The sequence below is a fragment of the Streptomyces sp. LaBMicrA B280 genome (assembly GCF_049222185.1).
Taxonomy (GTDB): domain Bacteria; phylum Actinomycetota; class Actinomycetes; order Streptomycetales; family Streptomycetaceae; genus Streptomyces; species Streptomyces murinus.
Window position 1 is genome coordinate 1 of record NZ_JBMJCT010000030.1, and the last position, 54062, is coordinate 54062.

Consider the following 54062-nt stretch of genomic DNA (forward strand, 5'->3'; position numbering starts at 1 on the left):
TGCCACGCCTTGCAGTCGTTGCGGTTGCCGGGCAACGGCCGGCCGACCGCGACGACCAGCCGAGTATCGGCGTCGATGACGACCTGGTGGTTGGTCGAGTAACCGTCCACGATCAGCACGGTGTCCTTGCGGAACCGCTTGCGTTGCTGGAGCGCGAGCGCGGGTCCGAGGTGGTCGATGATGCGGTCGGCTGCGGACTTGGACACCCCGAACAGCAGCGCCAGTTGGCGGAGGGTGAGGTTCGTTCGCCAGTACGCGGCGACCAGCAGCACGCGGTCCTCCACCGGCAGGCTCCACGGCCTGCCCTTGCGTACCGGATCTGCACCCTCGCGCCGGATGCGCGGTGATCAGCTTGCCGAACTGCCGCGGGCTGAGCCCGCTGAACGGGGCTGTCCAGGAAGGCTCCGATACTGTGATCACACCAGCCACAACAAGATCATCCCACTGTGGCCGGCCTGCTCAAGCACCTCGCAGTCTTCACTCGCTGATACATCTCGCGATCAAGCCCTACCATCGCCGCCATGACATTCGATGTCCTCGCCGAGGACCTCCAGCCCGGTGACCTCTTGGAGCTCTCGACAGAGTCGGGCACCGTGGTCCTCCGGCTGACCCACGTGGAGCGGCGTACCCGAGGCATCAAGTTCATGGGTCGCAATCAGCAGGGGTCCCTGTACTCCAGCGGCATGAAGTACGGCGAGTTGGCACGGTGCGTCAGGCCATAGACCGCTGCACGGACTGCCGGTGGCAGCTACGAGACAGCCCTTAGGCCGTTTTCTGCGGATCATCTGATCGTTGGTTGATGTGTGTCGTTGAGCGATGCACAGTGGGCGTGGACAGAGCCATTGTTGCCGGACCGGGCGCCGAGGAGGGGTGGGCGATGGCGTGATCACCGGCAGGTGATCGATGCGATCGGATGGAAGTACCGGACCGGGGCGCCGCAGATGGCGCTGCCCCCGGAATTCGGTTCGTGGAAGGGGGTCCACAACCGGCTTTGGGGCTGGGCCGCGGACGGTACCTGGGAGCGGGTGTTCACCGCGCTCCTCGCGCAGGAGGACGCCAAGGGCGACCTGGACTGGGGCGTCACGGTCGACTCGACGATCGTGCGCGCCCATCAGCACGCGGCCGGGGCCCGTCGAAAGGGTCCCCGGCCGGCGAGCCGCACGACCATGCCCTCGGACGCTCCCGCGGCGGGCTGACCACGAAGATTCACCTGGCGATCGACGGTCGCTGTCGCCCGCCGACATTCGTCCTCACACCTGGACAGGCTGGCGACGCCCCTGCGTTCGAGCGCGTCATGGCAGCCATTCGCATTCCGAGGCCGATCGGTCGTCCGCGCAGCCTTCCCGAGGCGGTGCCGGCGGCCAAGGCATACTCCTCGAGAGCCTCTGAGATGCCCTACCACCTGTCCAGTGCCTCCACCTTCGTCATGGTGCCTTTACTTCTCTTCGCCGCGGTCGGCGCAGGCGCGCGTTGGCCGCTACTTTCAGGCCTATGAGCAAGCATCTCTCCCTGCGCGAGGCCGTGTTGTCGTGGCTCGAGTACGCGGGCGGCCTGTCCCCAACACCCCAGTCCATCGTGGTACTGATGCTCCAGCCCCACTGGGAGGACGTGGTGAGAGAGGTAGCCGCCGCAGCGCCTAGGGAAGAACACCCCGACCTCTACGTTAAGACCGACGGAGACTGGATCCCGAACTCCCGAACGTTGTTGGAGGCGTCGGGACTGGGCACGGCGGCACGTCTCATTGCCCGGGGCGTGCCGGTTCCCGTCTTCGAGGTCGCGGACAGCTTCGTCACCTTCTGTGCTGGCCCGGCACCGGTCCCCGAGCGATGGCTGCTCCTCAACGGCACCTTCCCTCAGGGAACTCGGATTCCGCTGGGGCGGTACACCCTGCAGACCTTCACTGCGGACGAACTCAATCAGACGATCCCGATGCCTGCGCTGAACGTCCTGCAGCGCCGGAGCCATGATCTCGACCTGATCACCGGCGCACCGTTTCTCCATGTTCCTGATCCCGGCCGTCCGGTCACGCGTCGTCCGACCTGGTTCGACGTCACCGGCCCGCGTGCGGAAGCCCAGCACTGGCAAGCTCTCCTTCCTTTGATGTTGTGGGACAGCGAACTTCTCCGGGTGGACTCGGTCTTCACCGTTGCGCGCGGACGCCTCTTCGATCTGAACCCCAGAGACGTGCCGACGACCATCCAGGTCTATGAAGGCCAGTACGGGAAAGAGGAGGTTGAGGTCCGCGACACCGGAGCCTTCCATGTCCCGGCCGAATATCTTCCGGCCCTGGCTGACTTCTGCACCGCGATCTCGGCGAAGATCGACGCGGTCATGGCAGGCGCGACCCACGAGCGACGCATCCTCAACCGGCGCGCCCGGCGACTCGAGCGCGCAGCCCGGCACCTCCTGGCCGCTTATCAGCGCACCTACAACGACGACGGCGTCTGGGAGGTGGAGACAGACGAACTGCGCCTTGACTACGTCATCGCCCTGGAAGCCCTGCTGATCAGCCCCAACGACACAGGCGGGCGCATCACCGCCAACATCCTCTCCCGCGCGGCTGCACTCTTTCTTACCCGTGACCACCAAGAAGAGGCCAAGGGCATCGTCCGACGTGCTTACAAGGCCCGATCCATTTACGTCCACGGCGACGTGATCAAAAACCAGACAGAAGAGGAGAAACTGCAAGAGCTGCGAAATCTCCGGCTCCTCACACTGCAGGTCATCCTGCGCTGGCTCGTCCTGACCCCTTCCGACACCGAGGACCTCGCGCTCCTGCTCGATGCCGCCGTCCGAAGCCCAGGCCGCCCAAACCGCATCGACCAGCCCCTGCGCGCCTTCTTCACCACTACCCCGCCACACCACCGGCCTGCCGACATCACCGCCCCTTGACCGCTGAGGGAAGCAGCCCGCCGTAAGGGAAGAAGGCCCCGGCGGCCGCTGACGCAGAGCGGGCCTCCGAGGGCTTCATGCGGGTCGCCCGGAGTCGACGGGGGAGGCGGCCCCGGGCGACGATCTGGGGGAGACCACGGCAGTCGTCTCCGCCGCGGGTGCTGGACACTTTCGCGAGAGTCACCAACCACCTGGCGTGACGTTCGTGGATCAGACACACGGCACACCCATCCCGGCCTGCGTCGACGCCACGTCTCTCGCGCCGCAACTCATCCTCACCGGACACGCCCCCGCAGACATCGATCACCTGCTCCGCGAGCAACCCAATGCCGCCAGGAACCTGGACACCACTGCGGCGGCTCATTTCGTCGTTCAGCCTGGCTCTCGCTTGGACGTCAGATGTCCCGCTGTCTAACTCGTTGACGCGCCGCGCCAATCGGGGGCGGCATCTACTGAGAATCCCCAGCGCGTCGACGTAAAACATCGCACCTACGTGCCAACTGACCCCAGAAACTCACCCGCCACCCACGCGGCCTCTCCACGAACCACCGCCGCTCCCCTGAAAACTGGCCGCTACGCCCATCGGGCCAAGACCAGTCCGGTCCGGACGACCTCTTCGAAGCCGCCTTCCGGATTTCACTCCAGGAGCGCCGCGCGTAGCTCGCGCTCGAACTTCGGCTGGGCGTCGCCGAGCTGAGCAGGACTGCTGTAGCTGAAAGAGTGCTGGCGCCGCACGAGTTGGTCGAGTGTGCTGGTCACTCTCCGGTCCCACCGGAAAGTCTGCACGCTGGTGAACGGTGACCGCTTCAAGACCTCCTGGTGGCTCTCCTTGGGATGGCTGTAGGTGCTGGAGCCGCCGCGCCGTTCGGGGCCGAGGTACTTGGTGCGCACGGCGGTGATGACATCGCTCCACCGGGGCAGCTCCACAGAACCGGGGGCTCCACCGCTGGCGAGTGCTGCCGCGCCCTCCGGCACAACCAGCTGGTCGAGGTCTCGCAGAACCTGGTCACGGTCGGCCCAATGGAAGGCGGCACCCATGACCACGAGCGTGCCCCCCGATTTCCAGCCCCGTCAGCTGCGCGGAATCGCCTGGCACCCACTGGACGTTGGCCACGCCCTGCTCGGCGCCGGCCTTGCGCACCTCATCGAGCATGCCGGGCTCCGGATCCACCGCCACGACTTCCCGCACCGTCCGGGACAATGGGAGCGCCAGAACACCGGGCCCCGTCCCAAGATCCAGTGCACGCTGTGTGCCGTCCAGGCTGGAGAGATCACGGAGCCGCTCGAAGAGCTCCGGCGTGTACCCGGGCGGTGCCGGTAGTAGGGGTGGTCGAAGTGAACAACTCGCCCGGGACGTACGACATGAGCGGACCTCTCGATGCTGCATGGAAGAACGACGGAGTGCCGCGGGCGCGGTGCGCCACTCAACGGTCCACTCGGGAACGGGAGACTGGAGTCATGGCCGCCACGAAGACGGGTGATGTCTACGCAGCCAGTGCTGTCGAGTGCGGCACGGTTGGCGCTACGACACCTTGACAGGCCACATAACGATGACCTGGTCCATGGTGCGGGTCAGGGTGTGGTCCCAGCGGGCGGTGTCGATCTGGGAAAACGGGGAGCGGGCGAGGACGGCCTGGTTGGCGTTCCTCGGGGTGAGAGTAGGCGTCGGAGCCGGCGCGGCGCTCGGGGCCGAGGCAGCGGGTGCGGACCTCGTCGACGAGGTGGCGCCAGAGGGCGGGCTCGAGCTCGCCGGGGGCGCCGCCGGAGGCGAGGACGATCGTTCCGCCCGGTTCGGTGATCCGATCGAGGTCTCGGACGACCTGGTCGCGGTTCATCCAGTGGTAGGCCGCGTCCATGACGGTCAGCGGGGCGGGTCCGATTTCCATTGCCATAAGAACCCCTAACGAAATGCTCTCCGAGGACTTGAGAGCTAACTCAGGGGTTCGTGAACGAACGCGGTTGCTACTGTCCGGACGTGGCTCTGACTGACCTCAAGAACGGCTTTCGTGACGATGAGCAGCGGCGGCGCGTCCAGAGGATCATTCATGATCGCCTCGCAGACGACCGTGACCCGCAGGAATGCCGCTTTCTCATGCGGTTCTGGTGGCAGCTGGTCATGTCGTACCAAGAGGTGTCGGTGGACGAGCTCAGCCTGAAGGTCGGCGAGCCGAAGCTGGACGTAATCGAGGCGCTGATCAGCGCCATCAGGTCGTCCCATGCGGACATCGACGCCTGGGTCACCACCACACAGCAAGTCTTCCCGGTGGTCCAAGATCGCGGCTTCAGGGCCGCCCAGGACGACGAACGTTAGCGCGGCCGAAGCTTCTTCAGCCGTCGCCAGCAGATGATGCCGCAAGCGAGGCTGAGGAGGCCGGGGGCGGGGCTGTCGACAAGAGCAGGCCATCCTCCACCCGGCAGGTGACAGCCAACTCCTGAGCGCCGTCTGGGACGCCACCCGGCAAAGCCCATTGCGCTCCGGTACGCCCGGCATCCAGGAGCAGGTCCTGCCAGCCTTCGTCGACGTCCTCGAAGGCCACCTCGGCCGCCTGCGACGGCTGGACGACAGCGGCGGAGTCCTGTCCCAGCGGTACGTGCGCATCGAACTCGCCGGCCTCCTCGACCTGGTCCGCAGCAGCGGCTATACCAGCGAAGTCGCCCACCAGCCTGTTGGCCACCGCGAGCGGCATGGCCCAGCTCAGCGGGTGGGTGGCCTTCGACGCCGACCTCCACGCGGCCGCCCAGCGTTACCAGCTCCTCGCGATCCGCCTCGCCTGTGCCGCCGACGACACCACCACGGTCGTCAACGTCCGTGGCGTGCTGGCCTACCAGCGCGCGCGACCGGCAAGCCCGCCGCCACCCTGCGCTACGCAGAAGCCGCCGTCGACCACACCGGCCGCAGCAGCCCCGTCGTCCGCGCCCGCGCCTGGGGCCGCATGGCTATCGCACACGCCGCGAGCGCCGACATCAGTGGCTTCAGGGGATCCACCGACTGCTGCCGGATCCTCCTGGAACATCGCCGCGACGACGACCCTCCCTCCCTGTACTGCTCCACCTCCGAGCAAGTCTCCGCCGAGGCAGGCCATGCCTTCGTTGAACCCGCCGCCATCAACCCCGCCCACACCGGGCGCCTGCTCGCCGAGGCGACCACGCTCCTGCCCCCTCACCGACCACGGCCCCACCAGCGGGTCCCCCCCCGCTCCGCCCTCCTGCACGGCGTCCACCTCGCGCACTCCCACCTCCTCGCCCACGACCCCGGGGCCACCGCAGCCACCCTCCTGCAACTCGCCGACCGCGTACCCGAGGTGCAGTGCGTCCGCTGCCGCAACCTCCTGCGCAGGATCCGCCGCTCCGCCGGCACCCGCATGCGCGCATCGGACGGTGCCCGTGCGCTCACCGCCGTCGACAGGGCACTGTGGGCTCCATGACCTCCGTGACCGCCGCGCCCTACGACCACCCTGACGCCCGCCGCCTCACCCGGGCCCTCCGCGCCGAACAACTCGGCCTGTACGGCTTCGCCGATGACCCGGACACCACCCCTGAGGCGGACTTCGCCCCGCCCACCGGCCTGTTCCTCATCTTTTACGTCGGCCAAGAGGCGGCCGGGTGCGGAGGAGTACGCCTCCTCGACGAGCACACCGCGGAGATCAAACGCATGTACGTCTCCAGTGACGCCCGCGGCCATGGAATTGGCCGGTACCTCCTCGAACACCTCGAACGGCACGCCGCCGGCCGCGGCGTCACGCGGTTCATGCTGGAGACCGGACGGCGCAACACCGCCGCCCTGGCCCTCTACGACCGCACCGGCTACCTGCCCTGCCCCTCCTACGTCGCCGGACGCGACCCACGAGTCAACCGGGCCATGACCAAGTCCCTCGGCAGCAGCTCACCGCGATAGCCGGAGGACCGCCCCGCCCGACACCGGCCTCCGGCCAAGGAGGGTGAAGTACTCCGTCGCGATGATCGACTCCCGCTCCGCTGCGGGAAGCCGGGAGAGGATTCCGGGCAGGGGCCGCTCCCGCGCTGCTTCACTGCGGTGTGCCAAGATCGCCGCCAACTTCCGGTCCGTGCAGTCGCTCACATCGACCGTCTCGGTGACGTGCTCGTCCGGCACGCTGAGCACCTTCTTGCCGACCCGCGTCAACAGCGCACCCAGTTCCCCCACTCCCGAATCCGGATGCGTTGCGGCGTACAACGCATCGGGCTGCCACGGAGCCCCGGCCTGCGGGTAAAGGTGCTCCAGGCCCGCGGCGTGGAACGCCAGCAGGGTCGCCTGGTGGGTGCGGAGGTGATCCGGGTGGCCGGTCAGCTGGCCGTAGGCGTCGTGGGTGACGACGACCTGTGGCCGTACGGCGCGGATGTGTTCGACGATCAGCCCCGCCACCTCCTCTAGCGGGGCGTCACAGAGCCGGGGCCGGCCGGGCGCGGATTCGGGGATGCGGGCATCGGCGAATCCCAGCATCCGCGGCCTGCCCGCTCCCAGGATGTCCAGGGCGTCGGCGAGTTCACCGGCCCGGTGGCTGTCCGGTGCCCAGGTGGCGGTGATCACGGCGGTCGCGGCGCCTGCGGCGGCGTGCTGCGCGAGGACGCCTCCGGCCAGGAGGGACTCGTCGTCCGGATGGCCGAAGACGCCCAGCAGGGACGGCCGGGGCGCGGAAGAGGACGGAGGCACGGGTAAGGCCCTTTCTGTCGAACGTGGTAGCGGGAGGGGACGGCGTCGGGCTAGCGACCGGGGGAGGCGTACGGCTGGAAGTGGGCGGGTGGGTGATCGAGCGGGAGAGCGGGGTTCCAGGCGGTCAGGCACTGGGCGCTGGGCACGAACAGCGGCTGGGGCAAGGCGTCGAGGGGCCAGAATCGCCAGGATCCGATGGCCTCCTCTCGTTGCTGAGGGATGCCGGACCAGCGGGTGATCAGGGCGGGCACCGTCAGCCGGACGATGTCGCCCACCCGGTCCAGGAGCGTGCCCAGCACCTCCACGTCATCGGGCTCAGCCACGAGGCCGGCCTCCTCGAAGAGCTCGCGCACGGCGGCCTCGGCGAAGGTCTCGCCCGGCTCGACGGTCCCGCCGGCGAGCTCCCAGGTACGGCGCCGGTGTCGGCCGAGCAGCACGCCGTCCGGGCCGTGCACGATCACCCCGACTCCCAGGGCGGTGTTCGGCGGCGGAGGTGCGCTGGTACGGGGACGGCTGGGCACGCGGTTCGAACGGCGGACCGTGTACAGCCGGTAGGAGAGGGCGTTGTCGGCCGCCGGGGCGTCGATCGCCGTGACCGATTCCAGGGTGAGGCCGTGCTGGACCAGGAGGTCTTCCCACAGCTGCGCCCTGAGGACCCACATGTTCACGGGATGGTCCTGGGTGGATCCGGGCAGTCGCAGGATTTCGGGCCGCGCGCTCACTTCGTTCGAGGGCCCGACGCCGTCCGAGTTGGTGTGCAGCGCGGAGAAGACCAGGCGCCCGCCCGGTCTGAGGCCGTCGGCCAGGGCGGGCATCAGCCGGTTGGGATCCAGGTACGGCAGGGAGCCGACGGAGTAGATCAGGTCGTACGGGTCGGCGTCGCGCAGGTGGGCCACCGCGTCGGCGCAGACCAGGTGCAGGCCGGGGTGGTCCCGGTAGCGGGCGAGGGCGCGCTGGTGCTGGGCGGGGGAGGCGTCGACGGCGGTGACCTCGGCGCCCAGGGCGGCCAGGTGTGCGGCCTGTCGGCCGAGGCCGCTGCCGAGGTCGAGGACACGCAGTCCCGCCACCTCGCCGAGGGCGTTGATGCCGGGGCCGGTCTCCGGGATGCCCCAGTCCCATCGGTCCAGTTCGGGCAGCTGAAGTCCTCGGGTGATCTGGTGGGTGCCGTAGGTGTTCCAGATGTCGACGGTGTCCTTCTCGGCGGTCACCGAGTCCTCCATCGGAAAGGGGGGTGAGTGGGGGTCAGTGGCGCAGGGCGTAGCAGCGGAGCACGTCGAGGTCGGCGGTCTGGACAGCGGACCAGCCGAAGGTGAGGATCTCGGTCTCGGCGGGGCTGACCGGGCGGCGGCAGGTGATGACCGCGTACGGGGGCTCCGGCAGGCCTGTGAGGTCGCTGGTGGTGATGTCGGCGCACTGCCACGCCGGACCGGGAGCGGGGCCTTCGTCGTCCGCGGCGGGTGCGACGGCGCTGGGGGAGATGTCGATGCCGGTGGTGCGGTATCCGAGCTCGTGGTGAAGGTGGCGGGCCAGGGCGCCATCGCCGCAGCCGAGGTCGAGGGCCGGGCGTCCGCGGCTGGGGCCGAGGTATTCATCCATCAGCCGCTGCTCGGGGCCGTCGAACTGCCGGTAGCGGCGGCCGCCCGCCCAGTGCAGGTCCCAGTACGCGGTGGTCGAGGTCGTCGTCATGGGGCTCCTTTACGGGCGGGTGGCACGGCGGTGCGCGCGGGCGGGACGGGCATGTCCCGCAGGGCGCGGACAGGGGAGACGAGCAGAAGGATCACGGGGACGATCTGGAGGACCGCTCCGACGGCGAAGGTGCCGCGGACGCCGAGGAAGAGGACCAGTGCGCCGGCGGCCGCGGTGGCCAGGGGCCGGGCTCCGGCGGTCACCGTGGCGCTCGCGGCCTGCATGCGGCCTTGGAAGCGGGGCTCGCACAGGATCTGCCTGAGGGACCTCTGGCTCGTCCCGGAGACTGTGGCCCAGAACAGCTGAACGGCCAGCGTCCCGGCGAGCGCGATCTGCCACTGCGATCCGGAGCCGGCGAGCAGGAGGGGGATCTGAGCGAGCGGGCTGACCGCGAATCCGATGATGATCGTCGGCCCGATCCCGATCCGGGAGGCGATGCGCGGGGCGAGGAGCGCCCCGGCCAGGCTGCCCGCGCCGCCGACGCCCATGATCACGCCGAACGCTGTCGGGGATACGTGCAGGTCGGCGAGGAGGTAGTACGCCCAGTACGTGTTCATGACCGCCAGGCCGAAGCTGAGCGTGGACAGGGCCGCGATCACCGTGCGGATCGTGGGCTGCCCGACCACGTAGCGCAGGCCCTCACCGATGTCCCGCGCAAGGCTGCGGCGGCCCTCGGATGGCGCGGCGACCGGCTCGGGGGTGCGGATGCGCCACACGAGCAGGGCGGAGACGAGGTAGGACAGCACGTCGGCGAGGACGGAGCGGGCCGCGCCGACGGCACCGACCAGCGCCGCGCCCGCGTTGCTGCCCGCGCTGTCGGCCACCGACGAGGCCGCGCCGAGCCTCGAGTTCGCGTGCTGCAGCAGGTGAGGTTCGACGAGGACGGGCAGGTAGCTGATGGCGGCCGCGTCGTGCACGATCTTGATGATTCCCAACACGACGGCGACCGCGTACATCTGGCCGATGCCGAGCACCCCGGCGAAGTCGGCGGCCGGGATGGTCGCCAGGCCCGCCGCGGCGGTAAGGTCCGCGGCGATCATCTGGGGGCGCTTGGCGTACCGGTCCGAGAGCGCGCCGGCCGGAAGCGCCACGACGGCGTTCGGCAGTTGGCCGAGGAAGGCGAGCGCGGCGATCTGAGTGGTGGAGGCGTGGAGTTCCAGTACGGCCAGGGCGGGGAGGGCGACGGTGCTGACCGCGGATCCCGACAGGCTCGCGCACTCGCTGGCGACCAGGCGGCGCAGATCCGGGGAGGTGGCCTTCACGGCCTTCGCCGTCCGGGTCGAGGTCGTCACCCGGCCTCACCGCCCGGCAGGTCCGGGGAGATCACCCTGGCGTAGAGCGGGCCGGTACCGAAGTGACTGAGGATCGCGTGGGTGACGGGGTGGCAGCCCATGCTCACCTCGGTGGCACGGGCGAGCACCGGCCGCGGCCGCCCGGTCAGCCAGGTCACCGTGACTCCCAGCAAGGCGCGCGGACCTGCGGCCCGGCGATGACGGTCAGCTGCGAGGCCGCCTCTCGCAGCCGGTCGGTGATGTCGGCGGAGGCGACCAGCGCGGTGAGGATGCCGGTGACGGCGAACAGGCCCAGTGCGGCCGGCACACCAGTGCCGATCCGGCACGCGAGCAGTCCGGCCGTAGCGCCCCGGTCCACCTGCCACGCCATCCTCGTCGTCGTCATCTGCGCGCCGCCGTCCTGGAGCCGGGACTCGTCCCGGTACTGGAACTCCTCCTCCTGCGCCGTCCCGCCGCTGTCGAGTTAAGTTCCCTGCGCTTCGTCCCTGCTCGGCTGCGCTGCCGGAGGTCAAGTCGATCCCCCTGTCGGTCGGTCACGGCTGGTCCGCGAGGCTAAACGACGCAACCCCCGATATCGAACGCACGTTTTTGGTCGGTCCTGAAGTCCCGGGACAGAGCGTTCGAGGAACCGTGGAAACGGCACGGACCCAGCTCCTGCAACGGCACTGTCTCCAGGGGGGGGTGGCCGAATCGCCGAGGTTCCAAGCGCCGTACACCAGAGGGCGCGTTGGTGGGTGCGAGGGCGACGCCGCCCTCGCCCCGCACATCCATGCCGCGGTCGGACGCAAGGACCAAGCCGCCGTGGGAGGCGTGGCTTGTCTGCTGCGGGCGGAGGTGCAGTTCCGTGGCCGCCCGCGTCTCGAACTCCCCGAGCCTGGGTATGCGCCGGTACGCATGGATCAGGTGCTCGAAGCGGTCCCGTGAGGCGCCCCATCGATGTGCCGACGGCTGCCCACCGTGCACCCGTCAGGCCGTCTTCGGCGGTTATGTTTTCAGTCAAGTCGCAGTGGGCCGCGCCGAGGCCGCAAGGGTGCCGACTGACAACCTTCCGTCAACGCGGTGATCTGATTCCGCCTCCCTCGTTCGGGTTGTCGCAGTACCCGAGCCCCGACCCGGCACCGCCACCGGCTGCCGGCGGGGGACCGGCCGACCAAACCGACATCGCGGCCCCATGCCGCATGAATCGGCTGACAGAGGCGAGGAACGCGGCGTCCAACACTGGCTCTTCGGGGCGAGGGCGACCAGTTCGGCATCGCACAGGCGGGGTGTAGCGCCGACCGACGGGCGCCGCGGCACCGCGTAGGGATGCTCGTCGCATAAAGTGCGCGCGCATGGGTGGCCACGGCGTTCGCCCAATGACGATCTTGGACGCCTTCGTTCTCGTCTCAGGCACCCCTCGGGCCGCACCACCAGGAGGAATCAGTGTCATCCCAGCAAATGATCACCCCCGAGGAAAAGCTGGCCGAGGCGAAGAAGCAGCTGAGGTTTCCGCGAATTGTTGTGATTTGCGGCTCCACTCGTTTCATGGCCGAAATGGCTGAGGCCGATGTGCGGGAGACCGAGGCCGGGCGGATTGTCGTCAAGCCGGGTTGCGACCTGAAGTCGCCGCACGAACTCTGGTCCGATCCTGTCGAGGCCGATGCGCTGAAGGTTCGACTCGACGCATTGCACCGGTCGAAGATCTTGCTTGCTGATGAGGTGCTCGTTGTCGGCGACTACATCGGAGACAGCACCCGAGCCGAAATCGCCTACGCACGGTCGCTGGACAGGCCGGTGCGGTTCACGCACCCCGAAGTCGACCCCGACGCCTGAGTGCCCCCTCACTCTCCGCAGGTCCCCCTTGGATTGGATCATCTAGCGGCTGGCGTGGTGGTGAGAGCGTGCTCACCCGGATCCGGGTGAGACGCCCTGCGGTCATCTGCACACGGGTCCCGTCCGCACCGCATAACTCGCAGCAGGGAGAAGGGAAGACAGGGGTGATGCCGTGACGATCACCCCACTGTTCGCCGCTTCGATGGCGGATCTGACGATCGAGCGCATCCGGGCGCTGGCCGCGCGCTCGGATCAGGTTGAGAGCCAGACGCTGGAGTTCAAGCGCGAGTACTCCTCCAGCCTGTTGAAGTCGATCGCCGCCATGGCCAACACCTACGGCGGCTTGATCCTCGTCGGAGTCAACGACCGCGCCGCCGACGGCGAAGACCGGGTCGTAGGCGTCGACGCAGAGAGCGCGCTCGACCGGATCGTCAGTGGCTGCTACGAGAAGTTCGACCCGCCACGGGAGCCCAAGTTCATCGCGGTGTGTCCTGGCGTCCCAGCCCGACGCTGCGCGGCCTGCACCAGCTCCCCGTTACCTTCGGCTGGCGCGGATCGCGGATCGCGGATCGCGGTCCGGCCGTTCCGCCGGGTTCCGGTACCACGGACGGCCGGACCGGCCGGGTCCGGTCAGCGGGGCTCCGGGACCATGGGCAGCCGCCCGGCGGTCAGGCTCATCTCGGCGCGCGGCGAGACCGTGGTCCCCGGCACAGGCCGCAGCCGCCAACGGGCGGCGAGCGCGGCCAGCGCCAGTGTCGCCTCCGTCATCCCGAAGACGTCGCCGATGCATTTGCGGCTGCCCGCGCCGAACGGCAGGTACGAACCGCGCGTGACCTCCTGGGCCCGCTCGGGGAGCCACCGGTCCGGGTCGAAGACGTCCGGGCGCGCGAAGAACTCCGGAATGCGGTGGATGACGTACGGGCTGATCAGCACGTCCGTCCCGGCGGGGAGCCGGTGGCCGGCCAGTTCGGTGGGCTCGGTGGTCATCCTGGTGTACATCCAGGCCGGCGGGTAGAGCCGCAGGGTCTCGGTGAAGATCCGCTGCGTGTGGACGAGCCGGGGGACGTCCGCGTACTCCGGGACGCGGCCGCCCAGCACCTCGTCGACCTCGGCGTGCAGTCGTGCCTCCGCCTCGGGGTGCGCCGCGAGCAGGTGCCAGGCCCAGGTCAGGGCGCTCGCCGTGGTCTCGACACCGGCCAGCAGCAGCGTCATGACCTGGTCGTGGACCTCCTGGTCGGTCATCGCTCCGCCGTCCTCCTCGTCCCGCGCGGCCAGCAGGGCCGACAGCAGGTCACCGCGGTCCTCACCCGAGCGCCGGTAGTCCCCGACGATGCCGTCGATGAGGCTGTGCAGCCGGGCGAGTGCCGCGTCGAACTCCCGATTGGCGGCGAGCGGAAGCCTGGCTACCAGGCCGGTGGGGTCCATCGCCCGGCGGAAGGCGCCATGGACCATGACGGGCAGGCTGCGCTGGATCTCGGCGACCGAGTGCGGCGCCATCTCCGTCGAGAACAGCGCACGGGCCGTCACCCGCGCGGTCAGCGCCTGCATCGCGTCCGCCACGTCCAGGGGCAGACCCGCCCGCCAGGTCTTCGCCTGCGCCCCGCACTCCTCCTGCATCACCGCGGCGTATGCCGCGATGCGCGCGGTGTGGAAGGCGGGCTGGACCATGCGGCGCTGGCGGCGGTGGTCGGCCCAGTCGGAGGTGATCAGCCCGTTGCCCAGGATGGGGCGGGCCTTGTCCTTCACCGGCCCTCCGGTGTCGTAGACCCGCGCGTTGCGCAGCACCTGCTGCACCAGCTCCGGATGGCAGGGCAGGTAGGCCGGCTTGGTGCCGAGGCGCAGTTCGACCAGGTCGCCTGCGGCGGGCAGCGAGCCCAGGAACTCCAGCGGGCGGCGCGCGAGTTGGACGGCGTGGCCCACCAGCGGAAGCCCGCCTGGTGCCCTGGCGATCCGCCATCTGCGCGTGGCCGGGTCGGAATCGGTCTTCATGCCGGGTGTGCCCTCCGGGAGTGGTGGCAGTGACGGGAGCGAGCGGGCGGGCTGGGGCGAGGGGACGGCAGCGGGCCGGTCGGGGCTGAGGCCGAGGGGACGGCCGGACCGGCCGGGGCCGGTCAGCGGCGTTCCAGCACCATGGGCAGCGGCCCCGGCTCCAGGGTGGCCTTCGGCTCTGGCCGCAGTGCGGAGCCGGGCTCCGGGCGCAGCCGCCAGCGTGCCGCCACGGTCGCGACGATGAGCGCGGTCTCGGTGAGCGCGAGGACGTCGCCGATGCACTTGTGGCTGCCCGCGCCGAAGGGCAGCAGCGCGCCGCGCGGCACCTGCGCGGCGCGTTCGCCCGCCCAGCGGTCGGCGTCGAAGATCTCCGGGTCGGGGAACAGGTCGGGGTTGTGGTGGAGGGCGTAGGGGCTGTAAAGGATCATCGTGCCCGCGGGGACTTTCCGCCCGCCGAGTTCGACGTCCTCCGCGGCGACACGCATCGCCATCCAGGACGGCGGATAGAGCCGCAGCGTCTCGGTGATGACATTGCGGATGTAGGGCAGGGCCGGCAGGTCCTCATGGACGGGGGTGCGCCCGCCGAGCGCCGCGTCCACCTCGGCGTGCACCCGTTTCTCCACCTCGGGCAGCCTGCCCATCAGATGGAAGACGAAGGCCAGGGTGGAGGCGGTGGTCTCGCTGCCGGCGACCAGGAAGGTGACGACCTGGTCGAGAAGCTGGCCGTCGTCGAGCTTCTGCCCCGTTTCCGGGTGCTCCGCCCGCAGCAGGGTGGAGAGCAGGTCGCCGTGGTCCTCGTCGGACCGCCGCCGTACGGCGATCATGTCGGCCACGATCTGCCGCAGCCGCGCGTTGGCGTGGTCGTAGGCGCGGTTCGCCGGTGTGGGCAGCTTCTCCATGATGCCGAGCGGGGCGACCGTGCGTTTGTAGATGCCGTGCGAGACGGTCCGCAGGCACTGCCTGGCCTCCTCGACGGTGGCCTCGTCGAGACCGGTGGAGAAGAGGGTACGCGCGGCGACCCGCATGAGCAGGGAATGCATGGCGTCGCCGATGTCCCGGGTCTCCCCGGCCCGCCAGGCGTCGGTGACGGTACGGGTGTCCGCGGCGACTGCCGTCGTGTAGGCGGCGATCCTCGTCGGGTGGAAAGCGGGCTGGATCAGCCGCCGCTGGAAGCGGTGTTCCTCGCCGCGGGACACCGACAGGCTGTTGCCGAGGAGCTGGCGCGCCTTGTCGAAGACGCCGCCCTTGTCGAAGAGCCGGGGGTTGAGCAGCACGTGCCGGACCAGCTCCGGGTGTGCGGCGAGGTAGGCCCGTGCGGGTCCCAGCCGGACCTCGACCAGGTCACCGTGGGCGGGGAGCGAGGCGAGGAACTCAAGGGGACGCCGCCACAGCGCGGGCACGTGTCCCAGCAGGGGCAGGGCGCCGGGCGCGGTACCGGCCCGCCAGGACCGGTCCGTCACGGAGGTCTTCGAGGGGAGCATGCCGAGGTCCCTACTGGATCAGCGAGTTGACGTCGTTCACCGGGGCCTGATAGCGCCGGTCGCGGGTGGTCCACACGAAGTTGCCCTGGATGAGGTCCAGCAGGACATCCCGGCTGACGTCGTCGAACGCCCGGATGCACTCCATGTCCTCGGCCATGTCGTCGAGGCGGTCCTGGAAGAAGCGCCGAAAGTCGGTCTCGTCGCTCATGTCGCACAGCCGGAAGCAGTTGGTCGTCTGGCCCAGGGCCTGCTCACGGTCATAGGAGTAGAAGTCGTTGACGATGGCCAGCCCACGCGTGGTCATGCGGGCGGCGAGGCCCGTCCTGGCGTGCTCGGTCAACTCGCGGTGGCGGTAGATCGGGTACGACATCCGCATCCAGAAGTCCACTCCGACGTCGGTGACGCGGAAGCGGAAGTACTGTTCGGGAGAGGTGCCGCAGAGCACCTCCTTGAGCCGGGTGTCGCGGAACATGTGGTCGCTGGTGACGAAGGCGCGGGCGCCCTCGTAGGCGAAGCCGGCGTCCTCGGGGGAGTAGTACCGCTCACACACCGCGCGCAACTGCGGCAGGAAGAGGCCGAAGTCGTGCAGGGCGGCGTCCATGTCGTCCCACACGAAGGTCACGCAGTTGAGCACGCAGACGGCCTTGAACGCCTCCATGTCCTTGATGTGACGGGCGCTCTGGGACCAGCGCACGACATCCATGTAGGAGATCCAGCGCTTGTCCGAGACGGTCTTGCCCAGCGGGGCGACCGCGCGGTTGCAGGCGTCGATGACCTCGCGCAGCTCCGCGTCCGTCATCGCCACCTTCTGGGCCTCGTACCCGACATGGCGGTCGAGGAGGGCGGCGAAACGGTCGGTGCTCTCCTGCCAGTAGCGGGCGGCGCCCGCGGGGGCCGTGGTCGCGGGTGCGGTCAGGTCCGCGGTCATGAGTTCCTCCTGGTGGCCATGACGGCGAGGTGCTTGAGGGCGGTCACCGCGTCGGCGGTGAAGGGAGCGGTCTCCAAGACCTCGACGGCTCGCCGGAAACGATCGTCGATCATGTGTTCTACGGTGTCCCGGGCGCCGGTGGCCGCGAACAGCGCACGGACCTCCTCGGCGCCCGTTTCGTCCAGAGCGGGGTCGCCGATCAGCGTGCGCAGTCGGGCGTGTTGGGCTGCGTCGGCCGTGCGCAGGGCGAGCGCGACCAGAGTCGTGTTCTTGCCGGCCCGCAGGTCGTCCAGACGGGACTTGCCGGTGTCGCGAACGTCGCCGTACACCCCCAGCAGGTCGTCGCGGAGCTGGAACGCCTCGCCCAGGGGCAGGGCGAACGCCGTGCAGGCGGCGAGGGCCGCGGCGTCGGCTCCCGCCAGGGCGGCGCCGATGTGCAGGGGGCGCTCGACGGTGTACTTGGCGGTCTTGTAGCGGTTGACGGTCAGAGTGGCGTCGACGTCGTCGGTCGGCTCGCCGGTGGCGTGGAGGTCCAGGTACTGGCCGAGCATCACCTCGGTGCGCATCTCGGAGACGAGCGGCAGCACCGCGGCCGACTGCGCGGGAGTCAGGCCCGCCGTGTGCAGCAGCTGGTCCGACCAGGTGAAGGCGAGGTCGCCCAGCAGCACCGCGGCGCCCAGCCCGAATCGCTCCGTGCGGTCGTCGCCCTCCTTTCCGGCCAGTATCCGGTGGATGGTGGGACGGCCGCGCCGGGTGTCACTGTCATCCATGATGTCGTCATGGATGAGGGCGAACGCGTGAAACATCTCCAGGGAGGCGGCCACGCGCAGGACCGACTCCGGAACGGTTCCACCGCCGACCGCCTGCCAGCCCATGACGGTCAATATCGGGCGAATCCGCTTGCCGCCGACCATGAATTCTTCGAGTAGTTTCACGAGCCGGGTCATCCGGGCATCGCCGGTAAATTCTCTGCGGTTCTCCAGAAAATCAGCGAGAATACTGTCGACGGAGTTCTTCGTGAAACTCTGGTCGAGTATTCCGGGAGATATCGTCTGGGTGCTCATATTTCTGTGCTTCATCCCCACTCGTTGAAGCAGTGCAACCGGCTGCGCGTCCACGGCCGCGTTCACACGGGCCACGGCACGCGAAGATGCCGGACACGTCGGGCGTATCGCAGTGAAACAGTCGTGCGGTCATACGAAAGCGCCGTACGGATACGCGGACGCGTCGTATGTGCGCGCATACGGGCGCGTACGGACGGACAAACATGGATACGGCCGGGCACTGTGAATTCAGCCGGGCTGTGCGGCGCGGCGGACAGGAGGCCGGGCCGGCGTCAGGAGACGAGATCGACGCGGAGTTCGCTGAGCCCGCGCTTGTTGACCTGTGAACGCCAGACGACGCCCTCGCGACTCGGTCTGATGTCGCGGTGGCGGCGCGGCAGTTCGGTGAAGACCGGCTTGGCCCCCGCCTTCGCCAGGGCGGCACCGATGCAGTGATGGGGGCCGCCGCCCAAGGACAGCGGGCGCACGTCGGGACGGCGCAGGAGGGCCGGCATGCCGTTGCCGATGAGGTTGGCGGTGGTCTCGTGGCCGCCCAGGAAGAACATCATGACGTTGGCGATGATCTCCTCGTCGGAGAGCTTCTCGCCGTCGAACTCCGCCAGCAGCAGCCGGGAGAGGAAGTCGTTCCGCGGAGCCACGCGGCGCTGCTCCACATGTCCGGCGATGTCGGCGCCGAACTCCTCGGCCGCATCGTTCATGGCCCGACGGGTGGTCTCGTCGACGGCCGGGTCGATGACGTGGCCCAGGGCGTCGGTCCACTTCCGGCAGAGGTCACGGTCCTCCACGGGGAGACCGCCCAGGCCGCAGAACACGGTCACCGGCACCAGGGCCGCGAGTGATCCGATCAGGTCGAAGTCCCGGCCTTTGCCCATGTCGTCCATGATCCGGTGGATGATTCCGGCGATCCGGGACGCCGTTTCGTTGATCGCCTTGGCGGTGAACAGCGGGTTGGCCGTCCCGCGCGGCCGGCGATGCGCCGCGCCGTCCCGCGTGAGCATCCACCTGCGGCTGGCCTGCCTGATCGGACTGTCCTGGCCGCCCCGTTGCGCGGCCCATTCGGGGTCCTTCGGGTATTCGCTGCTTAATCCAGTATTTCTGATGAGCGATGCGACCGCTTCGTATCCCGATACCACCCAATGGCCGTAGGATGTCCGGTGGACCGGTTCCACGTCCCGAAGTCTTTTGCGGAGCGGGTACGGGTCGGTTCGCAATCGTGGGTCACGAGCATTGAACAAAGGTTTACTGCCCGTTGCTTCCATGCCTGTCTCCCCCATGAAAATCGGCAGGCGGGGCCGCAGGCCACACTCACGGCCTTGGACCCGCTGGCCGAATAGTAGGCACAGTACGGCCGCACATGACAAGGCCCGTCAGCCTGGACAGGACCTCAACTCGCTATTAGTGTCCAGTCGTTGACTCAGGCACCGATCGGACCTGCGGGGGGAGGCGGAGGTCGTACCGGTATATGCCTCCTGGGAGGCGGCCGGCCGGGTGCCGCGTGACTTTTATCTCAGGCTTGGGGAAACCGGGCATCTTCGGGTTCGGTATCTTCGGTATCCCGGAGGAGTTCGGCGGCAGCGGCGAAAAGGGCTTCAGGTACAACGCCGTCATTGCCGAGGAGTGCGCCTTGGCCGGTGTCACCTTCGGTGGCGCCAGCGCGCATCCGGCCCCGCCGGCCACCCCGGTGCAGTACACGAGCTGTCCGAGGACGGCACCCACCACTTGCCGAACGGGGCCAAGGCCTATGTTTCCGGGGCCGCGGTCCTCGAGCACGAGGACGTCGAGTTCCTCGCGGAGTGCGGGGACGAGGATGAAGCGGGCGGTGCCCGGAACGTGGCGTCACCGTCTTCCACGACACGGTCCGGGCCTGGTGCGCCACACTCGGCGCCGCCTACGCTGCGCAGTTGCGTCGCCGGTGGCTGCGTCCCGGCTCACCCCCGATCGGCTCGCCGCCCCGGCCGAGCTGGGAGTCGGACGGGCATAGCTCGCGAGGCCCTGGGTCCGCACGGTCCGGGGCGTCTTCGGTCGACCGGTGACAGCGCGGTCGGACCGGTCCGGCTCCTTCGCCGACGCTGGTGAGCCGCCGTCGCTGCCTCACTCCGGCCAGGGGTTGTTCCGGATGATCCCGACGAAGTCCTTCCGGCGGAACGAGGGGTCGAAGTGGGCCAGCACGTCGTCGTTCATGGTTCCGAAGGTGGTGCCGGGGCGGTCGGCCATCCCCTCGTAAAAGGCCTTCAGGATGCGGTTCTTGAAGTCGGGACGCGCGTGCGCGGCCACGACATCGGCTCGCTGCTGTGCGGTGATCTCGGCGAGGCCGAGGCCGAGGCCGAGGACGTCGGTCTCGACGCCGAGGGTCACCACGGCGACCTCCGGCGCCAGCTGGAGCGGCACCTCGGGGTCGACCTCGAGCCCGCGTGCGGCCGCCTTCAGCGATCCCCAGAGATAGACGCGACGCGAGTGGTTGAAGATCGTCTCGTCGGCAGCGGCACGGACGAGATCGGTGGCCTCGCGGACCAGCTGGGTGTCGGGGATGACGATCTCCGCGATGTTCTCCGACATGAAGCCCTCCTTGCCCGGGTGGAGTGAACCGCGTTCAGCGTTCCTCCCGATCGCGGTCCGGCCCACCGCCCAGACTGCCGGGTGCCCCACAGCCCGAATCGAGCAGCGCTTTCGCATGATCGAGACGAACCTGCTCGACGAACTTCGCCGGAGTGGTGTCCATCTCGGCTGCGAACATCCGCGCCAGGTGGCGCGGGCTGACGCCGATCAGGGCGGCCAGTGAGCCGACGGTATGGGGGAGTCCGGGCCGCGCCGCGACCAGGTCGACCACAGAGCGCAGGGCCGGTGCACGGGGAGGGCGTACCTCCAGGGGCGCCGAGAACTGGGGCTGCCCCCCGGGGCGCTGCATGAACACCACGAGGCTGCGGGCGACATCGCGCGCCAGGTCGCCACCGTGGTCCTGCTCCACCAGCGCCAAGGCCAGGTCAATGCCGGCCGACACGCCTGCCGAGGCGACGATGCCGCCCTCCCCGGCTCACCTGACTCCCACGCCGGCCGTATCGACGCGACCGGCCTCCACTTCGACTCCACCGAACAAGCCGTCGGCGGGGCCCGCCACGTCATGGCCGCCATCCTCGACTGGTTCGACGGCCGCCCCGTCACCGTCCCGAGCGTCCACCCCGGCTCCCGGCCGATCATCATGGACACCGCCAGCGCCTTGGCCTCACCGAGGCTGACGCACGCCACTCCCTGGGCACCCTGAGCGAGGAAGGCAACCGCCCGCCGATGGCGCCCAGGCCCTGATGGTCGCCTACGAGCCCGGCTTCAGCGTCTCCGCCCTCCATGGCACCTGGGTTAACTGATCTGCGGACGCCCGAACGGCCGCTCCTCGGAGGGTGAGAGGCGAGCCTTCGAGATCAGCGCATCGACGTCGGTCACGCGCGGCACACTGGCCACAGGAAGCGCCCGCTTTCTACGTCCCCCGTCGAGGCGGGTGGCCTTATGTACCCCGGCCACACCTTGACCACGTCGCCCAGGCCCAGAACCGTGGGGGCACTTTTTCGCTGCCGATCATGCCTCGCCGTCGGGTCGGCTGGTCCTGTTCAGGCTGCCGGGGCAGACAGAACGGTCTTGGCAACCAGGCGGAGATTCCTGATCATCGGATTAGGGTCGCTCTTGCGGCTGACCAGCACGACGTGGCTGGGAGGAGCGCCCTCGATGGGGACAGTGACGAGGTCGGGCCGCAGTGAGCTGCGCCGATCGCCGACCGGGAGCACGGCGATCGCCCTCCCGCTCGCGACGAGTTCGAGCTTGTCGTCGTAGCTTTCGATTGACGGCAGGCCCGCCCCGAGGATTCGGTAGGAAGCCCACTCCGCGGTTTCGAACGCGCACGGCGCCACCTCTTGGCCGGCCAGTTCTTCCGCGGTCACCGACGCGCGGTCGGCCAAGGGGTGCTCGCGCGGGACCACGAGCATCCGCGGCTCCTCGTACAGCAGGGTGATGGACAGGTCGTCGGCGGCGAGCGGCAGCGGGGCTCGCGCGATCAGGGCGTCGACGCGCTTGTCGGACAGTGCCCCGACGTCGCGGCAGCTCAGATGCCGGGTGGTGATCTCGGCGTCCGGGTGACGGCGGCGCAGTTCCCGTACGGCAACCGTGACGACCAGGTCTTCGACGTAGCCGATGGCGATTCGTTCGGTCCGGGCTTCTGCACGCACGGCCAGCTCGGCCTGGCGGGCGGCCCGCAGCAGGGCTTGGGCCCGGGGGAGGAACGTCTGGCCGGCCGGAGTGAGCCGGGTGCCCTGGGGGTTGCGGTCCAGCAGTCGTGTGCCGAGATATTTCTCGAGCCGCTGGATCTGACGGCTCAGCGCCGGCTGGGCGACGTGCAGGTCGGCGGCGGCCCGACCGAAGTGCTGGTGCTCCGCCACCACGGTGAAGCAGCGCACGAGCCGCAGTTCCAGGTCCTGTCCGAGATCGTTCACTCTTGCAGGATACGCATCATGCCATTTCGGAATGACCGGGCTGCCGAACCGGTCTTGGACGGCGGGGCCGTCCCGGGTCTTGACTCAAGGAGCAACGTTTCCGCGAGAAAGAGACAGCGTGATGAAGGCGATCCAGTTCCACGAAGCGGGCGGGCCGGAAGTCCTGCAGTACGACGAGGTGCCGGTTCCCGAGATCGGCCCGGGTGAGGTGCTCGTCCGAGTGCACGCGGCGGGCGTCAACCCGCCGGACTGGTACCTGCGTGAGGGGATGAAGGTCATGCCGGCCGAGATGAGGCCGGCGCTGCAGTTCCCCCTGACCCCTGGAACGGACATGTCGGGCGTGGTCCAGGCGCTCGCTCCGGACGTGCGGGGGTTCGCCATCGGCGACGAGGTCTTCGGCATGCTGCGGTTCCCCGGATTCGACGGCCGGACGTACGCCCAGTACGTGGCCGCGCCGGCTTCTGACCTGGCACACAAGCCGGCCGGTATCGACCACGTGCAGGCGGCTGGAGCACCGATGGCCGTGCTGACCGCCTGGCAGTACCTGGTGGATCTCGGCCACGACGTGCCGTCCCCTTTCACCGGCCAGGTACACCAGCCGGTGCCGATCAGGCCCGGGATGACCGTGCTGGTCAACGGGGCCGCCGGTGGAGTGGGCCACTTCGCGGTGCAGTTGGCGAAGTGGAAGGGGGCACACGTCATCGCGGTGGCCTCGGGCCGGCACGAACGGTTCCTGCGCAAGCTCGGCGCCGATGGGTTCATCGACTACACCACGACGCGGGCCGCGGACGTGGTCAGCGGCATCGACCTGGTGGTCGACACCGTCGGCGGGTCGGCCAGCTCCCGCTTCCTGACCGTGCTCAAGCGCGGCGGCACCATGCTGCCGGTGTTCTTCGCCCAGTACGACCCGGCAGAGACGGCGCGCCTGGACATCACCGTCTCGAACATTCAGGTACGTTCCAGCGGACCCCAACTCGCAGCCATCGGGCGCCTGTTCGACGAGGGTAAGCTCCAGGTCGGGGTGGACAGCACCTACCCGCTGTCCGAGGCGGGCAGCGCACACATGCGAGCCGCGCAGGGGCATATCCAGGGCAAGATCGTGCTGAAAGTGGTCTCGTGATCGCCGTACACCAGCGGTCGGCGGCGAACCGTGCCGGTGATGAACCATGTGGTGGTCATGATTTTCCTTCGCGAACAGGACAGCAAGGACGGCACAGGCCAGAAGGCCATCTTCTGCGCCCCGACAAGGAGTTCTGCGAGGACTGTCAGTGGGCGCACCTGGTCTTGCGCCACCGCCACAACGGGGAGTCGATCCGCGCGGCCTCATGCATGGGGCCGTGTTCCTCGTGGCGGAATCAATTCATGAAATGAGACGAAGATGAGATCGATGGAGCCCTTCCGCGACGAGGCACGCAACCGTGGCATACCGGAGGACGAGGTTGAGCGATGGCTCAGCGGCACCCTCCGACCCCGCGCGATGTTGGGCCGTCCCGGTCAGAGACACCCCGACGGCCCGGTGGCCGGACGGGTCGGCGGACTGCCACCGATGCCCGAGGGCGAGCCCGTTCCGAATCTTCCGTTTCTCGCGTCGGTCGACCTGGCGGCCCTCGCCCCGGGCGCGACGGACCTCCCCCTCCCGAAGGACGGCACACTGCTCTTCTTCGCGAACACAGAGATTCCGTGGGGGGACGCCGACTGGTCCAGGCTCGTCTACGTCCCGGCCGGCACACCCGTCTCCGAACGCGCTCCGGAAGATAACAGTCAGCCGCACCCGGCCCACGATCTGTATCTGACGATCGATCCCTCACTGCCCAACCGTGCTGAGGACACCGGCGAATTCCCACACAGCGAAGCGCTGAGTGAGGTGTGGTGGGAGACCTCTGACCAGATGCAGACGAGCGGACCGCTGCAGATCGGCGGCTACCCCTGGGTCTGGAACAACGATCCCACCGACGCCCCCGGCGACTGGGTGCTGCTCGCGGAGATCGGCGGAGACCTGGTCGAAGGCGATCTGGGTCGTGTCTACTGGGTGATTCGCCAAGGCGACCTGGCGAACGGCCACTTCGACCAGGCCTCGGCCTGCTACGACATGGCCGGCTGACGCGACCTCAGGCAAGGAACGTACCTTCGAGCTGGTCGCGGGCCCGCTTGGTGCCGAGGCAGCTCACAAAGCATGGTCAGGCGTAGGCCGCTCCCTGCGATGGTCCCCGATGTTCCGCAATGTCGGGGCGGGGCGGTCTTCCGGCGCCGCGCCGCGCCCGACGCACCCCCAGCCCCTCCTCGAAGCGATCGGCAACCCGCGCCGTGCGGAAGCCCACGGCACCCGGGAGCAGGCCGGACCCGCTGCCGCGAGCGCTCGAACTGCCGTACGTGACGCACAACCTTCTCCACGATTCCCAGGGACGGGCCTCCACGCTGGGACCGCGCGGAGGCGGTACGGCTGATGGCCGGCCGGCCGGCCGTTCCGCCACCCGGCTCCGCGTCACCGCCGGACAGCGCCCTCTGGGGACGCGGCCGTGCGGATCGATCACCTTCCGTGGGGCGGGGGCCGGACAGCGGTTGCGGCGGGAGCGTCAGACGGGCGGGCAGCCGAACCAGTCGACCGCGCCGGTGCCGCCGTCCGAGGTGTAGCCGAGGCACCTGATGGTCCTGCCGTGCACGGTCGTGGACCGGTCGACTCCAGCGTCCACGCTGTCACCCTTGTAGTGGCGCTCGACGAGGGTGTCGATCTCCACGGTGTACCACCGATGCTCCTTGGACGGGATGCTGCACCCCCGAGCGGTCACGGTGCGGCTCGGCCCGCTGCTCCACACGTCCTGCTCGGCACGGACGCAATGCGCGCCCGCGGCTGCGACGGCGGGAGGAGTTGCGGACACGAGCGGGGCCAGCGCGCCTATGGTGATCGCCGCGCCGACGCCAAAAAGGTGTTTCACAGTCGGGTTCATTCTTGGATCCTCCTGCCGGGCAGGGTCATCGACCGGAGCCGTGGTGTTGTCATCTCCTGGTGATCGTCACACCCAAGCGTCGGTCCCGGCCCGGTGGCCAGGGGCTGGTTCCTCCTACCCGGTGACCCTGGTGCTGCCAATGCAGCAGACCGACGAGATGCACCGCTCGACACCGGAACCGGGTGCTGTCGCCAGGGAAGCCGGCGGAACTCGCTGGGAAGCGCCGCCGAGCTCGTCGGCATCTGTGCAGCCCCCTGGGGCCTGACCGCACGGAGGGGGCGGTGGTCGACGTAACGCTCTCCTGACATAGCAGTTCGCCTTTCACCCGAGAAGATGTCCGTCCGAACAACAGACTTACCGTCCACCGCTGACAACCCCGGGCCGAGTTGCGAGCGGTACCGCGGAGCGGTATTGGACAGTGGGCGGAGGGCGATACGCCAGGCTCATGCGACGCCGGCCCGGACCTCGGATCGCCCGAGATCTCGTACCTCACTGTTCTGGACGCGCGATAGCGTCGCTTCTAGGGCTCGTCAGGGAAGGGACGCCACCAGATGCTGCCCAGCAATGGCGCTGCCGACAAGGATGACCGGAAAAGTCTGATTCTCGACTTCGCGGGAGTGCTCACGGCCAGCCCCATCCCTACTCATCGTGAGTGGTGCATGTCGGAGGGGCTGGAGCCAGGGGCGTGGCGGGCAACGCTCAACGATCACCCCGAAGGTCGGCGGCTGTACGCGGCGCTGGAGATCGGGGCGATCGGGCAGGCCGAGTGGAACGAGGGGACAGCGGTGCTGCTGGGGGAGCACGTGGACCCCATGGACCTGATGGGGCGGGCCTGGGCCGAGGTGCCTCCGGCGCGTCGGATGATCGCGCTCGCCCGGGCCGCGCGGGCCGCCGGTCACCGGCTCGCGCTGCTGTCCAACAGCTTCGGGCTCGATCCGTTCAACCCGTACGAGCACGTGGGGATCTGGGACCTCTTCGACGTGCACGTCGTGTCCGAGCTGGAGGGACTGGCGAAGCCAGACCCGGCGATTTACCGACTGGCGCTGGAGCGGATCGGGTTGCCTGCCGAGCGGTGTGTGTTCGTGGACGATCACGAGGTGAACCTGCCGCCGGCGGCCGAGCTGGGCATCACGACCATTCATGTCACCGACGAGGACAGGGCCGTGGCGGAGCTGGAGGCTCTTCTCGGCGTCACGGCTGTGCTCACGGTCTGAGCGTCAACTGCCGCCTGGCCAAAGGCTGTCCGCCGCCCGGTTTCTGTGAGTACTGTCCGTTTGGGGCCCATCACGCGGAGGTTCTAGAGCATGCAGTGGTCGGAGTACACCACCTTTGAGCGCCTGAAGGCGCTGCGCGGTGCCATGACGCGGGAGCAATTAGCGGAGGCCGCCGGCGTTTCCGTCGGCGTCGTCCGCAAGCTCGAACGCGGCGGGACGGCTTCCCTGCCGTCGCTGCTGTCGATCGCCGACGCGCTCGGTACGGACATCGCCGTGCTCCTCGGGCAGCAGGCGCCGCGCCGGTCCATGGACCGCGACGAGCGGGCCGCATCGCGCCTGGTTTCCGCGGCCATCCACGACGCCGCCATCTGCATTCCCGCCGAGGTCGAGCCGAGCAGTGAGCTTTTTCCAACCTCGGGTTGAGGCGTGACGAAGGGCGGGGATGGCCTTCACGATGGCGGTGACCCGGTTGCCGCTACAGCGGAGTTTCCGGGGGAGGCACCAGCCCTTCAGAGCGGCCATGGCTTGCTCGCCGAGGCAGCGGATCCTGGCGTGGGTGCTGTTATGCCGACGTTGCCGCAGCTTGAGACGCAGGCTGGGGAAGGGCACCGGGATGATGCCGTCGCCGCCTTGATACGCCTTGTCCGCCCAGCACCTCACCTCCGCGTCGCGGGGGCGTGGTCGCCGGCAGTCCCCATGTCGTGGCGAGCGCCGGGAACGGTGGGCGAGGCCCACAGCAGTCGACCTGCCGCATCGGCGATGACCTGCCACTCCGAGCCGGCCCGTCGGACACGGCGGCGCCGACCCGGCTGAGAGCTGCCGCGGAGCTGCGCACCGACCGGTGACCGGTCGGTGCGGGCTCGGTCTACCGGATCGCGGCTTCGCGAGAGGTGATCCGGTTCGTGCGACCGACCGCGTGGCCCACCGCGTTGCGCACCGCGAGGCCCGGCCGGGTGCGGGGCACCATGAGCCTGGAGAGCAGACCGACGCGTCGCTGCCGCGGGCCTACCTCACGGCGGAGCCGCGACTCATAGGCGGCGAAGGCGCGGGCGTGATCACTGAGGTGGGCGGCGAGCTTTTCTGCGAGGGCGTACGCGCCCGCCATCGCCATGCTGGACCCGTCACCCAGCAGGGCCGTCGCCGCCGCGTCCCCGAGCAGTACGACCCGTCCGCGGGACCACGAGGGCACCCGAACGGTGGACAAGGGGTCGAAGAACGGAGCGGGGTGGTCGAGGAAGGCTGCCACGAGTTCCGGTGCCCGCCACCGCACGTCGGCGTAGGCGTCGGCCACGGTCTGCTTGTGAAGGGCGATGTTCTTGCGGTCGTGGGACGCCGGCTGTGCGGCCCGGAAGGTGAAGATCGCGAGCGGGGTGCTTCGCGAGGGGTGGAGGACCAGCATCCGGTTCGGCACGGTCAGCATCGTCATCTCGGTCGGGTCCTCGATGGCGTCGGGTTCCAACGGGACGGTCGCGCCATACAGGCCCAGGTCGCTCGCGAACTGCCGCTCGGGCCCGAATACCAGGCGCCGTACGGTGGAGTGCATCCCGTCGGCACCGACGACCAGGTCGAAGCGCCGTGGCGCGGACCGCCGGAAGGTGACGTCCACCCCGCCTTCATCCTGGTCGAGAGCGGTGACCGTGTCGTCGAACACGAACTCGGTCTCGGTCTGCGCCGACCGGTGGAGCACCTCGGACAGGTCGGCTCGGGTCACCTCGACCGTCGGCGCCTTGTCCGAGGTGAGCGGGAGTTGCAGGATTCGCCTGCCGCCGGGGTCGAGCAGGGTCAGCGACCGATTGCGGGTGGCGAGCCCGCGGAGCTGCGGGAGGATGCCCATGCGCTCGGCGACCGGGATCGCGGGCCCCTTCACGACGATCGCGCTACCACCGGAGCGCAGCTGCCGGGCGTGTTCGACGACCGCCGGCCGGTATCCATTCCGGGAGAGCCAGTACGCGAGTGCGGGCCCTGCGATTCCAGCACCGACTATCAGCACCTCGGGCTTCTTCATGACGATGACCTCTCGGAGTGTCGATGACCAGGTCCCCGGCGAGTGCCGGGCCGGATCTGAGGGAGCGGCGGCACGGGGCGGTGCAACCGGACCCAGATACGATCAATTTCGTACCTCAGGGAAGCGCGCCCTTCAGGTACGATGCAAGTCGTACTTGAAGGAGGTGCCGCGTGGCCGGGAGGAACCTGGACGGCCCGGAGGCCGATGCGCTCGATCTGGGTGCGGTGTTTCGTGCCCTCGCCGACGAGCACCGTCGTTCGGTGATGACGGAGTTGGCCACCGACCGCAGCGACAGCGAGCGGGGCTGCAACTCGTTCAACCTTCCGATCTCGAAGCAGACCCAGACCCACCACTTCCGGGTCCTGCGCGAGGCAGGTCTCATTGACGAGATCGACTACGGCAACCGCAAGGGCGTCCGGCTACGACGCGCGGACATCGAGAAGAGATTCCCCGGGCTCCTCGCGCTCCTGGAAGCAGGGCCCCCGGCCGATACCGCTCCTCGCTGAGCACAGCTGAGCACACCGGAGGGGCGTCCGATCCGGCCCTGAGCCGCGAGTTCGACCGAATCCAGCTCGTGCCCGGCTCGCAGGTAGCCGGGCACGACGCGGGCACGAAGGGGATCGGTGTCGCTTCGACCACCGTCCCGCGCTCGTGATCGGCGCCGAGCACTTCCGCGCGCGCTCCCTCACGCCACCACCCACTGAGGTTTCCTCAGCTTGCCTGCGGAGCGGGGCCGTTGGGGTGAGGGCGGGGGTCCGTGCGTAGAGAAGCTCCTGGTAGACGGGTGCGTGTCGAGTCCAAGCCGTCCTGTCAGGAGCTTCCGCATGCTCGTCTACCCAGCCGGGGCCGATCTGTCCACCTCCGCGCTGCGCTTCCTCGCCCGTGAGCTGACCGCACGTCGTCTTGCGCAAGGGACACGATGGTGCCAGCTGGCCGCCGGACGGCAGGCGCTGTTCGTGCCGGCTCATCTGCGATGCGGCCCTACCTACGCCCAGCTCGCCGCCGGATTCGGCGTGGGCACCACCACCGCCTACCGATACATCGCCGAGGCCGTCGACATCCTGGCCGCTCTGGCTCCAACCCTCACCGAGGCGGTGAGGACAGCCTCCGGCAAGGCGTTCGTGATCCGGGAGGCACGCTGCTGCCGATCGACCGGATCGCCGCCGACCGACCCTACTACTCCGGGAAACACAAGAAGCACGGCATGAGCGTGCAGGTGATCGCCGACCCGGCGGGACGGTTGCTGTGGGCCTCGCCCGCGCTGCCGGGATCCGTCCACGACATCAAGGCCGCGCGAACCCACGGCATCATCGGCGCCCTGGCGGGGGCCGGAGTGGAATGCTGGGCCGACAAGGGCTACCGGGGCGCCGACGGCACCGTGCGAGTTCCCTACTGGGGGCGCTGGGAGACTCTCTCCCCTGATCAGCGGGCCGTCAACTGCTCACACGCGAAGTTCCGTGCACTCGTCGAACAGGCCATGGCCACCCTCAAAACCTGGCGGCTCATGCGCAAACTGCGATGCTCTACCAGCCGTATCACCAGCCTCGTCCAGGCCGTCCTCACCCTGCACCTGGCATGCTCAAACTGAGGTTGGAAAAGGCTCACTGTCTGCCGGCGGCGCAGCCATCCTCGCAGGTGGTCGAAGTCGTAGCCCTTGTCTGCGTGCAGCTTGGCCGGACGGCGGCGCCGGGGTCCGTAGCGGGAGCGGATCGGCGGGATGCCGCGCATCAGCGGGATCAGCGCCTGACTGTCGTGGAGGTCGGCGCCGGAGATGCCCACCGAGATCGGTAGCCCGTTGCGGTCACAGGTGACGTGGATCTTCGACCCGAGCTTGCCTCGATCGGTCGGAATCGCATGACTTCACCGCGGTCGGGCAATACATGGCCGACCGCAAGGACCAGCTCGCTGCCACCCACATCGCCCAGGTCACCGGCCTGGTCGCCCAGGCCGACAGCACCGCCGCGACGGCGCGGAAGAACGGCTTCCTTGCGGCCAAGGCTGCTTTTGCGGCAAATGGGGCGGCTGACAAGGCGACAGCTGCTGCCGCCGACGCGAAGCACTCCGCCGATGAGGCGAAGGGCTACGCGGACGATGCCGACAAGGCCGCCGACCAGGCGCAGGCCAGTGCCGACAAGGCCACCAAGTCCGCGACCACGGCCCGCAATGCGGCCGATGCCGCGGACTGCGACGCCGTGGCCGCCACCGAATCCGCCGCGCAGGCCGCATGGTCCCCCAACTACGCACAGAACTCGGCTGCTCAGGTGAACGAGAGCGCAGCGCAGGCCAAGCTGCATCCCCCACAACAATGCTGTCGGCGTCGACTGGAACCTGGTCCGCTGTGTCAACAAGGGCGGCGCTATCGAGGCCCCTGACTTCGCCCCCGCCTCGTCGCCTTTGTTTGGGCCGTCACCGGCACCGACCTTGCCGCCGAGTGCTACAAGGACCTCAGCGCGAAGAAGGGCGGCGAAGCCCTGGCGATGGTGATCTCCGGAGCGGGAGAACTCAAGGGCCTCAAGGTGCTCAAGGACGTTGAGGAGATCGCCGAAGCGACCCCCTTAAAGAAGTTCGTGGGAGTAACAGCCGATGCGTCAATGCCGGACGAACTCGCAGCCAAGGGCGTCAAGTTCAGTCGAGAAGACGTGATCGCAACCGCCCGGCGCCGAATACGATCTTCCGGCCTTCATCATGAAGGCCCTTACTGAGGGCAAGGTAGTCTGACACCAGGGCTCAGGGACGGTCGCCGCATCTATGAACTCACCTACAAGGGAAAGCCTCAGAGGGTGGGCGTGAGTGTGGGTGGCAACGGTTTCATCGTCGGCGCCAACCCAAGGAGCGTGGTATGAACACCAGGAATCAGCAGACCATCAAGGTGATGGCGGACTATGAGTGCCACCCGCTTTGGCTCACCGGTGCTGATGCCGGCGACATTGCGCCCGGCGACTCTCGCCTGAATCTGTCACCTCAGTTGGCGCAACGATTCACCACTTGGGCTGAACAATTCGATCAAACACTCAACCACGACGACCCCATCTCGTCCGGTTTTCTGACGCGTCAAGCCGAGGAAGAATTCGTTGCGACAGGAGAGTCACTCGCAAGCGACCTGGCGCGAGAGCTCGGATCCGGCTGGAGAGTTCTCTACCAAGACATTCGGTCGGACACGACACGAGAAGTCCGCCATGGCTGAGTAGCTCCCGCGTGTGGTTGTACAGCTCGTCGAGCTGTACAACCACACGCGACGTTCCCGAAACGTCCAGATCTGATTCCGGAAAAATCCGGGGCTCGCCCAACGGGTTCGCGTCCAGGTGGCGGTGTCAACGAGCGCCGCTTCCCGGCCGAGCGCCTCGTACGCCTCCGCTGGGTACACGAGAGCGCCCACTTCGCTCTACATCACACGATCCTGCACGCACAGATGTTGCGCTCCTGCGCCGGGCGATGATCAAGACGGCGGAGGCCCGGCCAGACATCGATCCCGAGCGCTGCGGCTTCACCATCGCGCTCCAGACGCTGTGTGCTCAGAGAGCATTTTCAGCGGTCCCTCTCGATCTACCGGCGCCTTCCGACCTGGCTGGGTGGACCGGCGTCGAGCGTGTGGGCCAAGCATGATCGTCTTTCGGATGGGTGGCTGCCGTTGTCGGTGCAGCGGCTGAGCGCCAGGGTCTTGGACATGCGGTCGCGGCAGGGGCTCGGTGCGGATCGCCGGTCGGCGCCGCACGGGTTGGCCGGGCTGGCCGGGCTGGCCGGGCAGGTCCTGCTGGGGGAGTGGCTCGAGAAGCGGCAAGGGTGGCCGGCCCGGCAGACGGGTCAATGCACGGTGGTGGTGGGCGGCCATCCTGGGGTGCCCCCCGAGCACGGTCAGATTCAGGCACTCGACCGCCACCCTCACCTGCTGCGCACGCACGGGCCGAGCGGGGTGTTGTGGGAGGAGGTACTGGAGGAACTGCTCGATGCGTGCGCGCGCGAGTTCGGCGTGGCGGAACCGCTGGCGCCCTGGCGGTCGGTGAAGCTGCCGCAGCCGGTTCAGGTTCTGCTCTCCTCAGTGGTCATCGTCTCCGACTGGATCGCCAGCAACCCTGAACTTTTTCCTTACTTTCCCGAGGATGTGCCGCGCTCGAGTGCGGAGCGGTTTGCTGCTGCCTGGCGTGGGCTGGATCTGCCGGGCCCGTGGCGGCCCGAGGAGCCGCGGAGGATGCGCAGGGGCTGCTCGCGTCGCGGTTCGGTCTTCCGCCGGGGGCGAAGGTCCGGCCGGTGCAGGAGGCGGCTGTCGAACTGGCGCGGGAGATGGACGGGCCGGGGCTGGTGGTGCTCGAGGCGCCGATGGGGGAGGGGAAGACGGAGGCGGCCCTAGCGGCTGCCGAGGTCCTGGCCGCGCAGTCGGGGGCGGGGGGCGTGGGATCGGAGCGGCATCAGGGGTGCTGCTCCCCACGCCCGCAGGAACGTGGCAGTTGCTGCAGGTCGGGCAAGCATGACACGGTCGGATTCTCTGTCGTCGATGGCGGACGGTTTCGCACTACGCTGCCTGGGAGCCGGCCGAAGAAGGCGTGCGGCCCGGAAATACGCGTACCGGCTTCCGGGCTCCGGGCGCACCAGCCCCACGCTTGCAGCGCGGCTTCCGTCAGGTGAACTGTGTTACTGCGGTGTGCAGTTCGCGTACGCCGCTGGTGCGAGGGTGCCGTTCGGCGAGTTCGGTGACGATGCGGCGGATCGCGGGCCGGTCGCGGACCTCGCCCGGGCTGGCCCGGTGGGCGTCCAGCAAAGCGTGGGCGGTCTGTTCGGGCCGCTGCCAGGCCCACCAGGCGCGGGCCATGTCGGTGCCCAGGCGGGCTTTGCGTTCGGCGGTCGGGAATTGGTCGGGCCGCAGGTTCCTCCCGGCGTCGAGTGCGGCGCCGGCGTCGCCGAGTGCCCAGTGCACACCTACCGTATACAGGTCGACGGCGGCCGGGTTGATGGCGAACAGCCGACCGGGCGGAGTGGTCTGGGGTAGGTGGCGGGCGGAGCGGCGGGCCTCCTCGGCCATGGCCAGGGCTTCGGTGCGCTGTCCGGCCCGGGCGGCGGTATAGGCCAGGGTGCAGAGCATCTGTGCGTAGGCGGCTGTCGTGGCGTCACTGCGTAGCCCAGTCGCTTCGAGGCCGTCGGCCGCCGAGGACATCAGGCGCTGAGCGGCGCTGTTCTGGTCCTGGTGGCGCAGCACGATAGCCAGTTCCCGTGCTGCTGCCGCCGCTGCGAGCGGAGAGCCGGAGATCTCGGCCCAGGTACGGGCGCGGTCTGCGGTGAGCCGGGCGCGGTCGTAGGAGCCGAGCTTGATAAGGACGGCGGAGGCGAGGCTGTAGACGGCGGAAAGCCGCGCCCGGTCGAGGCCGCGGCGGGAGCCGGCTGCGTGGTGTGCGTCGGCGAGCAGGCCGGGCAGTACGGCCAGGAGTCGTGCGTGCGCGCCTTGATCGTACAAGGTGCGGGCCCCGGTCAGACGGTCGTCCATAGGCCCGGCGCCGGGCGGGGCGGGGGTGTCGGCCAGGGCGTCGTCCAGGCCCATCAGCAGGGCGGCGGGGCCTGCTGCCGCCGTGGCGGTGAGCAGCGTACGGCGGCGCATGGGATCCTCCTCGGCGTCACGCTGACTGGCCGTCACTCTAGTGGCCGCCGTTGCCGTAGTGGAGCGTGGCGCGAGGGATGTCATGAGGATGTGTCGGGGCACGCCGACTTCCTGGGCGGCACGGTGCAGCAGGGCCAGGTCGGCGATCCGGGTTCGACGTTCCAGACGGGAGACGGTCGCGGGCGAGCAGCCGATACGGTCTGCGAGTGCGGCCAGCGTCCAGGCGCGGTGCTGGCGCCCGATCCGGACAAGCGCGCCGGGGCGTCGCTGCGCGGCTAGGAGCTGTCCGGCGGATCATGGGCGGAGCCATAAGCGGATCGCTGCTGCGGTGACCGTGCCGTGGAAGACGTAGGCCCGTTTCTCGTAACGGGTGGCGACAGCGCGGAAGTGCTTGAGCCGGTTGATGGTCCGCTCGACCTCGTTGCGACGCCGGTAGCGCTCGCGGTCGAACCCGACGGATCTGCCGCCCGTGCTGCCTCTGCGCCGACGGTTGGCCCGCTGGTCCCTCGGCTCAGGAATCGTGTGTTTGATCCTGCGTCTTCGCAGGTAGCGGCGGTTGCGCTGGGAACTGTAAGCCTTGTCGCCGCTGACGTGACCGGGCCGGGTCCGGGGCCGTCCGCCCAGCGGCCGGGTGACTCGGATCCGGTCCAGGACCTCGATCATCTGCGGGGCATCGCCCCATTGACCCGGCGTGAGCAGCAGGGCCATGGGACGGCATCCACCCTCGCCGGCGAGGTGGATCTTGCAGGTCAGACCGCCCCGGGACCGTCCGAGTCCCTCATCGGGGCGGTGGTGCTGGGGCGTCGTCCTTTTTTCGGAACCCGCGGCCTGGCCTTGCGGGCGCCGGCCGCGTGCTGGTGAGCCCGGCAGGACGTCGAGTCCACTCCGACCATCGACCAGTCGATCCGCCCCGCAAGGTCGGCGTCGGCCTGGACCGCTTGCAGGATCCGGTCCCAGGTGCCGTCCGCCGACCAGCGGCGATGCCGTTCATAGACCGTCTTCCAGGACCCATAGCGTTCCGGCAGGTCACGCCACGGGACGCCGGTCCGAACCCGGAACAGGATCCCGTTGATCACTGCGCGATGGTCGCTCCACCGGCCTCCCCGACCGCCCGCGGACGGCAGATGCGGCTCGAGCAGCGACCACTCGCGATTCGTCAGATCCCCCCGACCCATGCTCGATCCAACGAGCAGCCAGTCAGAAAGTCACATGATCCGCCGGACAGGGCCTAACCGCAGTACTGTCCTGCTGCTCCACAGCGGGTCAACGGGCACGCGTCCCTCCCACACCGCACAGACGGGGGGCTCTCCACGCTACGGGCGCCGACCGGGCATGTCGAGCCCGTTTGCATGACATGCAAACGCCTTGCACAGATGGTGAGTTGATGGCCGCGAGGCTCGTCGGCGCGGTGTGCTGGGTGCGCCGCCCCGAACTACGGGGCACCGTTGTTCGGAGGCACTCCATGGCAACCAGCGCTACCCGATCACCTTGGACCACCGACCCGATGACCGGTCCCGTCCGCCGTGTACGGGACGTGGTGCCGGCCGACTTGTGGGACAAGCAGGTCGGCCTCCTCATGCGGGACTACCCCTACGACTCGGTCATGGCCGCCAGGGTCCTCGGACAGGCATATGCGTACCTGCTGACCGCGATGAACCATCGGGGCGAGGGGCTGGGCCTGGCACCCAGCAAGCTCGTCGACATCGGCGTCCACATGGTCATCCTGGACACCGTGGCGTACGCCGAGCTGTGCGAGAAGTTCAACGGCGGACAGTTCCTGCACCACGTGCCCAAGGTCGACATGAAGAACGACGGCTCCGTGCTGAAGACAGCCGACATCATCGCGGCCGACGGTTGGGAGGTCGACCTGCCGCTGTGGACGGACGCCGCCGACTGCGGCCCGTGCCACCCCGGCAACGACTCGCACTGACTGCCCCACACTGCGCACTCCACGGACACGGGCAGCACGGCCGGGGTCCATCGGCACGCCGGGGTGAGATTTCGGCGAACCGGCCCACGATGAGATCGCGGCGGCCACGATGGGCCGGGTGACCACCAGCACCGCAGACCTCTGGCACCACTACGGCCGCGCCCGTGCCACCAGCGACCGCACGGTCCCCGGAACCTTCACCTGGAACTGGGAGCAGAACGACGGGCCCGGCCCGGAGCTCCTCGGTGACCTGACCGGCCGCCGTGTAGGAGACCTCGGCGCCGGCGCGGCCCGGCACGCGGCCCACCTGACGGCCCATCACCAGCCGATCCGGGTCGACGCTGTCGACGCCTCGCCCGCCCAGCACGCCATGGCAACCGACCTGTACGCCCACCTCGCCCCGCGCCTGAATCTCGTGCGGTGCGACGCAGTGCTCCACCTGCGGGCGATGCCCGGCGTGTACGACGCGCTGTACAGCGTCTTCGGTGCCCTGGACTTCACTGACCCACGCGAGTTGCTGCCCGCGGCGGCAGCCTCTCTCAAGCCAGGCGGGCGGCTGGTGTTCGCGACCCTCGCCCACTACCTGAACGGGGCGCCCGCCCAACCCGATGCCGTGGCCGCCGACATCCCGGCAAGAACCCCGGACGGCGACGCCACCACCATGCGTCGCTGGGTCCTCCAGGAACACGTATGGACCAAGCTGCTCGATGAGGCCGGGTTCACCGACATCACCGCCGACACGCTGCCCGCCACCACCAGCGGGCCACGCACCGCCGACACACTGCTGATGAGCGCTTCCCGCCCGTCCTAGAACGGCACCCTGCTCTTCAGCAGGAGAGTGCCGGTTCTGCCGGGAAGTCGACCTGCCACCGGCAGATCGAGCACGCCCGCCCCTCACTGTTTGGCCGACGGCTGGGCGAGGGCGGCGGCCGTCTGTGTCATGCACCTGCCGAAGCCGCCCCGACAGCCGGGAACGAACGGCGGGCCAAGCACGAACCGGCGTTCCGCTTGACCAAACCGGAGACCTAACCCGAGCCTGCGATCACCGACACCGCCAACTACGGCAAGGCCGAGCCCCAGGCGTGGAACCGGGTCCGCTCCCCGCTCCCCCACTACTCCTCATGGCTTGGCCATGACGGCGAACTCCACCTGGTTGAAACGACGTTGATACGGCTCAAGGGCGAGCGCCTGCCGAAGGGCCGCAATGCACCGCCGGTGGCTGTGGTCCTCCAAGCCCGGCGCGACCCGGGAAGATGTGGACCGCTTCTGGCAGACGTTCCTCCGCCGCTTCGACTTGGAGCGCACCTTCCGCTTCGCGAAGCAGACCCTCGGCTGGACCACTCCGAAGTTCCGTACTTCCGAGCTGCGGACCGCTGGACCTGGCGCCTGATCGTCGCTCACACCCGGCTCCGGTTCGCTCGCCCCCTCGCCGCGGATCTCCGCCAGCCCTGGGGGAGGCCCACCGCCCCGGAGCGACTCACCCCAGCCCGAGTCCGCCGGGGGTTCAGGAACATCCGCGCTCACCTCACCTGCCCGACCCGTCGTCCCAAACCTCGCGGCACCTGCCCCGGACGCCCGCCCGGCGCCAAGAACAAACGCCGGGCCCCCGCTACGACGTCGGCAAAGCCATCAAACGCTCGGGGACCCTCAAATCCATCGGCCTGCCTCGTAGTCAGTGCGCTGATGGCCGCGCGCCACGTTCGAGGCCTGTCGCTGCAATGAAGGGCAGCCGAGCGCCCCAGTGCAGCGTCTGCGAGTACGCAGCTGGCTAGGGTTTTCGGCCGCAGCGCGCGACGTCGTCTTCGCTGCCATGCGCCCGGCGGATGTCGGGCCAGAGCCTCGCTGGAGGAGCCGCATGAGCACGTCGGAGAATTCGCGGGCCCTGGGACTTGAAGCCGTCTTCGCCTCTGCGCGGGGAGCACCCAGGGGCCGGGCGACGTGGCGAAGCTCTGGCCGGATTACGGTGCTTGATCTGCTGCCATACCAGGAGAGGGGGAGGTGGTTTGGGTTTTTTGGGGGGTGGTCCCGCGCCGTCAGGGGGCGCCGGCGCGCGCCCTGAAATTTGATTGTTGGCGGGTGCTGGGGCGATGCCGTGAGGGTGGTCGTGGAGTTTCAGACGGTGTCGGCAGATTGTCCATGCGCTGCTGGTGGCCGGCTTTTTCGGGCGGCCGCCGCGCACCTACCTCCTGGTGACGCCCGCAGCGCCGCCGAGGCTCGCGGCGCGTGCGGGCAGTCGTGCCGGAGAACCGTGTCCGTTGTGTCTGGCGTCCTCACTGGAAACGGATTGTCTGGTACCGCAACAGAAGGCCTGTCTCATGCTCTCGCAGCACGATCGTCCGCTGTCCCTGACCGGTGAGGGCCCGCACCGCGGTGTCACCGCCACTGTGTTCGCCGTCCTGCGACGTCACCGGCGCATGGTGGCGGCCGCGACGGTACGTGTTGTCGGTCTGTCCGCGCTGGCCGGGCTGCTGCTGACGGTCCTGATATTCGCGCTCTCCTGGCCCCTGTTCACCCGGATGCGTAACCAGCGTATCTGGTACCACCACCTGGAGGACCCCTACCTGCACGACCACACAGCCCTGGCCTGGGTCGCCCTCGGCACACTCCCGCTCTTCCTGCTTCTCCTCGGCATAGGCAGCGCGGCCCTGCAGTCCGTGTGCTCCCGGGTGGCCGCGACGCAGACGCGGCCACCACACGAGGACCGTTCACACACCACGGCCCCCACCCGGCTTCGCTCGCTGCTCGCCGTGTACACGCTGCGCGGCCTCGTCGTGTGGCCCCTCCCGCTGCTCGTCACCTACACGGCGACCAGCCTCACCGGCGACCAGCTCGACACCCCCGAGCCTCTCAAGCGGGGATCGCTGCCCTACCACCTCGTCGCGGCCTCTCCCATGGCAGCCATTTTCATCGCCGTACTGCTGCGCCTCGCCCTCGCTCTCGCCCCGGCCGCCGCAGTCACCGGCCTCGCTCCTCGTGCGGCTCTGCGCCGTTCCTGGTCCCTGACACGGACTCGCGCCGGATCCGCCCGTGTCCTCGCCCTCGCGCTGCCGTCGGCCGTGTTCTGCGCCGCGGTGATCCGGCTAATGACCCAACTCGCCCTGCCACTGCGCCCCTTGGCGCGATCCTTTCTGGAAGGGGCCACGGGCAATTTCTTCGCCGCGTACTACGCCGGCATCCTCGCCCCGGTCATTGTCGGCGTCGTGGTCGCCGCGGCCGTGACCTTTCCCTTCACGTGCACGGCCTTCGCGGTGCTTTACGACCGACTGCGGCCGTCCCGCACCCCTCCAGGGGACACCGGGGGTACGGCGGCCTCGACCGCCTGACGCCTCCCTGCTGACGCTTATGGCGAAATCCCGGCACATGAAGCCGTAGAACGTCCGCCGCTGCTTCAAGCCGTCCCCCGGCGATCTCGGAGTTGACCAGCCTGCTTGCGCCCGGCGACGCGCGCCGCTGACCGTGCTGTGCATGAAGTCGGCTTGCGGCTGTGCACCTGCGCGCGCCGACACAATCCTTGAGCGGCATCCTTGGATTCATGCCGAGCAATGAGAAGCCTCGCCTCATCCCGACCGGCAAGTGCTGGTGCGGCTGCGGGAAGGACGTCGGCCTGGGCAAGTTCTTCGCTGCTGGCCACGACAAGATCGCCGAAGCGGCGCTCATGGCCCTCAAGTACGACGGGTCCGTCGCTCAACTGCTCCACGCCCACGGCTTCGGCTCGCACCATTCCGTCCGCCACGCCGCAGTCACCGATCCGGACTGCTCGTGGGAGAGGTGCGCCGACTGCAACTACAGTGGCGCCCCTGCCAGCATTGCCAACCACCACAAGAAAGATCATCCCGACCGGCATGTCCTCACCCAGGCGATTCGCGGCCTCGGCGGCACCTGGGATCCGCAGCGTGCCATCAGGGCTCTGGGCGACCACGGTCACACGTGGGAAGACCAACGGGCGGCGGAGAACCGAGTCCAACAGATCCTTCACGACCTGTGCACGGACGGGATCATCGTCGAAACCGACCCTCAACGGGCTGTCTACGACCTCGTGGTGGAGTAGGAGCCGGAGGCGACAACGGTACCCAGCAGACACAGATCACCTGGCGCTATGGCGCTATGGCGGTCGGTGGGCCACCTTTTGGGGGCGCGAAGAATGTGACTGAAAGGGTGTCAATGTCTTCGCGTCCCTGTCCGCTGACCACGGCGGAGAACGTCGCATTCCGGTCCACGGCGTACCTGGACGCCTCTACAGTTGCGTCATGGAGTTCAACCGGGGTGACTGGATCTGGGAACTGATGCTGACGAGGCGTCCCTCTGACACACACTTCTCGGAGTCGAGTACTTCGGGTGGAGAGAGCCCGCTGGCACGGGATGACGACAACACGCTCGTCACGCACGCCGTGCTGTTCGACGGGACCAAGACGGCCCTGGCGATCCTTGGCACGGGCGTCGCACTGGGGGCCGCCGCGATGAAGGCCGCGCCGCACGTCAAGAGCGGGCTGGTCAGCCTCAAGTCGAAGCTACGTCGTCGGGGGGAGGGTACTACCGACGTCGAGACCTCCGTTCCCCTCACGGTCGTTGCGGAGGCCGAGCCAGAGGAACCGGACTCTCCTCGACTGCGTGCTGTCTGACCGTCAGGCCAGGCGCCGACGCGTGCCCGGGTAGATCCACATCACCGGGCTGCCCGCTCATCCGTCAGGAACTCGACCGCCACAGCAGCTCTCCGTAGACCGACAACAACGACCCGCGAAGGCTCCGACGCTCAATCACCCCAGGCCAAGCACCCACCAGCCCGGCGAACTCCTAGCGCACACGATCTGACACGGATGTTCCTCAGCCCCTGATGCCAGACCGGATCGAGCCGCCGACGCCAGCCGATCCGGTCCGCGCACGGTGGTGGGGGCGTGTGCCGGTCGCCGCCGTCACGTCTGCCCGGCCGGTTACGCTGACGGCGGCCACTGGGGGAGGAGACCACCGACATGACGACGACTCAACTGCCACTCGCCACCGAGCGACTGGTCCTGCGCCCGTTCACGGCGGACGACCTCGACGCTCTCTATGCCTATCAGAGCCTCCCGGAAGTGGCCCGCTACCTCTACCGGCCGCCGCTCACCCGCGAGCAGTGCGAGCAGAGCCTGGCCCTGCGGGCGGTCGGCACGGCGTGGGCCGAGGACGGCGACGATCTGGTAGTCGCCGTCTGTCGGGCCGAGGACGACGTCCTCGTCGGCGAGGTCGTCCTGAAACTGGCGAGCGCACGGGCCCGCCAGGCCGAGATCGGCTGGATCTTCCACCCCGCCCACGGCGGCCGGGGCTACGCGGCCGAGGCGGCCCGGGCGGTGGCCGCGCTGGCCTTCGGGGAACTGGCCGTGCACCGGCTGTTCGCCCGCCTGGACGTGCTCAACACCGGCTCGGTGCGCGTGTGTGAACGCCTGGGCATGCGCCGGGAGGCCCACCTCATCGACAACGACCTCGACGGCGAACGCTGGGGCAGCGAGTACGTCTACGCGCTCCTCGCCCGCGAATGGCAGGCGGGGGTAGCAGCGGCCTGACTGCCAGCCAGGAGCACGGCTCTCGGCTTGGCGAGGTTCCTCGATGTCACAACGAGGGCCGCCGCGTGCTTAAGGAGGGAGAGAGCGGCGTGACGGACGCCGCCCTGGCCACAGGGACTGGGTATGGATCCCATGACGACAACGGCTGCGGCGGGACTTGCCGCGAGCGGGTGTGTCCTGCGTCTGTGCCACCGCTGGATCGAGTTCCGCGCACAGGTCCGGCGCGCGGAACTCGACCAGCGCGGGCTGTCGGAACGCGCCCGGTCGCTGCCCCCGGGCAGCCGGCTCATCGAGAGGACCGCGCATCATGACGTCGACCTCCTGATCGGCGGCTCACCTATGGGCCGCTCCGCGAGGTGAGGGATCACATGACCGTCGAGCAGCCGCCCCCGCCCGTCCACGCCACGGCCGAGGAAACACCGCCCGCGCCCGCTCTTCCTTTCCGCCGCGATGACTTCAACGCCTTCTACACGCAGGAGATGAGCGCGGTCACGGTGTTCCTGATGCACCAGGGCGCCACCGCCTACGAAGCGGCCGACGCCGCCCACGAGGCCGTGGCCAAACTCCTGCCTGACCTCTGGCGCACCCTGGACCACCCGCGAGCCTGGTTACGGGTCACCGCCCAACGCTGCTACTGGCGCCAGACCACCACCCGCGCCGCCCCCACGGACCCGGTCCCGGACCGCCCCGGCGGCACATGCCCCTTGGCCGCCGTTGTCGTCTGCGAGTTCCAGCAGACCGTCCTCGATGCCCTGCGCCGACTGCCGCCCACCATGCGCACCGTCATGGCCTGGGACATCGACGGATTCACCTACACGGAGATCGCCGAAGCCCTGGCCATGAGCCCCGCCGCCGTACGGCAGAACATCAGCCGCGCCCGCAGACGGCTGATCACTGCCCTCGGCCTCTGACCCACCGTCCTCGACCCCACAAGGGGGATGCACATGAACAGCCGCACCGACCGCTCGCTCAGCGACGGCGGCGGGGGCAACGACCCCGAACAGCATCTGGACCAATTGCTTGCCCACCACCGCACTCGCCTGATGAGCACGGTCGCCGACGCCCTCGACATCGACACCGGCGCCACCGCCCTGGCACCCTTGCGCCGCGAGCTCTTCCACGGCCTCAAACCCCTCGAACTCGCCGCTCCCACCCGCTCCACGACCCACGGCAGCACGGCCGAACCCGCCATCCCGCTCCCGGCCGCCCGCCTCCAGGAGGTCCTCACCCAACTTTGCGACATCAGGCTGACGGTGGAAAAGGTGCGCACCGGCTCCGACGTTCCGGCCGACGTTCAAACCAGGGCGCAGACCGCGCTCACCGCCCTGCGGCGCCTGCACGTCGGCCTGCAGGCCCGCAACCTGACCCACGACCAGGTCCGCGCGCTGTTCAGGCAACTGGGGGAGCAGACCGCGTACATCGGCACATCGATGCTGCGACTGAGCATCCGGTTCCCGCGGCACGTCGTCGAGGAGTGGCTGCGAACGAGCGGTTCCCTCCAGGGCATCGAACGCACGGTGCTGCGCTTGTTCAGGGACGCCGACGACCATGTCCCCACGCAGAGCTGACCGAACCGACCGACACACTGGTACACCGCTGTGAAGCGCTCGTGCCGGCGGCGTGACCCGAGCGTCCTGCCTCTCCGCCTGTATCACGGACACGGGCCCGTCGGCGTCCTCGGTGGCCTCCAGTGCGAGGCGGCGCCCCCGGGCCTGGGCAACGGCCGGTGGTACGGCCCGCCAGGAGCAACAGTCCCAGGTCGTGGGGGTGGCGGACGAAGCGCAGGGCGGGCGGCCCCGTAGCGGGTGCGGAGTTTTGAACTGGTGCAGCCAGGCGAAGGCGCGCTCGACGACCCTGCGGACCTTGCCCAGTCCGGAGCCGTGGGCGACGCCGCGCCGGGCGGTCATGGGCTTGATGCCGCGTCTCCACAGCGGGCGGCGGTGCTTGTCGAAGTCGTCGCCCCGGTCAGCGTACAGACGCCGGGGTTTGCGGCGGGGGCGTCCCCGAGCTCCCCGAATCTGCGGGACCGCGTCGAGCAGGGGTAGGAGCTGGGCGATGTCATGTCGGTTGCCGCCGGTGAGCGTAACGGCGAGTGGGGTTCCGTGGCGGTCGACGATCAGGTGGTGTTTGGAGCCGGGGCGGGCACGGTCGACGGGCGGGGGTCCAACATGGTCCCCCCCTTTTAGAGCCCGGACGTGCGATCCGTCCACGGAGCAGTCGTCCAGGTCCAGCAGGTCGGCGCGGCGAAGCTCGGCCGGCAGGGTGACGTGCGGGCGTGGCCGGGCGCCGGCCTCGGTCCGTCCCGCAGCTGGCGCCGGGCCGTCACGCCGGAGCAGCCCACGGTCTGCGCCGGGACGTCCCGCCAGGCGACGTCGGTCCGCAGCGCGGACAGGACGCCGGTGAGCGCTGGCCGGTCGGGAACACGCAACCGCCCAGGATGCCGATGGCGCCGTTCGGGAGCGGGTGGCAGCAACGGGGCCACCCGCTCCCATAGGTTGTCCGGAACAAGATCAGCACGCCCCCGGACACCTTGCTGACCAAGATCGTCGAGCACAAGAGGCGTGGCATCTCATCGTGAATTGAGCGCAGGGTCCGGTGTCGTTCGCCAGACCGGGCGCTCAGCCTGAGGCGCCCTCCAGGGGAAGGTGGTCTCGGAAGTACTCCGAGTCCAACCACTCCTCCTTCACGAAGAGCGGACGTGTCAGGCGCGCTGCCCCAACCTGCCGCGAGCGCAGAAGAACTCCGAGATCAGTCAGGGAAAGCGAGCCATCAGACGTGTAGAGCAAACAGTTTCCATGCTCCGCGGCGTGGTCCAGCAAGAACTGTTGGCCCTGCTTCGGATCGCTTCCCGCCAGCGGGAAGCCAGCCAGGAACACCTGCGGACCGGTGATCGCATCCAGCGCAACGCAGGCGAGCTTGCCCGCGTCGTAGAACGCCTTCACCCCGTCCGGGAAGTCCTCCTGCGCATACGGGCCGCCAACCTGTTTCTGCGGTCCAGGGACCAAAAGTGCCTGGGCGACCTCGGCTGGAGACATCCCGAACCGCAACGGACCCACACCGTCTCCCGACCGCGGCTCCCAGATCTCCCGCTCCACATCCGCGCCCATCTACCCACCCCTACGTCCGCCGGTCCGGATCTACTTCTGTTGCTCAGGCCGCACGCACAAAGCCACAGGACAAGGTGCCAACTGAGCTGCACAAGTGGCAACGGGAGTGCCGCTCTCGGCTGGAGTCATTCTGAAACGATCAGTGAGTCGAAGCTACGCCGCCGAGGGGGGGAGGGTACTACCGACGTCGAGACCTCCGTTCCCCTCACGGTCGTTGCGGAGGCCGAGTCAGAGCAACCGGACTCTCCTCGACTGCGTGCTGTCTGACCGTCAGGCCAGGCGCCGACGCGTGCCCGGGTAGATCCACATCACCGGGCTGCCCGCTCATCCGTCAGGAACTCGACCGCCACAAGAGCTCTCCGTAGACCGACAACAACGACCCGCGAAGGCTCCGACGCTCAATCACCCCAGGCCAAGCACCCACCAGCCCGGCGAACTCCTAGCGCACACGATCTGACACGGATGTTCCTCAGCCCCTGATGCCGGACCGGATGGAGCCGCCGGTACCGGCCGATCCGGTCCGCGCACGGTAGCGGCCCGGACACCGGACACCGGTCGTCGACGCCGCACCTCCCCGTCCGGATACGCGGACGGCGGCCCGCGGGGAGGAGCCCCGGACATGACGGCGTCTCAACCACCGGTCACCACCGAGCGACCGGTCCCGCGCCCGTTCACGGCGGCCGGCCCCGACGCCCTCCGCGCTCTCCCGCCCGCCGGCGTCTTCCGGAAGCCGCCCGCTGCCTCGACCGGCCACCGGCCACCGGCGACTGGTCGCCAGCTGCCGCTGACCGGCGAGCATGCGGACGCAGCCCGGCCCCGCAGGCGGCGGGTACGGCATGGGCCGAGGACGGCGACGGCCTCGTGGTCGCCGTCTGCCGCGCCGGGGACGGTGTCCTGGTCGGCGAGGTCGTCCCGAAACTGGCGAGCGCACGGGCCCGCCGGGCCGAGACCGGCTGGATCTTCCACCCCGCCCGCGGCGGCCGGGGCTGCGCGGCAGGGGCGCCCCGGGCCGTGGACACGGCAGCCTTCGGGGAACTGGCCGTGCACCGGCTCTTCGCCGCCCGGACGTGCTCCACACCGGCTCGGTGCACGCGTGCGCACGCCTGAGCATGCGGCGGCAGGCGCATCTCGTCGACAACGACCTCGACGGCGAACGCCGGGGCAGCGACCTTGACGGTGAACGTCGGGGCTGCGATCTCGACGGCGGAACGCTGGGGCGGCGAGTACGTCGACGCGCTCCTCGCCCGCGAACGGCGGGCAGCGGCAGCGGCCTGACCCCCCGTCAGGGGTGCGCGCGCTGCGGTGAGCTGCTTCAGGTGCGAGGTGGGGCCGCCGGGCCGGGCATCCAGGACGGGAACGCTGCGGCGGCCGCACCGGACCGGCGGTGTCCGCTCGCCGGGCGGGCGAGGCTTTCATGAGTGACCACCGCCGTGAGTGACCACCGGTGAGACGGGACGAACCGCGCAAGCAGTGCGGAGCTGATGAAGTCCCGCTCAGGTACCGCGTGCTGACGGGGACTCGGCGAAATCGAAGGCGCCGGCGGCTGCGGCGAGGGCGGCGGTCCTGGCCGCACGGCCGGGCAGTTGCGGGTCGGGTGTCGTGCGCAGAAGCACCAGTTGGTGGTACAGCGGTGCGGTGGCCGCGATGAGCAGTCGCCGGGCGTCGGTGCGCGGTGACAGTTCGCCATGCCGGATCGCCCGACCGACGATGATCTCGCAGCGGGCGTACCGGTCCTCCCAGAGCCGCTGTTGGGCCTCGGCGGCTTTCTCGGAGCGGAACGAGGCGGCGATGAGCGCTGCCATGATCGACGGCTGTGCGGTCAGGGCTGCGTGGATCTCCTGGTTCAGTGCTGCCAGGTCGCTTTCGAGCGAGCCGGTGTCCGGTGGCTGCCAGTCGTCGTCGGACGCCGCGTCGAGCACGTCGGCGAGCAGGCCGCCGACGTCCCCCCAGCGCCGGTACACCGTGGTGCGGTGCACACGGGCGCGGGCGGCGACGGCGTCGGTGGTGAGCCCGTCATAACCGTGTTCGGCGAGCTCGGCGACGACCGCGTCGAGCACCTGTCGGCGAATACGGGCGGTACGGCCCCCGGGCCGGCGGCGGGCCGGCGGCGGAGGGGTGCCTTCCGGTCCTGGGTCTGCGGGAGTCATCGCTGAATACCTTTGCTCGGGGCGCCGTCGTTATGACAGGATCTTAAAGCATCAGTTGTCGCACTAGTGGAGTGATCGATGTTCGTCCGAAGCGTTCGCCCGACCGCGCACCCCCCGACGGCCACCTCGTTCTCGAACGCACCGGAGTCTTTGCATGCCCACGCAGATCACTGCGCGCGCCGCCAGCGAGTCCTTCGACGGCCACCTCGTTCTTGACTCGGTGACCTGCTCGCTCGCCGCGGGCGGGCGCACCGGGATCGTCGGTGAGAACGGATCGGGCAAGGCCGCCTTGCTGCGCCTGCTCGCCGGGCGTGAAAAGCCGGATCAGGGCGAGGCCGTCGTCCAGGCCACCGGCGGGGTCGGCCATCTCGCCCAGGACGAGGAACCGGCGGCGCGGACGACGGTCCAGCAGGTCATCGACCGGGCGCTGAGCGATCTGCGCATGGTCGAGCGGCGGATGCGCCGTCCGGAGACCGCGATGGCCGACGGTGACGGGTCCGGCGTGGCCGAATGCGGCGAACTGCTCACGGTCTTCGAGCTGCGCGGCGGCTACGACGCCGACGCCCGCGTGGAACGTGCCCTGTACGGACCGGGCCTACGGCTGGTGGGCCGTGACCGTACGGTCGGCAGCCTGTCCGGCGGAGAACGGGTCAGGTTACGACTGGCGGCCTGCCTGGCGGCCTGCCTGGCGGCCTGCCTGGCGGCGGCGGCGCCGGAGGTGCTGCTGCTGGACGAGCCGACCAACCATCTCGACGACAGCGCCCTGAGCTGGCTGGAAGAGCACCTGCGCGCCCGGCAGGGCACCACCGTGGCGGTCTCCCACGACCGGGTCTTCCTCGAACGGACCGCGACCAGCCTGCTGGAGATGGACGCCGACACCCGTCGCGTCGTGCGATACGGCAACGGCTACGCCGGTTACCTCGCCGAGAAGGCGGCTGCCCGGCAGCGCTGGGCCCAGGCGCACGCCCAGTGGCGGGCCGGCATCGACCGGCTCCGCGCAGCCGCCGCGACCACTGCCCGCCAGGTGGCCCCGGGCCGTTTGATGAAGGACGACAACAAGTTGGCCTACGACCGGACGGGCGGCCGCGTGCAGCAATCGCTGGCCGGCCGGGTGCGCAACACCGAGGAACGGCTGCGCCGCCTCCTCGCCGACCCGGTCCCGCCCCCGCCGGAGCCACTGCGCTTCACCCCCCTGCTGCGGACCCGCCACCTGCAGGGCGTCGTACCCGACGCCGACGCCGACGCCGACGCCGACGGCGTCGCCGTCACGGACCGGCCCGCCCCCACCGTCCTGGCCCTCACGGCCAGTGACCGCCTGCTGGTCACAGGGCCGAACGGAGCGGGAAAGAGCACCCTGCTGCGCATCCTGGCCGGGGAGGTCGCTCCCGACAGCGGAAGCGTCACCTACTGCGGCAGGATCGGCTACCTCCCGCAAGAACCGCGATGCGGGGAACCGACCGAGACCGTGCTGGCCGCCTTCGCCCGTGGCCGCACGGGTGAGGCCGCCGGACACGCCGAACAACTGCTCTCCATCGGCCTGTTCGCCCGCGACCAGCTCACGGTGCCGGTCGGCCGGCTCTCCACCGGGCAGCTGCAGCCTCTGGCCCCGGCCCGATTGCTCGGTGCGCCACCGGACGTCCTGCTGCTCGACGAACCCACCAACCACCTCTCACCCGCCCTCGCCGAGGAGCTGGAAACCGCTCTGAGCGGGTACAACGGCACGCTCGCCGTCGTCAGCCATGACCGCCGACCGGACCGGCACCGGCAGGGCGCCCAGCTGGCCCTACCGGCGACGGACACGTCCGCCGCCACGCGCTGAGGTCCTCCGGACCCGCAGACACCCGCGACCGTCGTCAAGGAAGGACGAAATCCGTGATGCCCCCCGTTCCCGCCGACCCGACCCTGGTGCACCCGATGCCCGGACAGCCGCGGGTGGCGCTGCTGAAACCGCTGATCACCTCGCCGCTGATCGAGGTCGGAGACTTCTCCTACTACGACGACCCCGATGACCCGACCGCCTTCGAGACCCGCAACGTGCTGTACCACTACGGGCCGGAGAAACTGGTCATCGGGAAGTTCTGCGCGCTGGGCGAGGGCGTGCGGTTCCTCATGAACGGTGCCAACCACCGCATGGACGGCCCCTCCACATTCCCCTTCCCGATCATGGGCGGTTCCTGGTCCGAGCACTTCGACCTCATCACCGGACTTCCCGGACGAGGCGACACCGTGGTGGGCCATGACGTCTGGCTCGGCTACCGCTCCATGGTGTTGCCCGGCGTCCGTATCGGCCACGGAGCGATCATCGCCTCCGGCTCCGTCGTCGCCGACGACGTCCCCGACTACGGCATCGCCGGCGGCAACCCCGCCCGCCTCATCCGCCGCCGCTACAGTGACGCCGACATCAACCGCCTCCTCGCCCTGGCCTGGTGGGACTGGCCACTGCGGCACATCACCGAACACATCCGCGTGATCATGTCCGGCAGCATCGACGACCTGGAGAACGCGGCACCCGGACACGGAGAACGCGGCACCCGGACACGCGGACACGGAACGCCGGGACCCGGCAACCCCCACCACGACGAACCGTTGAACGACCCCGGCCCAGGTCGACCTGCGCGGCGCCCCGACCCCCTGCCCCCGATCCACCATTCCAACACCGAGAATCGAGCTGCCAGCATGCCTGCTTCGCCCCACCACAACCCGTTCGCCGACTGGCTTCGCACACACGCCGTCCCCCTCGACCACCTCGACCCCGAGGCACCTCTCGATGATCTGGAGCCGCTGCGCGCCATCATCGGCGACGCCCGCGTCGTCGCGATCGGTGAGAGTTCCCACTTCATCAACGAGTTCGCGTCCATGCGCGAGCGCATCCTGCGGTTCCTGGTCGAGCGCTGCCAATTCACCGTGCTGGCCTTCGAGTACGGCTTCAGCGAGGGCTTCCCCCTTGACGCGTGGGCCCAGGGCGAGGGGACGGACGACGACCTGTCGGCGCACCTCGCCGGAACGATCCCCGTGGGGGTCGACCAGCCGCTGCGCCGGATACGCCGGCATAACCACACCGCCTCAACACCGGTGCGCTTCACGGGCATCGACATCCCGGCGGCCGGCGGGTCCCTGCTTCCCGCCCTGACCCCGGTCGCCGACTACCTGCGCCGGATCGATCCCGAAACCCTGCCGGTCCTCCAAGAGGCGATACGGATCGCCGAAACGTTCGCCGGTGGCTCCGGCGCCGTCGCCGCGCCCGCCTGGGCACGCCTGGCCACCGCCGAACAGGACGCCCTCAGCGCGACCCTGACGCGCCTGCTCATCCGGTTCCGCTCCCTCGAACCCCTGTACGTCTCCCGCGGCGACCAGTACAGCTACGACATCGCCGTACGCCGCCTCGAAGGCGCCTGCCACGCCGACTACACCTTCCGCGCCATGGCCGACCTCTTCGCCGGCGAAGGGCTGACCGCCGACACCTCGGCCCGCGACATCTACATGGCCGAGTCGCTCCTGTGGCACCTGGAACGCCTCGAACCGGGGAGCCGCGTCGTGCTGGCGGCTCACAACGCCCACATCCAGAAGACACCCGTGTCCTTCAGCGGCCACCTCACCGGACTCCCCATGGGTCAGCACCTGCACCGCGCGCTCGGCGACGACTACTTCGCCCTCGGCCTCGTGAGCACCACCGGACATACCGCGGACATGCCCCGCGACGAGAACACGCCCTTCGGCTTCACCATCGACGCCACCGCGCTGGAGCCGCCCGAGCCGGGAAGCATCGAAGCGGCCTTCGCCGACGCCGAACTCGGGCTCAGCATCGCCGATCTCCACCAGGCACGCCCGCAGGCGGCCCCTGCACCCGCCGGTCTTGCCCCGGGCCCCGACCGCATCCGGATCCAAAGCGCCTACCTCCACACCCCCGTCCTCGAGGCGTTCGACGCCATCCTCCACACCCCGACCTCCACCGTTGCCGCGAACCTCGAAAACAGGTGACGAAGGGCCGATGGCCCAGTCGGTGAGGCTCAGCAGATACACCCGGCCCCATCTCCGCCGGAGCGCGGTCGCGTACTTCTCCACCTGGTCGTACCGCCGCTCGACCAATTCCCACCGGCCGAGACCTCGACGGCGGACGCCGGGGCGGCGAGTACGCCTGTGCGCTCCGGGCCCGCCAGTGGGGGACAGAGGCGGCCGGGCGGCCCGTCAGGAGTACGGCGGTGACGGCGGCGCGGTGGTGAACCCGGACCCACCGGCATCCGCTCGCCCGGTCGCCCCCGTCACGTCTCCCCGGCCGGTTACGCTGACGGCGGCCACCGGGGGAGGAGACCACCGACAGGAGGACGACTCAACTGCCACTCGCCACCGAGCGACTGGTCCTGCGCCCGCTCACGGCGGACTACCTTGATGCTCCTCACGCCTATTAGTGGCGGGTCTCGATCCGCAGTCCGCCCGTGGTCACCTGGCGGATGGGCTCGCTCGCCAGCAGATCGTGCGGCTGGCCGAGGGCGATCGCGCCCGCCGCGTCGAGCCGGGCCAGTTGGGCGTCCGTCAGCTCGACCGCCAGGGCGCCCAGGTTGTCCTCCAGCTGGGCGGGGGTACGGGCGCCGAGCAGCGTGCTCGTCACGCCCGGCTTTCGCAGTGTCCAGGCCAGCGCCATCTGGGCCGGGGTGTGCCCCAGCTCGCCGGCCAACTCCCGGACCACTCCGGCCACGCCGAGGCTGCGTTCGGTGAGGGTGCCCAGGGCGAGGTTGTGGCTCCGCCGGGTGCTCCCGTCGGGGCCGGCGCCCGTCGCGCCCACGTCCTTGCGGTCGTACTTGCCGCTGAGCACCCCGCCGCCGAGCGGCGAGTACGGGACCACGCCCAGCCCCAGTTCCCGGGCCATCGGGATCAGATCGCGCTCCGCGGTGCGTTCGATCAGGCTGTACTCGACCTGCAGCGCGACCAGCGGTGACCAGCCGCGCAGGTCGGCGATCGCCTGCATCCGGGACACCTGCCAGGCCGGGGTGTTGGAGATCGCCACGTAAAGCACCTTGCCCTGCCGGACCAGGTCGTCCAGGCCGCGCAGCACCTCCTCCACCGGCGTCCGGAAGTCCCAGACGTGCAGGTACAGCAGGTCGAGGTAGTCGGTGCCCAACCGCCGCAGGCTGCCCTCCACCGAGCCGAACAGCGCCTTGCGGTGCCCGCCACCGGAGTTCGGGTCGCCGGGGCGGCGCAGTGTCGAGTACTTGGTCGCCAGCACCAGGCGTTCGCGCTCCTCGTGGGCGAACTCGCCGAGCAGGCGCTCGGAGCTGCCCTCGGTGTAGGTGTCGGCGGTGTCGAGGAGGTTGCCGCCGAGCCCGACGTAGCGGTCGAACAGCTTGCGGGCCTCGGCCCGTTCAGCCCCCCATCCCCATTCAGTGCCGAAGGTCGCGGTGCCCAGGGCCAGCGGTGAGACCCGCAGTCCCGAGCGGCCCAGCAGCCGGTAGTCGTCCAGGGCCAGTGCCATCAGGTTCTCCTGTGCTCGCGTGTGCTCGTGCTCCGTTGCCGGGACCGAGTCTGCGGCGGCGGCCGGCCCCGGATAAGGGAGGGAACTTCCTGGGAAGAGCGGTCCCACCCTGGCGGTTGGACCGGTCATGACGACCCGAACCATGGACACCGCTCAGGAGTTGGCCGCGTTCCTGCGGAGCAGGCGCGAAGGCCTCGACCCCGGTCGGCTGGGCCTGCCGTCGCATCGCCGGGCCCGGCGGACGCCGGGGCTGCGCCGAGAGGAGGTCGCCGAACTGGCCGGGGTCAGCACCGACTACGTGGTCCGGCTGGAGCAGGGCCGGGGGCTGCGGCCCTCCGCGGAGGTGCTGGCGGCGCTGGCCCGGGCACTGCGCCTGGACGCGAGCGAACGGGACTACCTGTTCGACCTGGCCGGACGCCGCCGTCTCGGCACCACCGGTGGGCCGGCCGCCAGTGCGGCACCGTCGCTGGCTCGCCTGGTCGATGACCTCTCGCCGTTGCCGGCCATGTTGCTGGACCATCGTTACGACATCCTCGCCTGGAACCCCGAAATGGCCCGGCTGCTACCGGACTTCGAGGCGGTGCCGCCGTCACGGCGCAACGCGATGTGGCTGTGCCTGCTGCACCCGGCGATGCGCGGCTTCTACGCCGACCGGGAGCAGGTGCTGCGGGACGGGATCGCCCACCTGCGCGCGGCATGGGCCGCGCACCCGGAGGACCGGGAACTGTCCGGCCTCATCGCCGAGTTTGTCACGCAGGACGAGGACTTCGCCCGCTTGTGGTCGGAGCGGGAGGTCAGCGTCAACGGACGCGGCCGGAAGGTGCTGCGGCATCCGGTCGCCGGTGCGATCACCGTTGACTTCGAAGTCCTGCTACCGCTCCAGGACCCGGGACTGCGCCTTCTCATCTACTGCGCCGCGGACGAGGAGAGCCGAGCGTCCCTGGACCGGCTGTGCGCGCGATGACCGGGCCCCAAATCACGGTTGGTGGCAAGGAGCGTGACCCATCGGCGTCGACAAGCGTGTCCCCCGGACCAGGAGTAACAGCTCACCGACCGCCACTGGTTCCAACTGACGTGTCCAGGCTCACTGGCTGAGTCACCGCGCGGACCGCGCCGAACTCGCCCGGCTGCGCCGCGCCGTCGACGATGTGGAGCACCGTCTGGTGGATGCCGTCACACCCGACGGTGTCCAGGAGCTGATGGTCGGCCGGGCCCCCGACGTGGAACCGGCCAGCGGCGCCCTGGGAGACAGTGACGCCCACCGCACGGCCCCGGCCGTCCGCCTGGTCACACTGGCCTGCTGCATCCGCCACTGCTGGCCCGACCCGGGACCGGGCGCTGTACCGGGGGCAGCCTGCCGCGCAGGAGTACGTCATCGCCTCCCTGGCTCCTCCCCAGGACACGATCGCTCCCCGGGAAGGCATGGCCGCGCCGGGCCGGACCGCGCACTTCCTGAAAGCCCTGCGGTTCCTGCGGGCCTGTGACCACCTCTTGGCGGAAGTGAGTGGGCTCTTCGGCACGCGGAGAGGGCAGGATTTGAACCTGCGTGGACCCTTGCGGGTCCGACTTCGGGCTGCTGCCCTGGTCCCCGATAAGCCGCTCCGGGCACCTCTCCTCGCTCCCGGCTCCCGGTGGTGTCCGGAGCCGTTCACGTGAAAGAGAGTGACATGAACCCCTGACAGGGGACTGACACGTAGCTCCTGCGGTTGCGGTTGCGGTTGCGGTTGCGGACGGGCGGGATGGGGTCACCGAATCCGCCTGCCCGAGCCCCGGTGAACCTGTGGACGAGGCCGCCCTCGCTCTCGCCCCGGCCGCCGCGGCCACCTGCCTCGGCCCCC

General features: G+C 69.5%; 53 protein-coding genes, 1 tRNA gene and 9 pseudogenes. 35 read left to right on the forward strand and 28 right to left on the reverse strand.

What is annotated here, in order from left to right; translation table 11 throughout:
* Positions 1-429, reverse strand: a pseudogene (locus tag ACLF5H_RS24105) (helix-turn-helix domain-containing protein); the annotation flags it as partial.
* A gap of 92 nt (positions 430-521) precedes the next feature.
* Between ACLF5H_RS24105 and ACLF5H_RS24110 the strand changes: the two are divergent.
* From ACLF5H_RS24110 to ACLF5H_RS24120, 3 genes and pseudogenes are all read left to right on the forward strand, one after another.
* Entirely contained in the window at positions 522-722 is a 201-nt protein-coding gene (locus ACLF5H_RS24110; RefSeq protein ID WP_421678113.1) for a hypothetical protein, read from the forward strand.
* Between the two features lie 81 nt (positions 723-803).
* A pseudogene (locus ACLF5H_RS24115) lies at positions 804-1384 on the forward strand (IS5 family transposase); the annotation flags it as partial.
* 107 nt (positions 1385-1491) lie between these two features.
* Positions 1492-2892 (forward strand): hypothetical protein, encoded by a 1401-nt coding sequence (locus ACLF5H_RS24120; protein WP_421678114.1) that lies wholly within the window; start codon positions 1492-1494, stop codon positions 2890-2892.
* Positions 2893-3528: 636 nt separating this feature from the next.
* Here ACLF5H_RS24120 and ACLF5H_RS24125 read toward each other — a convergent pair.
* On the reverse strand, positions 3529-3930 hold the full coding sequence (locus ACLF5H_RS24125) for a hypothetical protein (RefSeq protein ID WP_421678115.1): 402 nt from the start codon (positions 3928-3930) through the stop codon (positions 3529-3531).
* Positions 3899-4279 carry a class I SAM-dependent methyltransferase gene (locus tag ACLF5H_RS24130; protein WP_421678116.1) on the reverse strand — a complete coding sequence of 127 codons (381 nt, stop codon included), beginning with the start codon at positions 4277-4279 and terminating at the stop codon, positions 3899-3901. The genes ACLF5H_RS24125 and ACLF5H_RS24130 overlap by 32 nt, the downstream gene beginning before the upstream one ends.
* Positions 4280-4442: 163 nt before the next feature.
* On the opposite strand from ACLF5H_RS24130, the gene ACLF5H_RS24135 reads away from it, so the two are divergent.
* Both ACLF5H_RS24135 and ACLF5H_RS24140 read left to right on the forward strand, forming a co-directional pair.
* Positions 4443-4796, forward strand: a complete 354-nt coding sequence (locus ACLF5H_RS24135) for a hypothetical protein (RefSeq protein ID WP_421678117.1) — start codon at positions 4443-4445, stop codon at positions 4794-4796.
* 71 nt (positions 4797-4867) lie between these two features.
* On the forward strand, positions 4868-5203 hold the full coding sequence (locus ACLF5H_RS24140; RefSeq protein ID WP_421678118.1) for a hypothetical protein: 336 nt from the start codon (positions 4868-4870) through the stop codon (positions 5201-5203).
* A 16-nt stretch (positions 5204-5219) separates the two neighbouring features.
* Here the strand turns inward: ACLF5H_RS24140 and ACLF5H_RS24145 are convergent, their stop codons facing one another.
* A complete protein-coding gene (locus ACLF5H_RS24145) occupies positions 5220-5579 on the reverse strand; it encodes a hypothetical protein (protein ID WP_421678119.1) in 360 nt (119 codons plus the stop codon).
* A 246-nt stretch (positions 5580-5825) separates the two neighbouring features.
* Between ACLF5H_RS24145 and ACLF5H_RS24150 the strand changes: the two genes are divergently transcribed.
* Positions 5826-6317, forward strand: a complete 492-nt coding sequence (locus ACLF5H_RS24150; protein WP_421678120.1) for a hypothetical protein — start codon at positions 5826-5828, stop codon at positions 6315-6317.
* Positions 6314-6787, forward strand: coding sequence for a GNAT family N-acetyltransferase (locus ACLF5H_RS24155; RefSeq protein ID WP_421678121.1), 474 nt, complete (start codon positions 6314-6316; stop codon positions 6785-6787). The genes ACLF5H_RS24150 and ACLF5H_RS24155 overlap by 4 nt, the downstream gene beginning before the upstream one ends.
* On the opposite strand, the gene ACLF5H_RS24160 is transcribed toward ACLF5H_RS24155, so the two are convergent.
* From ACLF5H_RS24160 to ACLF5H_RS24185, 6 genes are read right to left on the reverse strand one after another with little or no spacing between them, the layout of a single operon-like run.
* Positions 6776-7561, reverse strand: a complete 786-nt coding sequence (locus ACLF5H_RS24160) for a PIG-L deacetylase family protein (RefSeq protein ID WP_421678122.1) — start codon at positions 7559-7561, stop codon at positions 6776-6778. The two genes, ACLF5H_RS24155 and ACLF5H_RS24160, sit on opposite strands and share 12 nt — an antisense overlap.
* Positions 7562-7611: 50 nt before the next feature.
* Entirely contained in the window at positions 7612-8769 is a 1158-nt protein-coding gene (locus tag ACLF5H_RS24165; RefSeq protein ID WP_421678123.1) for a bifunctional class I SAM-dependent methyltransferase/NUDIX hydrolase, read from the reverse strand.
* Positions 8770-8803: 34 nt separating this feature from the next.
* Positions 8804-9247 carry a class I SAM-dependent methyltransferase gene (locus ACLF5H_RS24170; protein WP_421678124.1) on the reverse strand — a complete coding sequence of 148 codons (444 nt, stop codon included), beginning with the start codon at positions 9245-9247 and terminating at the stop codon, positions 8804-8806.
* Positions 9244-10539, reverse strand: a complete 1296-nt coding sequence (locus tag ACLF5H_RS24175; protein WP_421678125.1) for an MFS transporter — start codon at positions 10537-10539, stop codon at positions 9244-9246. Before ACLF5H_RS24175 ends, ACLF5H_RS24170 begins: the two co-directional genes overlap by 4 nt.
* The gene (locus ACLF5H_RS24180; protein ID WP_421678126.1) at positions 10536-10697 is read right to left on the reverse strand and encodes a hypothetical protein; all 162 of its coding nucleotides are present in this window, start codon (positions 10695-10697) and stop codon (positions 10536-10538) included. Before ACLF5H_RS24180 ends, ACLF5H_RS24175 begins: the two co-directional genes overlap by 4 nt.
* Positions 10694-10924 carry a hypothetical protein gene (locus ACLF5H_RS24185; protein WP_421678127.1) on the reverse strand — a complete coding sequence of 77 codons (231 nt, stop codon included), beginning with the start codon at positions 10922-10924 and terminating at the stop codon, positions 10694-10696. Before ACLF5H_RS24185 ends, ACLF5H_RS24180 begins: the two co-directional genes overlap by 4 nt.
* Before the next feature lie 1052 nt (positions 10925-11976).
* Between ACLF5H_RS24185 and ACLF5H_RS24190 the strand changes: the two genes are divergently transcribed.
* On the forward strand, positions 11977-12351 hold the full coding sequence (locus tag ACLF5H_RS24190) for a hypothetical protein (RefSeq protein WP_421678128.1): 375 nt from the start codon (positions 11977-11979) through the stop codon (positions 12349-12351).
* A 202-nt stretch (positions 12352-12553) separates the two neighbouring features.
* A pseudogene (locus ACLF5H_RS24195) lies at positions 12554-12820 on the forward strand (helix-turn-helix domain-containing protein); the annotation flags it as partial.
* Positions 12821-12981: 161 nt separating this feature from the next.
* Here the strand turns inward: ACLF5H_RS24195 and ACLF5H_RS24200 are convergent.
* From ACLF5H_RS24200 to ACLF5H_RS24220, 5 genes are all read right to left on the reverse strand, one after another.
* A complete protein-coding gene (locus ACLF5H_RS24200) occupies positions 12982-14340 on the reverse strand; it encodes a cytochrome P450 (protein WP_421678129.1) in 1359 nt (452 codons plus the stop codon).
* Between the two features lie 122 nt (positions 14341-14462).
* Complete coding sequence (locus tag ACLF5H_RS24205) at positions 14463-15821, reverse strand: cytochrome P450 (RefSeq protein WP_421678130.1); 1359 nt, start codon at positions 15819-15821, stop codon at positions 14463-14465.
* 10 nt (positions 15822-15831) lie between these two features.
* Positions 15832-16749 carry a terpene synthase family protein gene (locus tag ACLF5H_RS24210; RefSeq protein WP_421678131.1) on the reverse strand — a complete coding sequence of 306 codons (918 nt, stop codon included), beginning with the start codon at positions 16747-16749 and terminating at the stop codon, positions 15832-15834.
* Positions 16746-17813, reverse strand: a complete 1068-nt coding sequence (locus ACLF5H_RS24215) for a polyprenyl synthetase family protein (RefSeq protein WP_421678132.1) — start codon at positions 17811-17813, stop codon at positions 16746-16748. The genes ACLF5H_RS24210 and ACLF5H_RS24215 overlap by 4 nt, the downstream gene beginning before the upstream one ends.
* A gap of 272 nt (positions 17814-18085) precedes the next feature.
* Complete coding sequence (locus ACLF5H_RS24220; RefSeq protein WP_421678133.1) at positions 18086-18811, reverse strand: cytochrome P450; 726 nt, start codon at positions 18809-18811, stop codon at positions 18086-18088.
* A 433-nt stretch (positions 18812-19244) separates the two neighbouring features.
* On the opposite strand from ACLF5H_RS24220, the pseudogene ACLF5H_RS24225 reads away from it, so the two are divergent.
* Positions 19245-19468, forward strand: a pseudogene (locus tag ACLF5H_RS24225) (acyl-CoA dehydrogenase family protein); the annotation flags it as partial.
* Positions 19469-19904: 436 nt separating this feature from the next.
* Here ACLF5H_RS24225 and ACLF5H_RS24230 read toward each other — a convergent pair.
* Both ACLF5H_RS24230 and ACLF5H_RS24235 read right to left on the reverse strand, forming a co-directional pair.
* Positions 19905-20369 (reverse strand): diguanylate cyclase, encoded by a 465-nt coding sequence (locus ACLF5H_RS24230; protein ID WP_421678134.1) that lies wholly within the window; start codon positions 20367-20369, stop codon positions 19905-19907.
* A gap of 34 nt (positions 20370-20403) precedes the next feature.
* Positions 20404-20532, reverse strand: coding sequence for a hypothetical protein (locus tag ACLF5H_RS24235; protein ID WP_421678163.1), 129 nt, complete (start codon positions 20530-20532; stop codon positions 20404-20406).
* A 69-nt stretch (positions 20533-20601) separates the two neighbouring features.
* On the opposite strand from ACLF5H_RS24235, the gene ACLF5H_RS24240 reads away from it, so the two are divergent.
* On the forward strand, positions 20602-21072 hold the full coding sequence (locus tag ACLF5H_RS24240; protein ID WP_421678170.1) for a hypothetical protein: 471 nt from the start codon (positions 20602-20604) through the stop codon (positions 21070-21072).
* A 340-nt stretch (positions 21073-21412) separates the two neighbouring features.
* On the opposite strand, the gene ACLF5H_RS24245 is transcribed toward ACLF5H_RS24240, so the two are convergent.
* On the reverse strand, positions 21413-22288 hold the full coding sequence (locus tag ACLF5H_RS24245) for a LysR family transcriptional regulator (RefSeq protein WP_421678135.1): 876 nt from the start codon (positions 22286-22288) through the stop codon (positions 21413-21415).
* Positions 22289-22409: 121 nt separating this feature from the next.
* On the opposite strand from ACLF5H_RS24245, the gene ACLF5H_RS24250 reads away from it, so the two are divergent.
* Complete coding sequence (locus tag ACLF5H_RS24250; RefSeq protein WP_421678164.1) at positions 22410-23408, forward strand: NADP-dependent oxidoreductase; 999 nt, start codon at positions 22410-22412, stop codon at positions 23406-23408.
* Between the two features lie 258 nt (positions 23409-23666).
* Entirely contained in the window at positions 23667-24389 is a 723-nt protein-coding gene (locus ACLF5H_RS24255; protein ID WP_421678136.1) for a DUF1963 domain-containing protein, read from the forward strand.
* A gap of 472 nt (positions 24390-24861) precedes the next feature.
* On the opposite strand, the gene ACLF5H_RS24260 is transcribed toward ACLF5H_RS24255, so the two are convergent.
* A complete protein-coding gene (locus ACLF5H_RS24260; protein ID WP_421678137.1) occupies positions 24862-25233 on the reverse strand; it encodes a hypothetical protein in 372 nt (123 codons plus the stop codon).
* A 551-nt stretch (positions 25234-25784) separates the two neighbouring features.
* Between ACLF5H_RS24260 and ACLF5H_RS24265 the strand changes: the two genes are divergently transcribed.
* A complete protein-coding gene (locus ACLF5H_RS24265; protein WP_421678138.1) occupies positions 25785-26447 on the forward strand; it encodes an HAD-IA family hydrolase in 663 nt (220 codons plus the stop codon).
* Positions 26448-26537: 90 nt separating this feature from the next.
* A complete protein-coding gene (locus tag ACLF5H_RS24270; protein WP_421678139.1) occupies positions 26538-26870 on the forward strand; it encodes a helix-turn-helix domain-containing protein in 333 nt (110 codons plus the stop codon).
* 442 nt (positions 26871-27312) lie between these two features.
* On the opposite strand, the gene ACLF5H_RS24275 is transcribed toward ACLF5H_RS24270, so the two are convergent.
* Positions 27313-28452, reverse strand: a complete 1140-nt coding sequence (locus ACLF5H_RS24275; RefSeq protein ID WP_421678140.1) for an FAD-dependent monooxygenase — start codon at positions 28450-28452, stop codon at positions 27313-27315.
* Between the two features lie 170 nt (positions 28453-28622).
* Here ACLF5H_RS24275 and ACLF5H_RS24280 point away from each other — a divergent pair, with 170 nt between their 5' ends.
* Complete coding sequence (locus tag ACLF5H_RS24280) at positions 28623-28958, forward strand: ArsR/SmtB family transcription factor (RefSeq protein WP_421678141.1); 336 nt, start codon at positions 28623-28625, stop codon at positions 28956-28958.
* Between the two features lie 318 nt (positions 28959-29276).
* Positions 29277-30040: pseudogene (locus ACLF5H_RS24285) on the forward strand (transposase family protein).
* Here the strand turns inward: ACLF5H_RS24285 and ACLF5H_RS24290 are convergent.
* Positions 30019-30300 (reverse strand): annotated as a pseudogene (locus ACLF5H_RS24290) (transposase); the annotation flags it as partial. The pseudogenes ACLF5H_RS24285 and ACLF5H_RS24290 sit on opposite strands and share 22 nt — an antisense overlap.
* Positions 30301-30332: 32 nt before the next feature.
* Between ACLF5H_RS24290 and ACLF5H_RS24295 the strand changes: the two are divergent.
* The 4 genes from ACLF5H_RS24295 (at position 30333) to ACLF5H_RS24310 (ending at position 32797) form a co-directional block, all read left to right on the forward strand.
* Entirely contained in the window at positions 30333-30824 is a 492-nt protein-coding gene (locus tag ACLF5H_RS24295; RefSeq protein WP_421678142.1) for a hypothetical protein, read from the forward strand.
* Between the two features lie 105 nt (positions 30825-30929).
* A complete protein-coding gene (locus tag ACLF5H_RS24300) occupies positions 30930-31154 on the forward strand; it encodes a hypothetical protein (RefSeq protein WP_421678143.1) in 225 nt (74 codons plus the stop codon).
* A gap of 137 nt (positions 31155-31291) precedes the next feature.
* Positions 31292-31636 (forward strand): hypothetical protein, encoded by a 345-nt coding sequence (locus ACLF5H_RS24305; protein WP_421678144.1) that lies wholly within the window; start codon positions 31292-31294, stop codon positions 31634-31636.
* A gap of 480 nt (positions 31637-32116) precedes the next feature.
* Positions 32117-32797, forward strand: coding sequence for an HD domain-containing protein (locus tag ACLF5H_RS24310; RefSeq protein ID WP_421678145.1), 681 nt, complete (start codon positions 32117-32119; stop codon positions 32795-32797).
* 267 nt (positions 32798-33064) lie between these two features.
* On the opposite strand, the gene ACLF5H_RS24315 is transcribed toward ACLF5H_RS24310, so the two are convergent.
* Together ACLF5H_RS24315 and ACLF5H_RS24320 are read right to left on the reverse strand one after the other, a co-directional pair.
* Entirely contained in the window at positions 33065-34279 is a 1215-nt protein-coding gene (locus ACLF5H_RS24315) for a helix-turn-helix domain-containing protein (protein ID WP_421678165.1), read from the reverse strand.
* 51 nt (positions 34280-34330) lie between these two features.
* Positions 34331-35211 (reverse strand): IS5 family transposase gene (locus ACLF5H_RS24320; RefSeq protein ID WP_421678146.1). Its coding sequence is split into 2 segments (ribosomal slippage): positions 34331-34851 and positions 34851-35211, totalling 882 coding nucleotides; the frame shifts between segments, so codons are not numbered across the junction.
* Positions 35212-35540: 329 nt separating this feature from the next.
* Between ACLF5H_RS24320 and ACLF5H_RS24325 the strand changes: the two genes are divergently transcribed.
* The 9 genes and pseudogenes from ACLF5H_RS24325 to ACLF5H_RS24365 all read left to right on the forward strand — a co-directional run bounded on the left by ACLF5H_RS24325 (position 35541) and on the right by ACLF5H_RS24365 (position 43071).
* On the forward strand, positions 35541-35966 hold the full coding sequence (locus ACLF5H_RS24325; protein WP_421678147.1) for a glycine-rich domain-containing protein: 426 nt from the start codon (positions 35541-35543) through the stop codon (positions 35964-35966).
* Positions 35967-36084: 118 nt separating this feature from the next.
* Entirely contained in the window at positions 36085-36777 is a 693-nt protein-coding gene (locus ACLF5H_RS24330) for a class I SAM-dependent methyltransferase (protein ID WP_421678148.1), read from the forward strand.
* A gap of 125 nt (positions 36778-36902) precedes the next feature.
* Positions 36903-37633, forward strand: a pseudogene (locus ACLF5H_RS24335) (transposase); the annotation flags it as partial.
* A 648-nt stretch (positions 37634-38281) separates the two neighbouring features.
* Positions 38282-39289 carry a hypothetical protein gene (locus tag ACLF5H_RS24340; RefSeq protein ID WP_421678149.1) on the forward strand — a complete coding sequence of 336 codons (1008 nt, stop codon included), beginning with the start codon at positions 38282-38284 and terminating at the stop codon, positions 39287-39289.
* A 209-nt stretch (positions 39290-39498) separates the two neighbouring features.
* A complete protein-coding gene (locus tag ACLF5H_RS24345) occupies positions 39499-40014 on the forward strand; it encodes a hypothetical protein (RefSeq protein WP_421678150.1) in 516 nt (171 codons plus the stop codon).
* Between the two features lie 199 nt (positions 40015-40213).
* Complete coding sequence (locus ACLF5H_RS24350; RefSeq protein WP_421678151.1) at positions 40214-40585, forward strand: hypothetical protein; 372 nt, start codon at positions 40214-40216, stop codon at positions 40583-40585.
* A gap of 348 nt (positions 40586-40933) precedes the next feature.
* Positions 40934-41503, forward strand: a complete 570-nt coding sequence (locus tag ACLF5H_RS24355) for a GNAT family N-acetyltransferase (RefSeq protein WP_421678152.1) — start codon at positions 40934-40936, stop codon at positions 41501-41503.
* 368 nt (positions 41504-41871) lie between these two features.
* Positions 41872-42414 carry an RNA polymerase sigma factor gene (locus ACLF5H_RS24360; RefSeq protein ID WP_421678153.1) on the forward strand — a complete coding sequence of 181 codons (543 nt, stop codon included), beginning with the start codon at positions 41872-41874 and terminating at the stop codon, positions 42412-42414.
* Between the two features lie 33 nt (positions 42415-42447).
* On the forward strand, positions 42448-43071 hold the full coding sequence (locus tag ACLF5H_RS24365) for a hypothetical protein (RefSeq protein ID WP_421678154.1): 624 nt from the start codon (positions 42448-42450) through the stop codon (positions 43069-43071).
* Positions 43072-43301: 230 nt separating this feature from the next.
* Here ACLF5H_RS24365 and ACLF5H_RS24370 read toward each other — a convergent pair.
* Together ACLF5H_RS24370 and ACLF5H_RS24375 are read right to left on the reverse strand one after the other, a co-directional pair.
* Positions 43302-44057: pseudogene (locus tag ACLF5H_RS24370) on the reverse strand (IS5 family transposase); the annotation flags it as partial.
* Positions 44058-44121: 64 nt separating this feature from the next.
* Positions 44122-44610, reverse strand: a complete 489-nt coding sequence (locus tag ACLF5H_RS24375) for a hypothetical protein (RefSeq protein ID WP_421678155.1) — start codon at positions 44608-44610, stop codon at positions 44122-44124.
* A 582-nt stretch (positions 44611-45192) separates the two neighbouring features.
* Between ACLF5H_RS24375 and ACLF5H_RS24380 the strand changes: the two genes are divergently transcribed.
* A complete protein-coding gene (locus tag ACLF5H_RS24380; RefSeq protein ID WP_421678166.1) occupies positions 45193-45717 on the forward strand; it encodes a GNAT family N-acetyltransferase in 525 nt (174 codons plus the stop codon).
* A 386-nt stretch (positions 45718-46103) separates the two neighbouring features.
* Here the strand turns inward: ACLF5H_RS24380 and ACLF5H_RS24385 are convergent, their stop codons facing one another.
* The gene (locus tag ACLF5H_RS24385; RefSeq protein ID WP_421678156.1) at positions 46104-46757 is read right to left on the reverse strand and encodes a TetR/AcrR family transcriptional regulator; all 654 of its coding nucleotides are present in this window, start codon (positions 46755-46757) and stop codon (positions 46104-46106) included.
* 154 nt (positions 46758-46911) lie between these two features.
* Here ACLF5H_RS24385 and ACLF5H_RS24390 point away from each other — a divergent pair, with 154 nt between their 5' ends.
* The 3 genes and pseudogenes from ACLF5H_RS24390 to ACLF5H_RS24400 all read left to right on the forward strand — a co-directional run bounded on the left by ACLF5H_RS24390 (position 46912) and on the right by ACLF5H_RS24400 (position 50735).
* Complete coding sequence (locus tag ACLF5H_RS24390) at positions 46912-48576, forward strand: ABC-F family ATP-binding cassette domain-containing protein (protein ID WP_421678157.1); 1665 nt, start codon at positions 46912-46914, stop codon at positions 48574-48576.
* A 56-nt stretch (positions 48577-48632) separates the two neighbouring features.
* Positions 48633-49265, forward strand: a pseudogene (locus tag ACLF5H_RS24395) (CatB-related O-acetyltransferase); the annotation flags it as partial.
* A gap of 168 nt (positions 49266-49433) precedes the next feature.
* Positions 49434-50735 (forward strand): erythromycin esterase family protein, encoded by a 1302-nt coding sequence (locus ACLF5H_RS24400; protein WP_421678167.1) that lies wholly within the window; start codon positions 49434-49436, stop codon positions 50733-50735.
* A gap of 424 nt (positions 50736-51159) precedes the next feature.
* Here ACLF5H_RS24400 and ACLF5H_RS24405 read toward each other — a convergent pair whose 3' ends face one another.
* Positions 51160-52224, reverse strand: coding sequence for an aldo/keto reductase (locus ACLF5H_RS24405; RefSeq protein WP_421678158.1), 1065 nt, complete (start codon positions 52222-52224; stop codon positions 51160-51162).
* A gap of 127 nt (positions 52225-52351) precedes the next feature.
* Between ACLF5H_RS24405 and ACLF5H_RS24410 the strand changes: the two genes are divergently transcribed.
* The gene (locus ACLF5H_RS24410) at positions 52352-53188 is read left to right on the forward strand and encodes a helix-turn-helix domain-containing protein (RefSeq protein ID WP_421678159.1); all 837 of its coding nucleotides are present in this window, start codon (positions 52352-52354) and stop codon (positions 53186-53188) included.
* Between the two features lie 557 nt (positions 53189-53745).
* Here ACLF5H_RS24410 and ACLF5H_RS24415 read toward each other — a convergent pair.
* Positions 53746-53839, reverse strand: a tRNA-OTHER gene (locus ACLF5H_RS24415).
* Positions 53840-54062 lie beyond the last annotated feature (223 nt).

Coding starts and splice junctions, on each gene's coding strand:
- ACLF5H_RS24110 (WP_421678113.1), top strand. CDS start 522: ATGACATTCGATGTCCTCGCCGAGGACCTCCAGCCCGGTGACCTCTTG.
- ACLF5H_RS24120 (WP_421678114.1), top strand. CDS start 1,492: ATGAGCAAGCATCTCTCCCTGCGCGAGGCCGTGTTGTCGTGGCTCGAG.
- ACLF5H_RS24125 (WP_421678115.1), bottom strand. CDS start 3,930: ATGGGTGCCGCCTTCCATTGGGCCGACCGTGACCAGGTTCTGCGAGAC.
- ACLF5H_RS24130 (WP_421678116.1), bottom strand. CDS start 4,279: ATGCAGCATCGAGAGGTCCGCTCATGTCGTACGTCCCGGGCGAGTTGT.
- ACLF5H_RS24135 (WP_421678117.1), top strand. CDS start 4,443: ATGACCTGGTCCATGGTGCGGGTCAGGGTGTGGTCCCAGCGGGCGGTG.
- ACLF5H_RS24145 (WP_421678119.1), bottom strand. CDS start 5,579: ATGCCGCTCGCGGTGGCCAACAGGCTGGTGGGCGACTTCGCTGGTATA.
- ACLF5H_RS24150 (WP_421678120.1), top strand. CDS start 5,826: ATGGCTATCGCACACGCCGCGAGCGCCGACATCAGTGGCTTCAGGGGA.
- ACLF5H_RS24155 (WP_421678121.1), top strand. CDS start 6,314: ATGACCTCCGTGACCGCCGCGCCCTACGACCACCCTGACGCCCGCCGC.
- ACLF5H_RS24170 (WP_421678124.1), bottom strand. CDS start 9,247: ATGACGACGACCTCGACCACCGCGTACTGGGACCTGCACTGGGCGGGC.
- ACLF5H_RS24185 (WP_421678127.1), bottom strand. CDS start 10,924: ATGACGACGACGAGGATGGCGTGGCAGGTGGACCGGGGCGCTACGGCC.
- ACLF5H_RS24190 (WP_421678128.1), top strand. CDS start 11,977: ATGATCACCCCCGAGGAAAAGCTGGCCGAGGCGAAGAAGCAGCTGAGG.
- ACLF5H_RS24200 (WP_421678129.1), bottom strand. CDS start 14,340: ATGAAGACCGATTCCGACCCGGCCACGCGCAGATGGCGGATCGCCAGG.
- ACLF5H_RS24205 (WP_421678130.1), bottom strand. CDS start 15,821: ATGCTCCCCTCGAAGACCTCCGTGACGGACCGGTCCTGGCGGGCCGGT.
- ACLF5H_RS24210 (WP_421678131.1), bottom strand. CDS start 16,749: ATGACCGCGGACCTGACCGCACCCGCGACCACGGCCCCCGCGGGCGCC.
- ACLF5H_RS24215 (WP_421678132.1), bottom strand. CDS start 17,813: ATGAGCACCCAGACGATATCTCCCGGAATACTCGACCAGAGTTTCACG.
- ACLF5H_RS24220 (WP_421678133.1), bottom strand. CDS start 18,811: ATGCTCACGCGGGACGGCGCGGCGCATCGCCGGCCGCGCGGGACGGCC.
- ACLF5H_RS24230 (WP_421678134.1), bottom strand. CDS start 20,369: ATGTCGGAGAACATCGCGGAGATCGTCATCCCCGACACCCAGCTGGTC.
- ACLF5H_RS24235 (WP_421678163.1), bottom strand. CDS start 20,532: ATGGACACCACTCCGGCGAAGTTCGTCGAGCAGGTTCGTCTCGATCAT.
- ACLF5H_RS24240 (WP_421678170.1), top strand. CDS start 20,602: ATGGGGGAGTCCGGGCCGCGCCGCGACCAGGTCGACCACAGAGCGCAG.
- ACLF5H_RS24250 (WP_421678164.1), top strand. CDS start 22,410: ATGAAGGCGATCCAGTTCCACGAAGCGGGCGGGCCGGAAGTCCTGCAG.
- ACLF5H_RS24255 (WP_421678136.1), top strand. CDS start 23,667: ATGAGATCGATGGAGCCCTTCCGCGACGAGGCACGCAACCGTGGCATA.
- ACLF5H_RS24260 (WP_421678137.1), bottom strand. CDS start 25,233: ATGAACCCGACTGTGAAACACCTTTTTGGCGTCGGCGCGGCGATCACC.
- ACLF5H_RS24265 (WP_421678138.1), top strand. CDS start 25,785: ATGCTGCCCAGCAATGGCGCTGCCGACAAGGATGACCGGAAAAGTCTG.
- ACLF5H_RS24270 (WP_421678139.1), top strand. CDS start 26,538: ATGCAGTGGTCGGAGTACACCACCTTTGAGCGCCTGAAGGCGCTGCGC.
- ACLF5H_RS24275 (WP_421678140.1), bottom strand. CDS start 28,452: ATGAAGAAGCCCGAGGTGCTGATAGTCGGTGCTGGAATCGCAGGGCCC.
- ACLF5H_RS24295 (WP_421678142.1), top strand. CDS start 30,333: ATGGCCGACCGCAAGGACCAGCTCGCTGCCACCCACATCGCCCAGGTC.
- ACLF5H_RS24300 (WP_421678143.1), top strand. CDS start 30,930: ATGGTGATCTCCGGAGCGGGAGAACTCAAGGGCCTCAAGGTGCTCAAG.
- ACLF5H_RS24305 (WP_421678144.1), top strand. CDS start 31,292: ATGAACACCAGGAATCAGCAGACCATCAAGGTGATGGCGGACTATGAG.
- ACLF5H_RS24310 (WP_421678145.1), top strand. CDS start 32,117: ATGCGGTCGCGGCAGGGGCTCGGTGCGGATCGCCGGTCGGCGCCGCAC.
- ACLF5H_RS24325 (WP_421678147.1), top strand. CDS start 35,541: ATGACCGGTCCCGTCCGCCGTGTACGGGACGTGGTGCCGGCCGACTTG.
- ACLF5H_RS24340 (WP_421678149.1), top strand. CDS start 38,282: ATGCTCTCGCAGCACGATCGTCCGCTGTCCCTGACCGGTGAGGGCCCG.
- ACLF5H_RS24345 (WP_421678150.1), top strand. CDS start 39,499: ATGCCGAGCAATGAGAAGCCTCGCCTCATCCCGACCGGCAAGTGCTGG.
- ACLF5H_RS24350 (WP_421678151.1), top strand. CDS start 40,214: ATGGAGTTCAACCGGGGTGACTGGATCTGGGAACTGATGCTGACGAGG.
- ACLF5H_RS24355 (WP_421678152.1), top strand. CDS start 40,934: ATGACGACGACTCAACTGCCACTCGCCACCGAGCGACTGGTCCTGCGC.
- ACLF5H_RS24360 (WP_421678153.1), top strand. CDS start 41,872: ATGACCGTCGAGCAGCCGCCCCCGCCCGTCCACGCCACGGCCGAGGAA.
- ACLF5H_RS24365 (WP_421678154.1), top strand. CDS start 42,448: ATGAACAGCCGCACCGACCGCTCGCTCAGCGACGGCGGCGGGGGCAAC.
- ACLF5H_RS24375 (WP_421678155.1), bottom strand. CDS start 44,610: ATGGGCGCGGATGTGGAGCGGGAGATCTGGGAGCCGCGGTCGGGAGAC.
- ACLF5H_RS24385 (WP_421678156.1), bottom strand. CDS start 46,757: ATGACTCCCGCAGACCCAGGACCGGAAGGCACCCCTCCGCCGCCGGCC.
- ACLF5H_RS24390 (WP_421678157.1), top strand. CDS start 46,912: ATGCCCACGCAGATCACTGCGCGCGCCGCCAGCGAGTCCTTCGACGGC.
- ACLF5H_RS24400 (WP_421678167.1), top strand. CDS start 49,434: ATGCCTGCTTCGCCCCACCACAACCCGTTCGCCGACTGGCTTCGCACA.
- ACLF5H_RS24405 (WP_421678158.1), bottom strand. CDS start 52,224: ATGGCACTGGCCCTGGACGACTACCGGCTGCTGGGCCGCTCGGGACTG.
- ACLF5H_RS24410 (WP_421678159.1), top strand. CDS start 52,352: ATGACGACCCGAACCATGGACACCGCTCAGGAGTTGGCCGCGTTCCTG.